This window comes from Photobacterium sp. TY1-4, assembly GCF_025398175.1.
GTDB lineage: Bacteria > Pseudomonadota > Gammaproteobacteria > Enterobacterales > Vibrionaceae > Photobacterium.
Map to the genome: position 1 here is coordinate 2,472,184 of NZ_CP099734.1, position 56,620 is coordinate 2,528,803.

Annotated in this window: 59 protein-coding genes and 1 pseudogene (2 of these 60 running past the window's edge); 17 read left to right on the forward strand and 43 right to left on the reverse strand. The window is 53.0% G+C overall.

Annotated elements, in window-relative coordinates:
- The 4 genes from NH461_RS11535 to NH461_RS11550 all read right to left on the reverse strand — a co-directional run.
- Positions 1-14 carry the 5' portion of a head completion/stabilization protein gene (locus NH461_RS11535; RefSeq protein WP_261600492.1) on the reverse strand. 451 nt of this gene lie to the left of the window's left edge, so the window shows 14 of its 465 coding nt (coding positions 1-14); it begins with the start codon at positions 12-14; its stop codon lies beyond the left edge, outside the window.
- Positions 15-119: 105 nt separating this feature from the next.
- Positions 120-836 (reverse strand): phage terminase small subunit, encoded by a 717-nt coding sequence (gene gpM / locus NH461_RS11540; RefSeq protein ID WP_261600493.1) that lies wholly within the window; start codon positions 834-836, stop codon positions 120-122.
- An 11-nt stretch (positions 837-847) separates the two neighbouring features.
- Positions 848-1,858: a phage major capsid protein, P2 family gene (locus tag NH461_RS11545; protein ID WP_261600494.1), complete on the reverse strand. Its 1,011-nt coding sequence runs from the start codon at positions 1,856-1,858 to the stop codon at positions 848-850.
- Positions 1,858-2,751, reverse strand: a complete 894-nt coding sequence (locus tag NH461_RS11550) for a GPO family capsid scaffolding protein (protein WP_261600495.1) — start codon at positions 2,749-2,751, stop codon at positions 1,858-1,860. Before NH461_RS11550 ends, NH461_RS11545 begins: the two co-directional genes overlap by 1 nt.
- 177 nt (positions 2,752-2,928) lie before the next feature.
- Here NH461_RS11550 and NH461_RS11555 point away from each other — a divergent pair, with 177 nt between their 5' ends.
- Positions 2,929-4,716 (forward strand): terminase large subunit domain-containing protein, encoded by a 1,788-nt coding sequence (locus NH461_RS11555; RefSeq protein WP_261600496.1) that lies wholly within the window; start codon positions 2,929-2,931, stop codon positions 4,714-4,716.
- Positions 4,713-5,771, forward strand: a complete 1,059-nt coding sequence (locus tag NH461_RS11560; protein WP_410000078.1) for a phage portal protein — start codon at positions 4,713-4,715, stop codon at positions 5,769-5,771. The genes NH461_RS11555 and NH461_RS11560 overlap by 4 nt, the downstream gene beginning before the upstream one ends.
- Positions 5,772-5,813: 42 nt before the next feature.
- Here the strand turns inward: NH461_RS11560 and NH461_RS11565 are convergent, their stop codons facing one another.
- A complete protein-coding gene (locus NH461_RS11565; RefSeq protein WP_261600498.1) occupies positions 5,814-6,161 on the reverse strand; it encodes a BrnA antitoxin family protein in 348 nt (115 codons plus the stop codon).
- Between the two features lie 79 nt (positions 6,162-6,240).
- A complete protein-coding gene (locus NH461_RS11570) occupies positions 6,241-6,528 on the reverse strand; it encodes a hypothetical protein (RefSeq protein WP_261600499.1) in 288 nt (95 codons plus the stop codon).
- Between the two features lie 210 nt (positions 6,529-6,738).
- Between NH461_RS11570 and NH461_RS11575 the strand changes: the two are divergent.
- From NH461_RS11575 to NH461_RS11585, 3 genes and pseudogenes are all read left to right on the forward strand, one after another.
- Positions 6,739-6,867, forward strand: a pseudogene (locus NH461_RS11575) (ogr/Delta-like zinc finger family protein); the annotation flags it as partial.
- A 69-nt stretch (positions 6,868-6,936) separates the two neighbouring features.
- Positions 6,937-7,194: an ogr/Delta-like zinc finger family protein gene (locus tag NH461_RS11580; RefSeq protein ID WP_261602894.1), complete on the forward strand. Its 258-nt coding sequence runs from the start codon at positions 6,937-6,939 to the stop codon at positions 7,192-7,194.
- A gap of 409 nt (positions 7,195-7,603) precedes the next feature.
- Positions 7,604-7,957, forward strand: a complete 354-nt coding sequence (locus NH461_RS11585; RefSeq protein ID WP_261600500.1) for a helix-turn-helix transcriptional regulator — start codon at positions 7,604-7,606, stop codon at positions 7,955-7,957.
- 13 nt (positions 7,958-7,970) lie between these two features.
- Here NH461_RS11585 and NH461_RS11590 read toward each other — a convergent pair whose 3' ends face one another.
- From NH461_RS11590 to NH461_RS11640, 11 genes are all read right to left on the reverse strand, one after another.
- Positions 7,971-8,219 (reverse strand): DUF3850 domain-containing protein, encoded by a 249-nt coding sequence (locus tag NH461_RS11590; RefSeq protein WP_261600501.1) that lies wholly within the window; start codon positions 8,217-8,219, stop codon positions 7,971-7,973.
- 14 nt (positions 8,220-8,233) lie between these two features.
- Positions 8,234-8,494, reverse strand: coding sequence for a hypothetical protein (locus tag NH461_RS11595; protein WP_261600502.1), 261 nt, complete (start codon positions 8,492-8,494; stop codon positions 8,234-8,236).
- A 12-nt stretch (positions 8,495-8,506) separates the two neighbouring features.
- Entirely contained in the window at positions 8,507-8,797 is a 291-nt protein-coding gene (locus NH461_RS11600) for a hypothetical protein (RefSeq protein ID WP_261600503.1), read from the reverse strand.
- Positions 8,798-8,807: 10 nt separating this feature from the next.
- Positions 8,808-10,226 (reverse strand): DNA cytosine methyltransferase, encoded by a 1,419-nt coding sequence (locus tag NH461_RS11605; protein WP_261600504.1) that lies wholly within the window; start codon positions 10,224-10,226, stop codon positions 8,808-8,810.
- A gap of 9 nt (positions 10,227-10,235) precedes the next feature.
- Positions 10,236-12,770 (reverse strand): replication endonuclease, encoded by a 2,535-nt coding sequence (locus NH461_RS11610; RefSeq protein WP_261600505.1) that lies wholly within the window; start codon positions 12,768-12,770, stop codon positions 10,236-10,238.
- Positions 12,767-13,600 (reverse strand): hypothetical protein, encoded by an 834-nt coding sequence (locus tag NH461_RS11615; protein ID WP_261600506.1) that lies wholly within the window; start codon positions 13,598-13,600, stop codon positions 12,767-12,769. The genes NH461_RS11610 and NH461_RS11615 overlap by 4 nt, the downstream gene beginning before the upstream one ends.
- Positions 13,597-13,824 (reverse strand): hypothetical protein, encoded by a 228-nt coding sequence (locus tag NH461_RS11620; protein WP_261600507.1) that lies wholly within the window; start codon positions 13,822-13,824, stop codon positions 13,597-13,599. Before NH461_RS11620 ends, NH461_RS11615 begins: the two co-directional genes overlap by 4 nt.
- A complete protein-coding gene (locus NH461_RS11625) occupies positions 13,821-14,165 on the reverse strand; it encodes a hypothetical protein (protein WP_261600508.1) in 345 nt (114 codons plus the stop codon). Before NH461_RS11625 ends, NH461_RS11620 begins: the two co-directional genes overlap by 4 nt.
- Positions 14,166-14,232: 67 nt before the next feature.
- Complete coding sequence (locus NH461_RS11630) at positions 14,233-14,649, reverse strand: hypothetical protein (protein ID WP_261600509.1); 417 nt, start codon at positions 14,647-14,649, stop codon at positions 14,233-14,235.
- Between the two features lie 12 nt (positions 14,650-14,661).
- The gene (locus NH461_RS11635) at positions 14,662-15,204 is read right to left on the reverse strand and encodes a phage regulatory CII family protein (RefSeq protein ID WP_261600510.1); all 543 of its coding nucleotides are present in this window, start codon (positions 15,202-15,204) and stop codon (positions 14,662-14,664) included.
- Positions 15,205-15,376: 172 nt separating this feature from the next.
- Positions 15,377-15,577 (reverse strand): Rha family transcriptional regulator, encoded by a 201-nt coding sequence (locus NH461_RS11640; RefSeq protein ID WP_261600511.1) that lies wholly within the window; start codon positions 15,575-15,577, stop codon positions 15,377-15,379.
- Positions 15,578-15,790: 213 nt separating this feature from the next.
- Between NH461_RS11640 and NH461_RS11645 the strand changes: the two genes are divergently transcribed.
- The 3 genes from NH461_RS11645 to NH461_RS11655 all read left to right on the forward strand — a co-directional run bounded on the left by NH461_RS11645 (position 15,791) and on the right by NH461_RS11655 (position 19,062).
- Entirely contained in the window at positions 15,791-16,390 is a 600-nt protein-coding gene (locus NH461_RS11645; RefSeq protein WP_261600512.1) for a helix-turn-helix domain-containing protein, read from the forward strand.
- A gap of 101 nt (positions 16,391-16,491) precedes the next feature.
- On the forward strand, positions 16,492-17,022 hold the full coding sequence (locus NH461_RS11650) for a BRCT domain-containing protein (RefSeq protein ID WP_261600513.1): 531 nt from the start codon (positions 16,492-16,494) through the stop codon (positions 17,020-17,022).
- Positions 17,023-19,062 carry an ATP-binding protein gene (locus NH461_RS11655; protein ID WP_261600514.1) on the forward strand — a complete coding sequence of 680 codons (2,040 nt, stop codon included), beginning with the start codon at positions 17,023-17,025 and terminating at the stop codon, positions 19,060-19,062.
- Positions 19,063-19,075: 13 nt separating this feature from the next.
- Here the strand turns inward: NH461_RS11655 and NH461_RS11660 are convergent, their stop codons facing one another.
- Entirely contained in the window at positions 19,076-20,128 is a 1,053-nt protein-coding gene (locus NH461_RS11660; RefSeq protein ID WP_261600515.1) for a DNA cytosine methyltransferase, read from the reverse strand.
- Between the two features lie 193 nt (positions 20,129-20,321).
- On the opposite strand from NH461_RS11660, the gene NH461_RS11665 reads away from it, so the two are divergent.
- Entirely contained in the window at positions 20,322-21,344 is a 1,023-nt protein-coding gene (locus tag NH461_RS11665) for a tyrosine-type recombinase/integrase (protein ID WP_261600516.1), read from the forward strand.
- A gap of 113 nt (positions 21,345-21,457) precedes the next feature.
- Here NH461_RS11665 and NH461_RS11670 read toward each other — a convergent pair whose 3' ends face one another.
- Positions 21,458-21,895 carry a YcgN family cysteine cluster protein gene (locus NH461_RS11670; protein ID WP_261600517.1) on the reverse strand — a complete coding sequence of 146 codons (438 nt, stop codon included), beginning with the start codon at positions 21,893-21,895 and terminating at the stop codon, positions 21,458-21,460.
- Positions 21,896-22,128: 233 nt separating this feature from the next.
- On the opposite strand from NH461_RS11670, the gene NH461_RS11675 reads away from it, so the two are divergent.
- Complete coding sequence (locus NH461_RS11675; protein WP_261600518.1) at positions 22,129-22,377, forward strand: YkgJ family cysteine cluster protein; 249 nt, start codon at positions 22,129-22,131, stop codon at positions 22,375-22,377.
- A 48-nt stretch (positions 22,378-22,425) separates the two neighbouring features.
- On the opposite strand, the gene NH461_RS11680 is transcribed toward NH461_RS11675, so the two are convergent.
- Both NH461_RS11680 and NH461_RS11685 read right to left on the reverse strand, forming a co-directional pair.
- Positions 22,426-22,674 (reverse strand): TIGR02647 family protein, encoded by a 249-nt coding sequence (locus NH461_RS11680; protein ID WP_261600519.1) that lies wholly within the window; start codon positions 22,672-22,674, stop codon positions 22,426-22,428.
- A gap of 190 nt (positions 22,675-22,864) precedes the next feature.
- On the reverse strand, positions 22,865-23,725 hold the full coding sequence (locus tag NH461_RS11685; protein WP_261600520.1) for a Tim44 domain-containing protein: 861 nt from the start codon (positions 23,723-23,725) through the stop codon (positions 22,865-22,867).
- A 258-nt stretch (positions 23,726-23,983) separates the two neighbouring features.
- Here NH461_RS11685 and NH461_RS11690 point away from each other — a divergent pair, with 258 nt between their 5' ends.
- From NH461_RS11690 to NH461_RS11700, 3 genes are all read left to right on the forward strand, one after another.
- Complete coding sequence (locus NH461_RS11690) at positions 23,984-24,391, forward strand: TM2 domain-containing protein (protein WP_261600521.1); 408 nt, start codon at positions 23,984-23,986, stop codon at positions 24,389-24,391.
- Between the two features lie 263 nt (positions 24,392-24,654).
- Entirely contained in the window at positions 24,655-25,257 is a 603-nt protein-coding gene (locus NH461_RS11695; protein ID WP_261600522.1) for a TetR/AcrR family transcriptional regulator, read from the forward strand.
- A 12-nt stretch (positions 25,258-25,269) separates the two neighbouring features.
- Complete coding sequence (locus tag NH461_RS11700; protein ID WP_261600523.1) at positions 25,270-27,144, forward strand: MFS transporter; 1,875 nt, start codon at positions 25,270-25,272, stop codon at positions 27,142-27,144.
- Positions 27,145-27,271: 127 nt separating this feature from the next.
- On the opposite strand, the gene menE is transcribed toward NH461_RS11700, so the two are convergent.
- From menE to NH461_RS11725, 5 genes are read right to left on the reverse strand one after another with little or no spacing between them, the layout of a single operon-like run.
- A complete protein-coding gene (menE, locus tag NH461_RS11705; protein ID WP_261600524.1) occupies positions 27,272-28,750 on the reverse strand; it encodes an o-succinylbenzoate--CoA ligase in 1,479 nt (492 codons plus the stop codon).
- Positions 28,735-29,715, reverse strand: coding sequence for an o-succinylbenzoate synthase (gene menC / locus NH461_RS11710; RefSeq protein WP_261600525.1), 981 nt, complete (start codon positions 29,713-29,715; stop codon positions 28,735-28,737). Before menC ends, menE begins: the two co-directional genes overlap by 16 nt.
- A 9-nt stretch (positions 29,716-29,724) precedes the next feature.
- Positions 29,725-30,522, reverse strand: a complete 798-nt coding sequence (menH, locus tag NH461_RS11715; protein ID WP_261600526.1) for a 2-succinyl-6-hydroxy-2,4-cyclohexadiene-1-carboxylate synthase — start codon at positions 30,520-30,522, stop codon at positions 29,725-29,727.
- Positions 30,506-32,254 carry a 2-succinyl-5-enolpyruvyl-6-hydroxy-3-cyclohexene-1-carboxylic-acid synthase gene (menD, locus tag NH461_RS11720; protein ID WP_261600527.1) on the reverse strand — a complete coding sequence of 583 codons (1,749 nt, stop codon included), beginning with the start codon at positions 32,252-32,254 and terminating at the stop codon, positions 30,506-30,508. Before menD ends, menH begins: the two co-directional genes overlap by 17 nt.
- Positions 32,251-33,606: an isochorismate synthase MenF gene (locus tag NH461_RS11725; RefSeq protein WP_261600528.1), complete on the reverse strand. Its 1,356-nt coding sequence runs from the start codon at positions 33,604-33,606 to the stop codon at positions 32,251-32,253. The genes menD and NH461_RS11725 overlap by 4 nt, the downstream gene beginning before the upstream one ends.
- Before the next feature lie 343 nt (positions 33,607-33,949).
- Here NH461_RS11725 and NH461_RS11730 point away from each other — a divergent pair, with 343 nt between their 5' ends.
- From NH461_RS11730 to NH461_RS11740, 3 genes are all read left to right on the forward strand, one after another.
- Positions 33,950-35,164 (forward strand): pyridoxal phosphate-dependent aminotransferase, encoded by a 1,215-nt coding sequence (locus NH461_RS11730; RefSeq protein WP_261600529.1) that lies wholly within the window; start codon positions 33,950-33,952, stop codon positions 35,162-35,164.
- A gap of 180 nt (positions 35,165-35,344) precedes the next feature.
- Complete coding sequence (gene yfbR, locus NH461_RS11735; protein WP_261600530.1) at positions 35,345-35,929, forward strand: 5'-deoxynucleotidase; 585 nt, start codon at positions 35,345-35,347, stop codon at positions 35,927-35,929.
- Positions 35,929-37,296: an anti-phage deoxyguanosine triphosphatase gene (locus tag NH461_RS11740; protein WP_261600531.1), complete on the forward strand. Its 1,368-nt coding sequence runs from the start codon at positions 35,929-35,931 to the stop codon at positions 37,294-37,296. The genes yfbR and NH461_RS11740 overlap by 1 nt, the downstream gene beginning before the upstream one ends.
- Positions 37,297-37,458: 162 nt before the next feature.
- On the opposite strand, the gene NH461_RS11745 is transcribed toward NH461_RS11740, so the two are convergent.
- Positions 37,459-38,070, reverse strand: a complete 612-nt coding sequence (locus NH461_RS11745; RefSeq protein ID WP_261600532.1) for a tRNA-uridine aminocarboxypropyltransferase — start codon at positions 38,068-38,070, stop codon at positions 37,459-37,461.
- 10 nt (positions 38,071-38,080) lie between these two features.
- On the opposite strand from NH461_RS11745, the gene rrtA reads away from it, so the two are divergent.
- Positions 38,081-38,647, forward strand: a complete 567-nt coding sequence (rrtA, locus tag NH461_RS11750) for a rhombosortase (protein ID WP_261600533.1) — start codon at positions 38,081-38,083, stop codon at positions 38,645-38,647.
- A gap of 250 nt (positions 38,648-38,897) precedes the next feature.
- Here the strand turns inward: rrtA and NH461_RS11755 are convergent, their stop codons facing one another.
- From NH461_RS11755 to NH461_RS11830, 16 genes are all read right to left on the reverse strand, one after another.
- Positions 38,898-39,188: a ComEA family DNA-binding protein gene (locus NH461_RS11755; protein ID WP_261600534.1), complete on the reverse strand. Its 291-nt coding sequence runs from the start codon at positions 39,186-39,188 to the stop codon at positions 38,898-38,900.
- Positions 39,189-39,333: 145 nt separating this feature from the next.
- Positions 39,334-41,223 (reverse strand): peptidylprolyl isomerase, encoded by a 1,890-nt coding sequence (gene ppiD / locus NH461_RS11760; RefSeq protein ID WP_261600535.1) that lies wholly within the window; start codon positions 41,221-41,223, stop codon positions 39,334-39,336.
- A gap of 217 nt (positions 41,224-41,440) precedes the next feature.
- Entirely contained in the window at positions 41,441-41,713 is a 273-nt protein-coding gene (gene hupB / locus NH461_RS11765) for a nucleoid-associated protein HU-beta (protein WP_261600536.1), read from the reverse strand.
- A 220-nt stretch (positions 41,714-41,933) separates the two neighbouring features.
- Entirely contained in the window at positions 41,934-44,306 is a 2,373-nt protein-coding gene (lon, locus tag NH461_RS11770; RefSeq protein ID WP_261600537.1) for an endopeptidase La, read from the reverse strand.
- A 138-nt stretch (positions 44,307-44,444) separates the two neighbouring features.
- A complete protein-coding gene (gene clpX, locus NH461_RS11775; RefSeq protein WP_261600538.1) occupies positions 44,445-45,725 on the reverse strand; it encodes an ATP-dependent protease ATP-binding subunit ClpX in 1,281 nt (426 codons plus the stop codon).
- Between the two features lie 116 nt (positions 45,726-45,841).
- On the reverse strand, positions 45,842-46,465 hold the full coding sequence (gene clpP, locus NH461_RS11780) for an ATP-dependent Clp endopeptidase proteolytic subunit ClpP (protein WP_261600539.1): 624 nt from the start codon (positions 46,463-46,465) through the stop codon (positions 45,842-45,844).
- 107 nt (positions 46,466-46,572) lie between these two features.
- Positions 46,573-47,880 (reverse strand): trigger factor, encoded by a 1,308-nt coding sequence (tig, locus tag NH461_RS11785; protein WP_261600540.1) that lies wholly within the window; start codon positions 47,878-47,880, stop codon positions 46,573-46,575.
- A gap of 614 nt (positions 47,881-48,494) precedes the next feature.
- Positions 48,495-49,589, reverse strand: a complete 1,095-nt coding sequence (locus NH461_RS11790) for a hypothetical protein (protein WP_261600541.1) — start codon at positions 49,587-49,589, stop codon at positions 48,495-48,497.
- Between the two features lie 8 nt (positions 49,590-49,597).
- Positions 49,598-50,359, reverse strand: coding sequence for an SDR family NAD(P)-dependent oxidoreductase (locus tag NH461_RS11795; RefSeq protein ID WP_261600542.1), 762 nt, complete (start codon positions 50,357-50,359; stop codon positions 49,598-49,600).
- A 12-nt stretch (positions 50,360-50,371) separates the two neighbouring features.
- Positions 50,372-51,175 carry an ABC transporter permease gene (locus tag NH461_RS11800; RefSeq protein ID WP_261600543.1) on the reverse strand — a complete coding sequence of 268 codons (804 nt, stop codon included), beginning with the start codon at positions 51,173-51,175 and terminating at the stop codon, positions 50,372-50,374.
- A gap of 2 nt (positions 51,176-51,177) precedes the next feature.
- On the reverse strand, positions 51,178-51,978 hold the full coding sequence (locus tag NH461_RS11805; protein ID WP_261600544.1) for an ABC transporter permease: 801 nt from the start codon (positions 51,976-51,978) through the stop codon (positions 51,178-51,180).
- Positions 51,975-52,961 carry an ATP-binding cassette domain-containing protein gene (locus NH461_RS11810; protein ID WP_261600545.1) on the reverse strand — a complete coding sequence of 329 codons (987 nt, stop codon included), beginning with the start codon at positions 52,959-52,961 and terminating at the stop codon, positions 51,975-51,977. Before NH461_RS11810 ends, NH461_RS11805 begins: the two co-directional genes overlap by 4 nt.
- A 5-nt stretch (positions 52,962-52,966) precedes the next feature.
- Entirely contained in the window at positions 52,967-54,055 is a 1,089-nt protein-coding gene (locus NH461_RS11815; protein WP_261600546.1) for a radical SAM protein, read from the reverse strand.
- Positions 54,056-54,077: 22 nt separating this feature from the next.
- Complete coding sequence (locus NH461_RS11820) at positions 54,078-55,250, reverse strand: radical SAM protein (protein WP_261600547.1); 1,173 nt, start codon at positions 55,248-55,250, stop codon at positions 54,078-54,080.
- The gene (locus NH461_RS11825) at positions 55,219-56,355 is read right to left on the reverse strand and encodes a hypothetical protein (RefSeq protein WP_261600548.1); all 1,137 of its coding nucleotides are present in this window, start codon (positions 56,353-56,355) and stop codon (positions 55,219-55,221) included. Before NH461_RS11825 ends, NH461_RS11820 begins: the two co-directional genes overlap by 32 nt.
- A protein-coding gene (locus NH461_RS11830) for a hypothetical protein (protein WP_261600549.1) crosses the window boundary here: on the reverse strand, positions 56,352-56,620 show its 3' end. Its footprint extends 997 nt past the window's final position; 269 of the gene's 1,266 nt are visible here — the last part of the coding sequence; the start codon falls outside the window, past its right edge — the gene reads right to left on this strand; the stop codon is at positions 56,352-56,354. The genes NH461_RS11825 and NH461_RS11830 overlap by 4 nt, the downstream gene beginning before the upstream one ends.

Genomic DNA, 56,620 nt, shown 5'->3' on the forward strand with positions numbered 1-56,620 from the left:
TTGGGTGAAAACATCACTGCCCTCTCAATAAATGCGCCTCTGCCCACTGGGTCGACGGTATCGGATGAGCCAATTGGCTTTCCTTACCTCGCCAGCCGAGGCGCGACGGGTAGGGAGACTTACAAATTCTTCCCGGTTTCCAGCGCACTCAGGCGCATGTCGATTTTGTTGATCATGGTGTTTACGCCGACTTTGCTGTGATAGGCATGTGCCTGCTGAAGCAGCGCTTTAGCCTGTTCCAGTTTTTCCTTACTGGCGATGGCCGACGGCAGCGGTTTCCCTTCGTCGTCACGCAGCAGGAAGTAGCCGGCGAACTTGTACCACTTGGCGTTCACTTCTTCGTGCAGCCGCCAGTCGTTACGGATTTTCTCGAACACCTGGCTGAAGTACGGCTCAATGCTCTGGCCCCGTTCGGCTTGTACCTGGGCCCAGTCCATCACCTGATCGGCACAGAAGGTCGGCCAGTCACGCCGGAGAAAGTCCGGGGTCGGCAGGCCCAAATCAATCGCCTTGAAACACCAGTCAATCGCCGTGCTCAGGTCGCCGATATCGAACAGCCATACAATCAGGGTGCTGAAAATCGTGTTTTCGTACCTTTCACCGGCAGCCAGATAGGCTTCGGCCTGCGCCTTGTATTTCGGGATCAGCACATTGCGTTTGTGGTCGGTTCGATCAGCTCGGGCATTGAACTGCGAGCGCATTTGCTGCCGGTCTTCTTCAAACTCAATCAGCTTGATGTGCAGGCTGTCGGTGTTGACCGCTTCAGCCTGCGGGGTTTCCCCCGCTTGCTGCTTGGCAAGGATCGCATCACGTTGTCGTTTTAACGGACTCACCATGTGCTATCCCCTTATGCCGCCGGGGCCGGGTCAGCAATCGTGACGTCTTCAATCGCGGCGAACTTGTTCATGTTGCCGACGGCATACCCTTCCATGCGGATATGGTTGCTCTCGAAGCGCATCCGATCGCTGTTGTTTTCCTGCTTACGCCACTGGGTGCCCGTCTGCGTCAGGATCTGCAGGTTCTTCAGGTTAGTGACCCAAATTGACTTTTTCGGGAAGAATGGCGGTTTATAGGCTTGTTTCCCGGCAATGGTTTTTGCCAGTGCCTGTGCCGCTTTGTGCTCGGTTGGCGTTTGCGCAGCTTCCAGCAGTCGGTGCTGCTCGGCGGCCACCAATTCTGAACCCACAATCACAACCAGATCAGGGTCTTCCTGGTGCTCCGGCGCAATCGTGGTGTTGATCAGGTCTTGCACCAGAGAATCAAGGTTTTTGAACGAATCGGCAGTAGCACCGGTCGGGTCAAGCGTGGCGGCAGGCAGTACCTGTTCGGCTTGCTTTTCTTTCACGATAGTCAGCCAGCCTTTGTTCACGTCCTGCCCCAGCGGGTTAGCGACAGGGTTTGTCACGGCGGCTGCCGATGTACCGTTGAAGCCAACCCGGATCATGTCCAGCGCGAAGCGACGGGCAATGGCATTTTGCATCAGTTTGAGCCATTCGCCTTTCTGACCGGAGTTTGCCCACTGGGTCATGGTTTCCCACTGGATGTGCGCACCAGAATCGGTTTTGGTCAGCTCGTAGGTGTTACCACTCTGGCCTACTTCAACACTGAAACGGCCATCTGCTGATCGGCCCGTTGACAGGCCATCGTTACCAACATCAACCACCTGGCCTTTAATTTGTTGTACCGGCAACAGTGAAATCATCCCCAGGAAGGCATGAGACTGCATGATTGCCTGGCGCAGCTTGGTTTCCATTGGTGCAGTGATGTTAAACATCTTTTCACCGGTTGGTGCGCCAGCAGCGGTTAATGTCGCGGCAGTGAATTCCTGGAGGTATCCCGTTGAAATAGCGTTAAGCATTAAAACACCTCCATTGTGTCGCTGCCTGTGCCTGAGTTATCCGGGGTTTGGCCTGTGGCTTCCTGCTTCAGCTCGTTGAACTGGGTTTCCAGGCTTCCCAGTTTTTCGGCCAGTGGTTTCAGCTGATCGGCTAATACCTGGCTGAAGTCTTTGGCGCCAGGATCACCCTGTTCGCCAGCTTCATGTTTACCTTCCGGCTTACCCTCTGTCGTTTCTTCGGTGCCCTGTTCAGAGAAGGTTTGAACCTTCTTCTCAAGGGCTGCCAGCTGGTCGCTGAACGGTTTTAATTGCTCAGACAGCGCAGCAGTGAGTTGTTCTGGAGTCACATCGGTGTCCTCTGATTCTGGTTCGGTTTGTGTTTCTGGTGCGGGGTTACCAGATTGGAAATGACTAAAAAGCGTTGTGATGGCTTGCATCAGGGCGTTGGGCTGACATTCAGCGAAGTCCAGCTCTTCAAGCTGATCGCACTCAATGGCCTTGACCTTGCCGTTCTGCTCTGAAAACTCAAGCCGCGATGTACCTGTAGATGCAGGAGAGTCAGTCACCGCCAGTCCTCTCAGGTAACAGCGGCCTTCGCCTTTGTAATCCGGGTTAATTTCAATGGAGGTGAAAAGCTTCTGCCCAAGCTTGTTGGCTGCCAGCAGGTATTGATTAGGCTTAATCTTTGCAAACAAGCGCATTTTCCCGTCCAGCTCTTCAGCCTTAACTGCTTCAACCGTTCCCCAGTTGTCACCAAAACCACCGAATCGAAAATGCTCCGGCCAGATCATGGCGGTGTACTCCTGGGTTGAATACTGCTCGGCCATTTCCTTAAACCACTGACGCAGTAGTTTGCGGCCATCAACCGTGGCACCTTCAGTCGCTACAATTTTCCAATCACTGGTTTTGCTCATAAGCCTTACATTTCCGACCCAAAAGTTGTCAGTTACATATCAGTCACCGCAAAGATTACGCCTTTGAGAGCAGCGAATCATGCACCTGAATTCCTGAAAATTCGGATATGCGCCGTATCCGAATTCATCAGAATTTAAGTGCGTCATTTGAGTTATCCAGGCGCGTATGATTGCGGCATGGCATACTCTCCCGAAGTAAGACAAGCCGCGAAAACGCTGTATTTGAAGGCGTGGACGCCGAAGGAAATCGCTGCTGAACTTGGCCTGACGAATGAGCGCATCGTTTATTACTGGGCCGATAAGTACAGCTGGCGGGATATGTTGCGCGAGTTCACCGTTGATGAAGCGATCGCAACCCGAATTCAAACCCTGCTTGATACCCCCGACCCGTCAGCGGGACAGCTGGACATGCTCGACCGGCTGATCAAGCACCACACCAACCTGAAGAAGCTGCGCGCCCAGGAGAAGACCAAACAGGAAGCCGCAGCGAATTCCGGCGGCAACGACTCACATTCCCAGAAGCATGATCAAGCTGCTGGGAACAGCCGCAGCAATAACAAGAAGCGGAAAGGGAAAGGCAAGAAAAACGACATCAGCGAGATCACCGCCGACCACTTCAAAGAATGGCACGCCTCGCTGTTCAAGTATCAACTGGTGATGCGTGAGAACCTCAAGCAGCGGATTCGGAACATTCTGAAATCACGCCAGATTGGGGCCACTTATTATTTCAGTGGCGAAGCCCTGGAAGATGCCATTCTCACCGGCGACAACCAAATATTTCTGTCGGCGTCCCGCGCCCAGGCGGAGGTCTTCCGCAGCTACATCATCGCCATCGCGAAAGAGTTTCTGGATATCGAACTCACCGGGAACCCGATCATCCTTTCCAACGGTGCCGAGTTGCGCTTTCTGTCGACCAACAGCAAAACCGCGCAGAGTTACCACGGCCACGTTTACGTGGATGAGTACTTCTGGATCCCCAAGTTCGACGAGCTGAACAAGCTGGCTTCGGCCATGGCAACCCACAAGAAGTGGCGGAAAACCTACTTCAGCACCCCGTCGGCCAAAACGCACCAGGCGTATCCGTTCTGGACCGGCGACAGCTGGAAGAAAGGCAAAGAAAGCCGGGAAAAACTCGAGTTTCCGTCGTTCGAGGAATACCGCGACGGCGGCCGACTCTGCCCGGATCGCCAGTGGCGTTATGTGGTCACCATTGAAGACGCCGCCAACGGTGGCTGTGACCTGTTCGATATTGATGAACTGCGCGACGAATACAGCGACGACGACTTCAATAACCTGTTCATGTGTGTGTTTGTGGATGGCTCGCAGTCTGTCTTCAAGTTCAGCCACATGGAACGCTGCATGGTGGAGACGGCCCACTGGCAGGACTTCAAGCCGGGCACGCCGCGGCCATTCGAAAACCGCGAGGTCTGGCTCGGTTACGACCCATCCCGCACCCGCGACAACGCCTGTCTGGTTGTGGTTGCTCCGCCCATCGTGGCTCCGGAAAAATTCCGGATACTGGAGAAACACTACTGGCGCGGGCTCAACTTTCAGTACCAGGCCGAACAGATCAACAAGGTGTTCGAACGCTACAACGTGACTTACATCGGCATTGACGTCACCGGGGTTGGTGCCGGTGTTTGGGATTTGATTAGCGCAGCGCACCCACGGGAAGCGGTCGCCATCCACTACAACCCGGAGAGTAAAACCCGGATGGTGCTGAAAATGGTCGACGTGGTTGAAGCCAACCGGCTGCAATACGACGCCGAACACAAGGACATTTCCATGGCATTCATGGCTATTAAGCGCGTGACCACCAAAAGCGGCAACGCCATCACCTACAAAGCCGAACGCAGTGAACTGACCGGACACGCCGACTCATTCTGGGCCACGGCTCATGCGGTTATCAACGAACCGCTCAACCACACCAAACAACGCAAATCGACATGGGCGACAGCAGCATGACAGAAACACAATCCCCGGACCTGAAAGCCGACACTGAAACGAACACGGAAGCTGAGAAGCCGGCGGCATCCTGCTTTAGCTTCGACAACCATGCCGAACCGGTTGATTCCGGTCGCTGGCTCACCGATTACAATGAGCTGTTCTACAACGACATGGACGACTACTGGGAGCCGCCCATTTCCCCCAACGGCCTGGCGCAAATTGCCCGGGCCAATGCGTATCACGGCAGTGCGCTGATCGCCCGTGCCAACTATGTGACCGGGCGCTTTGTCTCTGGCGGCGGGATGCGCAAGCGCCTGGTGCAAGGCTATTGCCGGGATTACTTCACCTTTGGTCATGCCGCACTACTGAAAATTCGGGATCACTTCCGCCGGGTGGTTCGCCTGGAGCCCATTTCGGCGATGTACGTGCGCCGCCGTAAGAACGGCAAGTGGGTGTTCCTGCAGCGGGATAACCAGTTCAAAATTTATAACGAGAACGACATCATCTGGCTGGCCCAGTACGACCCGCAGCAGCAAATTTATGGGATCCCGGATTACCTCGGCAGCATTCAGAGCAGCATGTTGAATGAAGATGCCACCCTGTTCCGGCGTCGGTACTACAAGAACGGCGCGCACATGGGGTTCATCTTCTACGCCACCGACCCGAACCTGAGCCCGGAAGATGAAGACATGATGAAGAAAACCATCGCCAGCAGCAAAGGCGTGGGTAACTTCCGCTCAATGTTCGTGAACATCCCGAACGGGGATGAGAAAGGGATTCAACTGATTCCGGTGGGCGACATTGCCACCAAGGACGAGTTCGAGCGGATCAAAAACATCACCGCCCAGGACATTCTGGTCGGCCACCGGTTTCCCCCCGGAAAAGGCGGCATGGTGCCGCAAGGGGCTGCCAACTTTGGCGACCCGGAGAAAGTGGGCCGAGAGTATGCGCGGGACGAGATTATCCCGGTGTGCGAGCTGATTATGGATGAAGTGAACAACGACCCGGAAGTGCCTCGGGGGCTGCATTTGAAGTTTAATGTGGAGTTGGATAAGGCCGAAAAATCCGCATAAAAAAACACCCCATTGTGGGGTGTTTTTATCGTGCAGATTAGGTTAGCCGCAAGCTTGCATCAGTTCTGGCTCACTTCCTGCGGCTTCGGCTTCCTTTCGCGCTTCTTCCGCAGCCATTTCCTTCAGAATCATTTTCATTTCTGAATCAGCAAATCGTTTCAGGATTTGCTTAATCAACGGCTGGTAGCCGATTCCTCTAATCTGAGCGATATTTTTCAAGTCATCTAGCAGACCTTTCTGCAAACGAATTGAAATCATTTGTAACTCTAAGCTGTCATCAACCAGTGATGGCTCGATTGTCACTTTTTCCACAAATTTTTCGTCACGGCCTAACTGACCGCTTTCCCATGCTTCGATGGTGCTATCGATCTTTTTAGGTTTAGTGCTCATGCGTTAGTTCTCCATAGCCACCTCTTTTGGGTGACATTATCCACAGTCAGTGGTTTTGAGTGATGTCTTCTTATTTTTATTATGCGTACTTGTTATAAATCCGAATTTCATCGGCATTGGCTGGGTAAGCTGTACGGATGACAAATTTCCCTTCATCTTTGAAGAAGATAAATGCAATTTTCAACTTCTTACCGTAATCAGTCTCAGCCACAAACCAAAGAGTAGGCGGATCACTCTGGTGCTCTTCTCTTTGGTCTTTCAAAAAATCTTTTTCGCGGTTAGCGAAACACTCTCTGATCTCACTTTCAGTTACATCATGCTTTGTTGCTAACTTTCGTTCCACACTTGGAGAAATGACTAGCTTCATCCTGCCTTCCTAGCCTAATATTTGTTGTTATTGGTGATTATTTGTTCTTATTTGAGCTTATTGATACTACATGTTCAGTATATACAGGTTGTATATACAGATTCAAGATCGACCACTTAAAAGATGATCTGAGTCTTAAACCTTTGACACTGTACAAAAACACAGCCCTCAATTACTATTGATCTGGTCAGTCAACAGGTTAGGTCAGTTATGCGAGTGCTTTGTAAATGCGGGGCTCGCGCTATTATCAGTCGCAGCGACGTTACGGATGATTGCGCGAATTTGTTCTGCTCATGTTCGGACCCGGAATGCGGTCACACCTTTGTCAGCCCGCTGGGCTATAAACATTCCCTCGTACATTCGAAGCTATTAAATTCAAGTCCAAAAGCGGCGGCTACGGTTCCTCTTGTGAACGGTAGCCGTGTTTCATGTGGGTGTGGTGAACGGGCGGTGATTACCAAAACGAACCGGCTGTCGAACGACTGCGCCGATTTATACTACCAGTGCAAGAACCCGGCGTGTGGCCATAAGTTCGTGATGTCGCTGTATTACAGCCATAGCCTGAGCCCTTCATCAAAAACCACCGACGACCTGGCCGTTGCGCTGGTTAAGGCGCTATCGCCAAACCAACGCCAGCATCTGGCCCAGCAAATCTCCCTGTTTTAATTCCTGATTGTTCCGGCTCCGAGGCAGCGCACTGCTGCCTTTCATGATCGGAGACCAACCCCATCAAGAACATTGAAATCTCGTTGTTTTCGGCGTGGTTACCGCACGTATCCTGCGACGCCGCACACTGGATAAATGCGCGCACTTTTTGGTGAAACTCTGACATCTTGCCTCCTGACCAGCTGGCGATACTGTATATAAACACAGTAGTTTTAATCATATCAACATATTGTTTTTATTACACGTCGCTATGGTGCGTTTTATCACACAAGTTTCTTATTGTTTGGGGCAAACCTACAGGATGCTGCGAGACAGGTATGTGATCAGGCTCTTATCGACCTTTGTACTACTCTTAAATGGCATATTTGGTGCAGTAATAAATCATATTTGACGTATAGATTTGATGCCAATGCCTAGAAAACCTAACAAACCAGACCCTATCGTGTTGTTTTTGGTCACGATTCGGGTGCAGAAAAAGCTGACACAAAGTGCCGTTGCGAACCAGTGCCATGGCATTTCGCTCAGCACTTTGCGACGAATTGAGCAAGGCAAGACGGATATGACCCTTTCTCAATACCGGGCTTTGTGCCAATTGTACGGGCTGACGTCGCTGGATGTGTCGCTGGGCGAAATGCGGCACCGGCACACGTCGGCGGGCGATATTGCGGCCACCGCCCGGCTGTTGCCAAAGCGGGTTCGGGAAAGCTTTGTCGATTTGATGGTGACGGTGGCCGAGGAGTTACAAAGCAGGGATGCCGGTTAACCCGGCATCGGCTTCAATGGTTGTCAGTCTCTCCCTTAACTTTGATACCAAACACCACCCAACCGGGCTTCTGCTCATAGTTCGTGACGTAAGTGATTTCGACTTCAAGCTCGCTCCAGGTGTAATTTTCTCCTGTCCACTCCCGAAGCGTTGCCGTATCACCGGCATTAAAGTCTCGGTCATTGTTACGAATCTCAAACGTTTTAGTCCCGTCACACACAGGTTCAAAGTACTGCGGAAGAATTTTCAGTTCATGATGCATCGAATTTTTTCCTTCTAATCTACGTCGTCACATTCAACAAACAGTTCGCCGTCTTCCAGCGCTTCCTCGCATACGGCATCAACGAAACGGCCAAAGTGCGAATCACCAGCGCCGTCGTTCAGCTTGGCGGCAAAATGTGACAGCATGGCCTGACGATCAGTAACGGTTCCGGTTACGTTGGTTGTAACTCCCATTTCAAAGGCGTTCTCAATATATTCAGCCGGGATTTCAACAATTAGCCGGTCATCTTTTACGGTAGTTTTTAACTGTTCCATCGATTATTTCCTTCAGTTAGATTCCATTTCCAGTGTCATCGGGCGATTGTTGCCGTGGTTCTCGATCAGGGTTTCCAGTTGAATCCGGGCCTGCATTCGGCCAATTTCCAGCCCTTTGAAATAGCCTGCGTCTGCAGGTCGCTGCTTTGCCAGCCTCCGGGCTTCCTTTTCATCGTCCTTCAGCTCAATGCAAAGTGCGCGCAGTTCGGTGATGAGTGCTGGCATGGCTGAAACCTCCCCGCGATCCCGATTTTCCCGGCACTGCTCTTTGATGGCCTTCAGGGCCAAACCGTCGAAACACATGGTGTTCTCCTTATGCCGCAATTTCATTGAGTTGGTTGCTGCCGATATTCGCTTCTACCAAAGCCTGGGCCACTGGCGGACACACAGCATTGCCACAACGGGCGACCTGGCTGGCCTTGGATAGTTTTTTACCGGTGCTGCTGTGCGAAATTTGATAGCCCTCGGGGAACCCCTGGGCCGCAAAAAGTTCATGTGGCTCTAGCATCCGCATACCGATATCGACAATCTGATAGTCTTCGCCGAGGATAGTCACCAGGCCAAAACGGTGCTTTGTGGTAATGGTCTGCACAGGCTCATTCATCGCATGGCCATAGTTGGTGCCGTAGTACTTGATGAGGAACGCACGCAGTTCGCCAATGTGGTTTCCGCCAGCTGAAATGGTGTGAACCGGCTCATCAGTACCATGCCCGATATTCGAACCGCGCAACTTAATCATGCTGCTGGTAACCACAGCAAAATGCCCACCCTTTACCTGGGCGCAAATAGTTCTCAGCGGCTCGTCAGCTGGCATGTTCCTCTGGCTGCTTGCGTTCGCATGTTCAGTAATGAATGGGATGTTGGCCGCTTCGGGCACCACAAACGGGTTTTCTGCTTCAACAACGAATTTCTGGATCCCTTTGGCAATACGCTTCATGGTGTTTTCAGCCAATGGTCGCTTACGGCCAAAGATGGATTTCACAGGGATAGACCAGTCGATGATATCGGCTGCGGTTCGGTACGGCTGCAGGCCGCTGCCTTCCGGGCCATGTGTTGGTTCCGGCCACTGGATTGGCGCGCCGTCATTCCGCGCAATCATGAAGAAGCGCTTGCGGGTTGTTGGGGCACCATAGTCACAGGCTGAAAGCGTTCTGAATTCCACCTCGTAACCCAAACCACTTTCTATCATGTGGTATGGAAAGTGGTCGCCAAGAGCGTCATAAATTTCCGGCCAGGCAGGGTGTTCAGGGTTTAAGCCGGTTGTCAGCACCTTGATGAACGCATCAAAGGTTTCACCACTTCTCTCCGGGCACGGCTTGAATTTACCTGGCGAAACCTCAACACACGGCCCCCAGGACATGAACTCTTCGACGTTCTCCAGCATCAGTATTCTGACAGGAACGAGCGCGGCCCACCGAATAGTGACCCAAGCCAGTCCGCGGATGTTTTTGTCGACGGGGCGACCACCTTTGGCCTTTGAGAAGTGTTTGCAGTCAGGAGAAAACCAGGCCAAACCAACCGGGCGGCCAGCGCAAGCCTCCACAGGATCGACATCCCAGACCGACTCGCAATAATGCTTTGTTTCAGGGTGATTCATTTTGTGCATATCAATTGCGGGAGGATCATGGTTAATCGCGACATCAACATGCCGATTAAGGCCCATTTCCATTCCTGTGGAAGCACCGCCACCGCCTGCAAAGTTATCGACAACAATTTCACCAGGTAAAAGCATGCTCTCTCCTTAGATAAGTGGGTAGCCGTCGTCTTCCCAATCCGGTTCCGGGATCGGGGACAGCTGGGGTTGTTGGTGAGTGGTGCTGGTTTCAGCCGGCGCTGCTGTTTCCATGTCTTCTGGCCAGCCTTCAAAGTTGAGCCAGTTCAGATCATCGGGCTCATGTTCAAACTCGATCAGCCGCATTGGTCGGCGGTTGCCGTTTTCGTCGAGTTCGCCACCGCGTAACTTGATGCTGCGGCCATCGCCAACCGCGACATTGCCGCCGCGCAGCAGTACATCAAAGGTACGGTCTTCTATTCCGGCCGGAACGGCGTCGCCAAGGGCTCGAATATCGACAATTCTCGATACTGCGTCCTCTAACGTCCCTTTCTCAGAGACGGGATCGGACTGCGTACAGTTATTGACAGAACTCCGAGAGGCAGCGGAGCTGCCAGAAAGAGCAAGAGCCCCCGCTTCGGCTTCTTCGGTCAACTCGGATTTCTTCATAATCGTCCAGGTGCGAAGACGGGTTTTGACGACTTCACCTGCAGCCTGGAATCCCTGAATTTTGCTGACGGCTTCACCGTAGGGTGAACCGTAAGGCGTGACTTCATAGACGTTGCGGATCAGCAGTGATTCACGGGCAACAAACGGGCCGCCCTGCCCCATGACGTAGCCCTGCCAGTTTCCGGCATCCGCTGATTGCATGGTCTCTGAAATGCTGCCGTCATGGTTTTGCACTTTCGGCTGATAGCCATTGCCGATGCGGGTTAACAGGGCTTTGCCGCTCATTCTGTTGGCGGGTAAGCGAGGGCCGTGTAGATCGGCGGTCATGTCTTCATAAATACGATTCAGCTCTTTACGGGTGAGCTGCATGCAGTAATCCATGAACTTGGCTTTATCCAAGTTGGCGTAGCGGCGCAGCTCCCGGTATGTGGTGACCGGTGCGCCACCGAAGAACTGAAACTGGCGGATGTTCCAGCGGCTTTTCCAGGCGGTCACATGCTTGGCTGTTTCCTTGATGTCTTCGCCGGTTTCATCGTCCTTTTCGCCATCCATGGCATAGCCGTCGATGTTCTTGGAGATGTATTTGGCGATATAGCCTGTGGCGCTGCCCAGCTCCGGATCGATGTATTTCACGTCGCAGCGCGGACGGTAGTCCAGCGGCCCGACGTATTCATGATTTTTGGTCTTTCGTGGCAGCAGTTCTGCACGGTCTTCGGCAATGGCGTAGTCGATAAAGATTTCGCGGGCGGCCGCGACATCCTCTTCTTTCAGCCACAACAGAATGTGCCAATGTGGCGTGCCGTCGTGGTGTGGCTCGGCGGTACGGATCCCGAACCAGCGAATACCGTCCCGGTCTAATTTGGCGCGAATTCGTGCCCAGGTGTTATTCAGGTTTGCCTGTGCCCGGCGCGGGCTGGCACCGTTCCAGTGCGGGATGAATCCGCCCTTTTTGTATGAGTTGTGGTATTTGGCCGGAGTGGTCAGGGTCAGGAATAACCCGGACAGGCCCATGGCATCGGCGATGTCTTCAAAGCCACGGGTGCGGGTCATCAGCTCATGACGACGGATTGCCGGGTTCGCCACGCTTTTCAGCACCATGTCTTTCATTTCCGCTTCTTCGCCGGTTTCCTCGTCGAAGAGCACCATGTTTTCGATGGCTTCCCAGTTACGCTTCTGCTGGGCTTGGTACTCGTTCAGGCAGTCGAACGAGCAATAGGCGCTGGCACGTTTTGACACCTGCCCCATAGCAATGGCGAGATGTTCCCGCATGATGTTGCGGGATTTGACCAGGCGGCGCAGCCACCACTTTTCGCATTGCAGCTGCAATAAACCACATTCAGCATCTTCCGGCTGAATGCGCTTTTTCTTTACCGGCGGGCGAATACCAAACTGCCAGCCTAAAACGGCCACTTGCTGGTAAGCATCAATAATTCTGACAGGATATGGCTGGCTTTCGTCGAGATTATCGCTCAGCTCTTTCACCTTGGTTTTCATGATGCGGGAGATCAGAAAAGCCATTTCCTTCAGCTCATCCCGTTCCAGCTCTGCGAGTATCTGGTTATTGGCTCGCTTCGGCTTTACGGCTTCCAGATTCAGCGAATACTGGCCGAATGGTTGCTCATCATCAAAGTCAGATTGATCAGCGTTGTCGCTCATCGATTTGACCTTGTTCCAGGTTGGCAGGCGGTTATATTGCTCCATCACCAGACGGATTCGGCGCTGAAGCTCACCGCCCATGCGTTCACGTAGGAAGGTATTGGCATCGCTGCGCCCTTTGCTGTTGAAAATGGACACGTAGCGCTTGCCGAAATAGCGGGCAAGGTAATCCGGCAGGCCCGCAAAAAACTGACGACGCCATGCATGGTCTGCCGGGTTCACTTCATAGAGCTTGCGCTCGGTTACCGTCATGCCCTCCGGTTCGCGATCGAATGATTGCGACTCTGGCGAGACTTCGACAATCTTTGGCAGTTGCGGAAAAACGTGCATTTCCCCCCAAGCCTGACAAGCTCGGGAGGCTGCACGTTTTTGCGCCGTGGTGAAGGTTGAAAGGCTCATACGAAACACATTCCTGTGTCGCAGAATTGATCAAAAATATCTACTTGCTTAGGCTTTGATGTGAAGATTACCTCACCAATTGGCACACCTGATTTATGTAGATAGAGCCAATCAAAACCGGCTTGTAACTGCTTTTCGAACTTGCAGGCTTGCTCAAAATCTTCAGGCACGTTTTCACGCATCCAAACCCATTCATCATCGTGTCGGTTAGGACACATCCAACATGCCGAACGCGGAGGTTCAGGCAAGCCAAAATCTTTCACGATTTGAATAGCCTGCTCACGAAGAATTTCTGCTTCAAAGAGAGGGTATCTTTTCTGCCATTTCCCAGCTGGGTATTTCACTCGACTTCTCTCGTCAAATGACATACCAATCCAGAAGTCCACACCCCGTTTAGTTAGCTCTCTCTCACCAAACCTATTGTTCAGGTACTTCCGAATTGGTTCGACTTTCCAGTGTGATGAACAATATCCAGGTTGCTTTCCAAGATCTCCTTTCGGTGTTCTCCCATTATATTCAGTAAAAAAACCAGGCAGCACTGCGTCATCATCAGAGGCCAGAGTGATGTCATTCTTTACCCAGTCAGATTTTTTAATTACGACATACTCAAGCCCAATTTCATCACACAGCGGCTTTACATACTTTTCGTGATACTCAAAAACATTGCTGGCTTCGCGTTCAGTATCCGCCATTACTATCAAATCTGGCTTTGGCAAAGCTCCGAGATAAATAAGTACGACCATACAAACTGACTGAGTACCACCTCCACTCGAAACCACCTGCAATCGACGGTTATTAGGTACAAAGTTACGTCTTAACTGGATGCTCATAGCTCCGCAAACTCCTGTGTGTCGCAAATGAGGAAACCGCCTGTGTTCTGGCCTTTCACCAGCACACCGTTTTTGGTATGGGTGCAGTCCAGCAGTTCGCAGGCATTTGAAATGGCTTGGTCGCGGGATTCGAATTCTCCCAATTGGAGGTTCATCACCTCCTGGGTGTTCGCGTTGCGGGAAATACCGCCATCCGCGCAGAGGTATACAGCGAGGTAGTTCATGCCTGCACCCCCGCCTTGTCTTTGGCTTCGGCGATCAGCGCCAGCAGTTTGTCTTCGAGTTCCAGGAGTTGTTGTAGCGGAGTAGCGTTGTCTTCAAACCGATTCCGATTGAGCGAGAAATCAACACGAAAAAATGGCGCGATCTCAATATCTACATATTCTTCGGTTATTGGGTAAACATACACACAGAACCCATTTACATGCGGTGAGTATTGGGTGTGAATATGAATAATTTCATGATTGTCGATAGACAGTTCCGTGATGCCCAGGATCACGTCCCGGCACTTGCGTTCACGGGCTTCATCCAGCATTTCAACAGCTGTTTTTTTTGCAGTATCCATGGTCTTCTCCCTACCATTTGGACGAAAAAAAGCCCCCTGTTACAGGGGCAAGGTGATGGAACGGTGGTTAATGGAAAATGTGTGGTTTCAGGTGTTGCAGGTTGCCGACTGAGTTTTCAAACCGGCGGGTGATGGCGGTCAGCTCCAGCAAACCCTTGCGGAGTTGCTGGAGTTCCTGATCGTTGAAATCGTTGAAGTGGCGGCTGAAATCATGAGGTGACAGGCCAGCGGCGATACAAACCATGCCCCGCTGTTTCTGGCTGAGGGACTCATACGCCAATTTCACCTGACTGCGTGCGTGTTTGGCTTTGAACAGGGCTTTGGCATCGGCAAGATGATCGGCTCCGGTTTTCACCTGAACATTGGCATTCACCGCGTCGACATCGGCGCGGCTTTTCGGGGTGCTGATCACCGGCACCAGATGCGGGGTTTTACGCGCATGCTGCTGGCGTGCTTGCTGAAGTTTCTCTGCTGTGTTTGCCATGGTGCTCTCTCCTTATGCCAATCCGGGTAGCGGCATGCCGCTGGTGACAAAATCGACGCCTGCGGATACAAGCGGCTGCATGCCAGCGCTGCGGTTTTCCAGATCACTGATGAGTAAAACGAGGTTGCGAACGCTGCTGTGTGCGCGTTCCAGGTATTCGTTGCGCTTGGAGCGGGGCAAACGGATGTCGCCGCCGTTTTCCAGCGCCAGCCGGGAGATTTCCCCGGCGTGAACTGAGTTTTCCAGCGCTCGCTGAATCAGGCTGCGCTGCTCGCCTTCGGCCGGCACTTTGGCGCCAACCATGCCGAGGCTGAACAAAAGGCTATTGGCGATGCAGTAGTTGCCGCTGACTTTGCTGATTTTCACCAGCTCTACCGCGGTGAGCTTGTGCCGCTCGTTACCCGGGTTCAGCTTGTTGCGCAGGATTACCGGGTTCATGCCAATCTGCTTTGCGATTTGCGTCATGTTTTCTGAATTCGCAAATGCACAGCAAGACTCGTCAAATGCCTTTTGTTCGACCTCACGAAATCCGAACGTTGAGTCGTTTGCGTCCATGGATAAACTCATTTAAGAAACAAAGGGACAAAAATCACAGCAAACGCAACCACATGTAGCCACATTGGGCACTTTTCCGGGTGGTTAGGTTTGCTGCTCCCTACCCCGTGCAGTCGCGATTTCGTCGTAACTGGCACGGGGTTTGATTTTGATGAGGTAGGGTTCGCGGGGCTCATACCTTCTGCTCCGCACAGTGCTCAGCGACCTTCACCATGTTGATGAGTACCGAACCGCGTTCACCCTTTTTCGGAAGGATTGGGATATCACCGGCAGCAATGGCGCGATCGAGGGAAGATGAAGACCAGCCAGTACGTCTAAGGAACTCTTTTCTCGTGCAAAAAGGTGCGTCGACCGCTATTTGAAGACTTGCCATAAGTGATATCCTATCTAGTTGAGACGCTTATTGATGTTCTTTGAGAAGAAATGACGACATCAATTGCTTTGTATGGCGAGATTATTGATCTCATTTGGCGAACTTTCAAGATAAAAAACCAGACTTTAATCACAAATGTCTGCGTTGATTGTTTTGTTTGAGCATCGTAAATGAGTCCAAATTTAACTCAACTGACTAACTGAGATGACGCAAATGAGCACAATCAAAGCTAAAGTACCCGCATTTGAGTATTTGAAGGGAAAGGAATTCACGGAAAAACTCAAAGAAGTAACAAACTGCGCTACTTACGACCTGCTTGCCGATTATTTTGGTGTACCAAGATCTACGTTCTTTACTTGGCACACTCACAACCGCACAGGCTTTGAGCTGATCATTCGTGAACACCTTAAGTCAGGCGCTTCAGTAAGATACTTAGCTTTAGGGGAAGGGAAGCCTTTCGAAGACAAAGCAGCCCCTGCTGAAGGGCTGCAAACCTACCGTCTGGTTGACGGTGCGTTGATTGAAGCTGGCAGGGTCTCGTTGGATCTGAGCACACTGGACCGATTCGGCCTAAAGCCATCAATCACCAAAGTGATTGAAGATGATTCAGGGATTTACTACTTAAACACTGAATCAGTTGATCCAGTAGCTGGCGATTACCTCATTGATATCGACGGACGCCTATCGATCAACTATCTACAGCGCTTACCGGGCAAGAAGTTAGCAATTGCGTTTGGGAACTCAACCATTGAAGTGTCAGAGGAAGACATCAAAGTGGTTGGCCGTGTGGCTATGGAGATGAGGAAGAAATGATGTCTCATAGCTCACATATATACCCCATGCCACATTGCAACACGTTTAACACAGCTAGTTTTCAGTTAAAATCTAGCTTTTGTTAAAGGCTAGGAGGCTGCATGGAGCTGCAAAAAGAAGTCATTTGTACTTATCTTTGCCAACGTCAAAAGTTATCGATTCAACGACTTTTTAACCCAAAGTTAATCGTTAACAAACATGATGAGCCAACTCATATTCAAGGGTGGTGCGCTGTCAACGCTGCCCCTAGAACTCTTCGAGTAGATCGCATTTTAGATATCCATGATTCTTTGGAGGCAGCAAGAGATTTTTTTGCGGAAACCAGAGATGGGTTAAAGGCCAATGGAATTGAATTTAAAGCGCCTCAACCTACACGCCTATCCAGCCCTGACACAATGGACGTTTGCTTTACTGGATTTTCTAAAAGCGATAAATCAGAATTAACAACTATAGCGACAGAAAAGAGCATGTTGGTGCGTCAAAGTGTAACTAAACACCTCAATATTCTATGCTATGGCAGCAACGCCGGCCCTAAAAAGCTAGAGAAAGCTCTTGAACAAGGTGTAATGATACTCAATCGTCAACAATTTGAAGAATTAGCTGAAACTGGTGAAATCCCGGAGGAAATATAAATGACTAGTATTGAGAAAACCGATATCTCTGAGGTTTCATCATCTGATGGATACGAAATAAAGTTAGACATGAATGTTCTCAACCATTTGGGAATGAGTTTATATTCTAATACACCCGCAGTGTTAACAGAAATAATATCTAATGCTTGGGATGCTGACGCTGATGAGGTTTCCATTCAGCTAAAATCAAAAGGTGAAAATAATGTTTGTGAGGTTATCATTGAGGATGATGGCCATGGTATGTCTGAGTCAGATATCAAAAATAAATTTTTAAAAGTTGGATATGCCAGGCGAAAAGATAATCGCGAGCTAAGTGATCACAAGAACCGACAAGTTATGGGTAGGAAAGGCATTGGGAAACTTGCTATGTTTTCCCTTGCTAACAAGATTCAGGTTACTTCTAAATCAGAATATTCTTCAGCGATCTCTTTTGAAATTGATGTAGAACAACTTATTCATAACATTGATAAAGGCGAAGCATACGAAGCAAAGAAAGTCGATTTACCTTTTGACAAAGATAAAGGAACTGTTATCAAACTACTTGACCTCAAGAAGTCAATTGATAAAACAGAAAGTTACTTAAGAAAACGGCTGGCTAGGCGCTTTAGTGTCATTGGGGAAAGTCACAATTTTAAAGTCAAAGTTAATGATACTTACATTAGCACTCATGATAGAAACTACCTCAGTGAACTGCAATTTCTGTGGGAAATTGGATCTACTGATAAAAAAAGAAAAAATGCATGTAAAAAATTGAAAGAATCTGAAGTTCTAGATGGTGAAATAGAGTTTCAGGGTGCTACATATGATGTCAGAGGATATATTGGTAGCGTTAAAACTCCGAGCGTTTTAAAAGATGATATAGAAATATCCAATAATACAATTACAGTCATGGCAAATGGCAGAGTTTTTGATGAGGATATTTTACCTGAATTTGGAAGTGCCAAGCACTTTACAAATTATCTGGTTGGTGAATTAGTTATAGACTTCCTGGACGACAATAACCACCCTGATATGGCAACATCATCTCGCCAAAAACTGCAACAAAACGATCCAAGATATCCCGTTATCAAAGAGTTTTTCAAGAAGACGTTGAATGATATTAGCTCTCAATGGGATGTTTGGAGAGCTCTTCATGGAACTAAAGAAGAAGAAGATAAAAACCCAGCTCTTAAATCGTGGTTAACTGGTTTAACTTCTCGAGAGCAAAAGGCTGCTAGAGATGTAATTGGGAAAGTAAGCACAATGAGTTTTTCCGGTTCCAAGTCCGAGCAGCAAGAATCAAAGAAAACCATCCTCAAAAACACTATATTGGGGTTTGAGAAGCTTCGAGTTAAAGGGAATATCAATCAACTTGAAAAGATTTCATCTCTAAATTCAGAGGCATTCCATAGTATTTTTACTTCAATAGATGATATTGAATCTAGCATGTTTTATGAGATTACATCTCAACGTTTAAGTGTAATAGAAAAATTCGGTAAGCTCACTGACAACAACCAGCGTGAGTTAGAAAGAACAGTACAAAATTACTTATTTGATCACTTGTGGCTTCTAGATCCATCATGGGAAAGGGTCACAGGAGAGAGTGTTATAGAGCAAACACTAACAAATGAACTAAAGAGCCTGGATCCAAGCGCAGAGTCTGGTGCAAGAGTTGATATAGCCTACAAAACAATTTCTGGGAAGCATGTTATTATTGAAATGAAGCGGCCAACTCCTGCCTCTCAACTACCAAAATTTGAGCGTCTTTTTGAGCAGGGAGAGAAATATATTCAAGCAACTCAGGAGTGGTATTACCAACATCCAGACAGTTGTCCTGGTGGTCATGGCAACGTACCAGAGATAGAAATAATTTTTCTATTGGGGGCCAATTATGACTTGCCTCAGTTCAGGTTTGATATGTATAGAAATAGATTGAAAGCTATGAATGGGAAAGTTATGACATACGGTGACTTAATTATTCAATCAACACAAGCATATGATGAATACTTACAGAAAAGAAAAGATGTTAAAAAAATTCAAGATCTTATAGATGAGTTATAATAAAAAAGCGCCATTAGGCGCTTTTTTTATCAATTTCTCTGAGGTGTTTTAGAATGCTTTCACCGACTATTTCACCTAATCTAACAGGGACAGCATTACCAATCATTTTAGCAACTGGTCGCATCTCAAACTTCACACCCTGTGGCCAGAAGTCATAATCATCAGGGAAGGACTGGAGCAAAGCGGCCTCACGAAGTGTGATTGCCCTATTTTGTTCAGGGTGACCAAATCGACCATTCCCAAAACCAATGCATTGAGTTGTAATCGTTGAGCCTACTTTATCCCAGCTCATGCGCCCATAAACAGCTGAGTATGAACTACCAGACGACTTCTTGTGACAGTTTGCTACAAGTTCTTCAGGCCAGTCCTGCCATGTACCGCCAGGCCTAGATGCTTTAATCCTTGCCATATTCAAAGGTGACATTCTTGCAGCCCTGTGTAACCTATCATCAGGGTGCACTTCGCCAGCATTTACTGAAGGTAAATGTCCTATGGCTTCTTTTAATGTCACATGACTTTGCTTTGAGTGTGTTGGCTCAATTAGTTTAATCTCTCCAAGCCTTGATGCAAGTAACACGAGTCTAGATCTTGATTGTGGCATCCCGTAATCAGGACAATAAACAACTTTAAATGAAATGCTATAGCCTAACTCTATCAGTTCATCAACGAATTCATTAAATACACGCTGATTAACCAAGCGAGGAACATTCTCCATAGTTACAATTTCAGGCCGAACTGTCGCTACATGGTTACCAAATACTTTTAGTAAGTTCCAACGCTCATCCTTTTCATTCTCTTCCTTACTTTTTTTATTGTATGAGGAAAATGGTTGGCATGGAGCACAGCCGGCTAATACCCGTACTTCAGCACCTTGATAGTAATGTTCAAATTCCTCAACGGTGATATCTGTTACACTCTTTTGTAGAAAAACAGCACGATTATTTTTTTCATACGCATAGCGACATGATGCTTCTATATCATAGCCAGCAACAACATTAATACCTGCCTTTTGCAGGCCATGAGTAAGCCCCCCTGCCCCACAAAATAAGTCAACCGCTTTAATCACTTAGAGTTTCCCACAATCTATAATGAAAGTGATTCTATCAGAGGTTTCCAAAAACATCGATGTCGAATCGTATAAAATTCAACCAGTCACGCGCACTTTTTACTAAGCCCCTGTAATCATTCTGTTTCTATACAGCTTGCCTATCATCCAAAGAGCAACTATCTTGCTAAATTCATCGGTAGAACATAGTGTTATGTCAGTTCGAAATTTAAAAGACGGCAGCAAGAAACCCTGGCTCTGCGACTGTTATCCCAACGGTCGCAATGGCAACCGGGTACGCAAGCGCTTCGCTACCAAGGGCGAGGCGCTTGCCTATGAAAAGTATCTGCTGAAAGAGACGGAAGACAAGCCCTGGCTGGGCGATAAGCCCGAACGCCGGAGCCTACTGGATATGATTCACCTGTGGCACCGTCGCCACGGCCAAGCACTGGCCCACGCAAAGTACACCCTGCGTAAACTGGAAGTGATGGCCCATGGTATGGGCGACCCTATCTACACCCAGTTCACCGCCAAAATGTTTACGGAATACCGGGAAAAACGCCTGGCCGGGGAAATCCCGGATTTGAATCACCGCAAGGTGGCGGTGTCACTGCGTACCTGTAACAACGAGCAAGATTTGCTGAATGCGGTGATTGTTGAACTCATCCGGATGGAAGAGTGGAAAGGCCCGAACCCGTTAACCACGGTCCGCCAGTTCAAATTGCATGAACAGGAAATGGACTTTCTGACAACGGATGAGATTAGGGAGTTACTGGTTCAGGCCAAGAGCAAGAACGCTCATCGGGATATGCTAAAGGTGATCAAAATTAGCCTGGCCACCGGCGCCCGCTTTCAGGAAGTTGCCAGTTTAACCGGCGCTCACCTCAGCAAGTTCAAGATCACGTTCACCAAAACCAAGGGCAAGAAAAACCGAACGGTGCCGATCAGCCCGGAGCTGTATCAGGAAATCTACAAGGAAGGTTCTGAGCCGCTATTCAGCATCGGCTATTCAACGGCGTATCGGTTCATCGTCAAGCATGTGCCCCGGCTGGAAGGCCAGTCGTTCCACGTGCTGCGCCACACTTTCGCCAGCCACTTCATGATGAACGGCGGCAACATCATCGTCTTGCAGCGAATCCTGGGTCACAGCGACATCAAGCAAACAATGCGCTATGCTCACTTTGCCCCCGATCACCTCGAAGATGCAGTCACAAAAAATCCCCTATCCCGGCTCTAATCTGTCGACACAAAAATGACTACAAAGTGTCTACAGATTTTCCTGATATAGAGGATTATTGATGAGTATTGATAAAGTCGCTACGGTTAAACCCTTGAAAACCCTTGTGCGGCCTAGCCTCGCAATGGGTGATTCAGAATGTGGTCTTCCCAGTCGATCACATCAATCTCGTACACCACTTTATTGCGCACGGACTCATCGGCTTTATGCATCGCTTCTTTCGAGCCGGTTAACAGCGGATGCCACTCAGGCAGGGACTTGCCTTCTGCCAGCAGACGATAGGCGCAGGTTTCCGGCAGCCAGACAAACTCATCAATTCGTTCACGCGTCAGCTTCAGGCACTCTTCACCAGACGCAAAACGGTTCGGGTAATCTTTGCAAGAGCAGGTTTGATCATCAAGCAGACTACAGGCGACGTTGGTGTAGTAGATTTCATCCGTCTCATCATCGATCAACTTATGCAGGCAGCACTTGCCGCAGCCATCGCACAAAGACTCCCATTCCTGATCCGTCATTTCTTTCAGATCTTTCTCTTGCCAAAAATGTACCATAACACCCGCCTTGTCTTGATTGCTCCCCCTGGCCAGATTCACCAAGGAGGCGGTTTTATAGCCGCCACACCAGCAAAGTGCAAGCCTTTCCTTGGGATCCCGCCAGATAAATCAATGCAATAAGAGTCATTCTTATTTACTGGCCTCCTCGGGAATAATTTTTGATCCCAACGTGGAAAAGTGATAGCGTTCGCCCCCGTTTCATTGAGGTTGCTATAGAGTATAGGTGGGTTATGGAGTGTCGATTAGGTTGTGGGGCTTGTTGTATCGCGCCGAGCATTTCGACGCCAATTCCGGGAATGCCAACAGGCAAACCTGCCGGTGTCCGTTGTATTCAGCTGAATGAAAAAAACCTGTGCAAGCTGTTTGGTCAACCAGAACGCCCCGCAGTTTGCCATCAGTTCAAGCCGTGTCCGGATCTATGCGGCAGTACCAACCAGCAGGCGCTGACCAATATTACCGAGTTGGAAAACATGACCTGAGGGCCATGTTTTCCGTTTGTGTTCAATGACCCGGTTCAGTGACTGGCTTTAAGCAACTTCAACTTTCCCGGTCAGGATCCGCAGTGCCGATTTCGCATGCTCGACCGCCTGATGGCCGGAATACGTCAGATAGCCACCGTCTTCATTTGTCACCAACCCTTTGTTAAACAACCGTTTGGCTGCTGCAATCACCGTCGGCGAAGCGTCATGATGGACCTTCAACCCTTCCCGGTCGCTATGCATCGGAAACTTCACAAGCAGGTTCATTTCATCAACCAATTCTGGGGTATACGACATAGTCACCTCATTCATTATTGCGTATGACTTAATACTAGCGGCTCCGGCCAGGAAAAGTAGGAAGGCAGATCATTTCAGGTGCACATAACGCCGCAAAAAAGCGATCTGTTTCAAAGAACTGAAAATAAAAGAAAACCGCTCCTGGGAGCGGTTTTCTGTTCGTAGGTGACTCTATCCCTTAGGACAAGCGTTAAGCTTGGATCCCGACAATCAGCCAAGGCGCGTTCGGAGCACGCAGATCGCGCTCCAGGTGCCAGACATCCGTGATCTCTTCCTCTACGTCCTCGTGACGATCTTTGTAGCGACCAGAGAACTTGACGCTCAGTTGCGCCACATTGGCGTCGTAGTCGGCACGAACCAGTTCCGCATCAACATACATCACTTCAGTATGTTGCTCCCCAGTCAGCTTGGCACGCTCAGCAGCCAGATCTTCCATCAGCGCCGGGCTGACGTACTCGCGGATCGTTTCCAGCTCATTGTGGTTCCATGCGCCTTGAACCGTACGGTAGTGTTCACGGGCACCGTTCAGGAAAGCATGCATGTCAAAGCCCGGAGGCAGGTTGAACGGCACATCGCTGTCAGTTGACGTGTAAGCCGGCTGAGACGAGAAACCGCCCTGCTGCGCTTCCGGCGCGGCTTGACGGTACTGATGCTGCGAATTACCGGCGTATGCTTCTTGATGGCCCATCGGCGTACGCTTCGCGCCGCGCATGGTTTTGAACAGTTTAAAGATCACAAATGCGATCAGACCGAAAATCAGGATATCCATGAACTGGATCCCTTCAAACGCACCGCCAAAGAACGCCGCCAGCAGGCCACCGGCCAGCAAGCCGCCCAGCAGACCGCCCATCAGGCCCTTCTTGCTGGATTTACCAGCCGTGGGTTGTTGCTGTTTCAGCGTGTCCGTTTGTTGTTGTTTTTGTTGTGCCGGGGCCGTTTTATGAGTCTTACCAAACGACTTACCACCGCCAAATTTCTTTGCATACGCATCCGTCGGGGCCATGAATGAGACCGTCAGGATCAATGCAAAAATCGTGAAAAAGCGTTTCATTGAAATGCATACCTTTGCCAATTAGATAATTTGCATCCTAACGCTAACCTCCCGAATGTCAACTTAACCAACCGGGCAAATTGTTACGAACATTTAACTGCGTCGTTTCTGAAATAATAATGACCAAATCCACCGTTGAGTTCAACGACAAGCCGCTGATTTCAATACATTCCATTTCGGTAGACTGCCAAGGAAACATTTACTGTCATCCCCGCTTGCGACTATCCTTTAGATCACTTCAGTCACAGGTAGAAGATAATGCAAGATACTCACAGCAAACTGATTGGCTATTTATTGTGGATTTTTGGTTTTACCGGCGCCCACCGCTTCTATTACGGTAAACCGGTGACCGGGACGATTTGGTTTCTGACGCTGGGCCTGCTTGGCATTGGCTGGCTCATTGACCTGTTTTTAATTCCGTCGATGGATCGCGAAGCCGATCTGCGCTTTCAAAGCGGGGATATCGACTACACGGTCGCCTGGTTGCTGCTGACATTTCTCGGCGTGTTCGGTATCCACCGGATGTATATGGGCAAGTGGCTGACCGGGATCCTTTACTTCCTGACGCTGGGCTTTTGCCTGATTGGCGTGCTGGTTGATTTCTGGACACTCAACGACCAGATTTCCATCCGCAACAGCGAAAACGCCGGTCGCAACCCTGCGTAAGGCCACAGCCTTTACCAGGCGCTCCGACCGGGTCACGGTACGGGATATGACAGAAGTCACATCCCCTTCAGCTCTCCCGGCCCGGTCCGGGTTTCAGCTTGACCCCCGAAAGAGGGAGCCACTAGAATATTGAACATCGTTCTATACTATTTTTGCTGCCCGTCAGCAGCGTATCCCCTTTTGCTTACTCTGGGACCGCTCGTGGTCTGTACTCATATTACAATTATCAGAGTAAGGCACTTTAGCTTAAGAGAAATGATTCGATGGCAAGACGAAACGACCATACTCGCGAAGAGTTGGTAAGTATGACACTGGAGCAAGTCAAAAACTTTCTCGACCAACAACCACACCACGAACTGAGTCTGCGCAAGATCGCCGCCATGATCGGCTATGTTCCCAGCACCCTGGTCAATGTGTTCGGCAACTATAACCTGTTGTTGCTCCATGCCGTGGCTCAAACCCTGGATGAACTGTTTGCGGAGGCCGCCGCCGAAATGCAGCATGTCTCCGCGCCAGAAGACGCCCTGCGCCGGCTCGCCTATTGCTATCTCGATTTCGCCCAGCGCCATCCGTACCGCTGGCAATTGATTTTCCAGCATACGATGAATGGTGAAGAGCTGCCGGAATGGCAAGCGGAGCGGATTAATAGCATGACCGGCATGCTCGAAGCCCTGATCCGCCAGATCACTCCGAACAAATCCGATGCGGCGATCCTTGAGGTCAGCCGGGTCTTGTGGGCCGGCGTTCACGGCATCACCCTCCTGAGTGTGGACGATAAACTCTTTACCGCCATACCGGTCGATGGCAAAGCCTTGATCGATAACCTGATCGATACTTATCTTCATGCCTGGCAGGCAGAGGCCTAAACGGAGACAGACATGAACAGCAAGCCCCAAACACGCCTGTTGACCCAGCGACGCTTTCTTCCCTATTTTCTGACCCAGGCTTTCGGGGCGTTCAACGATAATGTCTACAAGAATGTACTGCTGATCCTGATCGCGTTTGCGGCGCCTGGCGCCCTGCCGGTTGATTCTGATTTGGTGATCAACCTGGCGGCCGGGTTATTTATCCTGCCGTTTTTCCTGTTCTCAGCGTCCGCCGGGGTACTGGCCGACAAATACGACAAGGCGCTGATCATGCGCAAAGTCAAATTCGCCGAAATTGTGATTATGTCGTTGGCGGCCGTCGCCTTTATCACCGAAAGCTACACCGCACTGCTGATCCTGCTGTTTCTGATGGGGACGCAATCGGCTTTCTTCGGCCCAGCGAAATACGCGCTGCTGCCGCAGCACCTGAAAAAAGAAGAGCTGGTTTCCGGCAACGCCCTGGTCGAAACCGGGACATTTCTGGCCATCCTGATCGGCACGCTGCTGGCAGGGATCATTGCCAATCAACCGCATGCCCATACCATTGCCGCGGTCAGTGTGGTCGCGTTTGCCATCATCGGCTATACCAGCTCACGCTGGATCCCGGATGCGCCGCCCAGTAAACCGGACAGCCACTTTCACTGGCACCCGGTGCGCCAAACCCGCCATACGCTGTCGATCGCCCGGCGCAATAAGACCATTTTTCAGTGTGTGCTCGGGATCAGCTGGTTCTGGTTCTTAGGGGCCAGTTATCTCACCCAGTTTCCGAATTTTGCCAAGCTTCACCTTGGCGGGAACGCCGCCTCGGTTTCATTCCTGCTCACCCTGTTTTCGGTCGGGATTGCGATCGGCTCCCTGCTGTGTGATCGCCTCTCAGGTCATCGCATCGAACCGGGGATCGTCCCGCTCGGCAGCCTGGGGATCACCTTGTTCGGTGCCGATTTGATGTTTGCCACCCCGGCAATAATCCCTGTTACCGACTCCATTACAGCATTTATCACCCAACCGGAGCTGTGGCGGGTCTTCTTCTCACTCACCATGCTCGGCGTCTCCGGCGGAATTTTTATCGTCCCCCTCTACGCCATGATGCAAAGCCGGGCCAAAGAAGATGAACGGGCCCAGATTATTGCCGCCAATAACATCTGGAATGCCATTTTTATGGTCACCAGCGCCATTACGGCGATTGTCTTCCTGTCGGTGCTCGGCTTGTCGATCCCGCAGTTTTTCCTGTTCCTGTCGGTGGTGAACCTAGTGGTGATGCTGTACATCTACACCCAGGCGCCGGATTTTTTCTGGCGCTTTATGGTCTGGCTGGTCAGCCACACCCTGTACCGGGTACGCCATAAGGATCTGCGCCATATCCCGGCCAAGGGTGGTGCGCTGATCGTCTGTAACCATGTCAGCTACATGGACGCGCTGTTACTGGCCGGTGCCTGTCCCCGTCCGATCCGTTTTCTGATGGATAAAGATATCTACAACATGCCGTTCATCAAGAGCTTCTGCTCGGCGTGTAAAGTGATCCCAATTGATGCGACGGACCGTCGTTCCGTAATGAAAGCTTTTACCCATGTTAATCGTTATCTGGAACAAGGTGATGTGGTCTGTGTGTTCCCGGAAGGACAACTGACCTATGACGGCGAAATCGGTCCCTTTATGCGTGGCATCGATCTGATCATCAAACGCGCGCAGGTGCCGGTGATCCCGGTCGCATTGCAAGGGTTGTGGGGGAGCTATTTCAGCCGGGAAGGCGGACGGGCACTGTTGAAACTACCGAAGCGATTCTGGTCCCGGGTCCATATAGTCGCCGGGCCGCCGGTTGAAGCCGCGCACGCCAACAGCGCGATGCTGAGGGAACAAATTCTGGCGCTACGGGGCGAGCACCGCTAGCGGCCTCTGGAGGAACCAGAACAATCACCGAACCGGAACCAGAACCACGACCGAGCCAGCGCCCTCATCACGCTGGCTCCATCACAACACAAGCATCACAGCTTGGTACACCTCCGGACAAACCACCTTAGTCAAGGGGTTGATGAGCCAACCAATCCGCCAGTTTTCGCCGGGATATTTTGATCCCGCCGCCCGATAAATGCTCCGGCAACTTCAGATAATGGACCGGACGGCGAAACGCCGTCACCTGCGCCGCCATATATGCTTTTAACGCTTGTGTGAAAGGTTCGCTCAGCGGGGTCGTTGCGGTTTTCGTCTGAATCAGGGCCACTGGACGCTGCCCGTATTCCGGATCGGCGATCGGCAGCACGATAGCCTGCGTCACCTCGGGGTGGGCCAACAGGACCTGCTCGATCGATTCCGGCTGCACATTCTCGCCACCGGAGATAAACATGTTGTCTGCACGCCCGTGGATCACCAGCTCCCCGGCCTCCCAGTGAGCCAAATCTTTGGTGGCAAACCACGCCTGTGCCGACAACGGCTCAATGTGCCGCTGGCGATAATAGCCCAGCGCCAGGGTCTCGCCACGCACATAAATTTCGCCATCCCGAATAGTTAGCTCCCGGTGTGGCAGCAACATACCAACCCCAGCGCGTCCGTCGGCCCGTTTGGCCGTTACTGTCGAGGCCATCTCCGTCATCCCGTAGCCACACCAGCAGCGGATCCCGGCTTGTTCCGCCTGCTCGGTCAGGCTGACCGGGATCATCGCCCCGCCGAGCAAGACTTCCTTCAGCGCAAACTCCGGCAGCGCAAATCCCGGGGTCGCTGTCTCGGAGGCAGAATCTGAACGTCCGTCAACACATTCATCCGGATGTGCAGCCAGCAGCCGCTGAAGCTGGGTCGGCACCAGAGACGCGTGCGTCACCTGCAACAGCGCCCGGTTCAGGGTACCCGCATCTGCGACCCTGAGCCGGGCGCCGCGATACAACCAACGCCAGAGGATCGCCATACCGGAGATGTGAAACAGCGGCAGCGACAACAGCCAGCAATCATCGGTTTGATAATCCATTTGGGTCAGCAAGCCCTGCGCGCTGGCCAGATGCGTCCGGGCAGCATGCACCACGGCTTTGGGAGCGCCGGTTGAGCCCGAGGTCAGAGTCAGGGTCAGCGGCCGCTCCGGCTGCCAGTCAATGTCAATCGGCAACGCCGCGTCGCTTGTACGAAGTTCAATGGCTGAATAACGCGCTGAAATCTCAGAGATCGGCGCAGGCGTCCAGAGAAAATCGCAATCGAGACGGCGCAGTTGCGCCGCCAGCTCCGGCGGGCTGCTTTTCGGGTTCAACCCCACCGAGCGGGCCCCGACGCGCATGACCGCCAACAGCAGCCACACCAGTTGGATCGAATTCGGGGCAACAATCGCCACCAGATGATCCGGTTTGACGCCCTGCGCTACCAAGCCAGCGGCATAGCGTTCAACCTCTCGGGCCACATCGTCCCAGTTCCACCAGCGCTCCCCCTCAGTCAGGGCAAGCGCATCCGGCTGCGCCGCCGCCCAATGTTGCCAGGGCCAGGTGGCAAACTTAGCGGCTGCTAGTGCTGCTGCCATACCACCTCAAGCGAAGACAAGGGTGTGATCGGCAACGGACACTCCGGCCACGGGGTTTCTAACTGAGCCAGGAACAACTGCATGGTATCCAATCCCGGTACCACCTCAGGGGTTTGCCAGGCTGCAAGCCGGGCCAGTTGGTTCAACCCGAGGCTCGATTCCAGACTTGAGCTGATCACCGGGATCAGCCCCACTTCCCGCGATGCCGCGACCAGCTCCAGACAACGCTGCACCGAGCCGACCAGCGTTGGTTTAATCACAATCGCCACCACGCCCGGCTCGGCTTTCACCGTGAATCCCGGCTCGCGCACGGTTTCATCCCAGGCAATCGCAATGCCGGTCTCCTCGGCAAACGCCAGGCTTTCTGCTGGTGTACGGCAGGGCTCTTCCAAAAAGGCGATCCCGGCCCGGTGTTGCGGCGCGACGTACTTGGCAAACTGGCGCGCTTTGAGCGGGGTCCACTGCCGGTTGGCATCCAGGCGCAGACGAATCCCGGGGATCGCTTCAATAAACATATTGGCGATCATCCCGTCGCGCACCGCCTCGTACATACCGACTTTCATTTTGGCCACCGGCTGACCCGAATGTTGGCTCAAGCGCTCCACCAGCTCATCCGGATCGCCCGAGCACAGCGGAGCAACCTGATAATTCCCTTCCGTCGGTAAATCACCCGTCAGCTCCAGCAGCGCCATACTGAGACCAAACGCCACGGAAGGAAACGCGCCGGATAGATCCCATGAACCGTCGGCCTGCCATTGGGCCAACAGGGCCTGGGCCTGCTCACCGGCTTCCGTCAACGACTCGGCACTGAACTCCGGCAAGGGAGCGATTTCGCCATAGCCAACACGGTCCCCGTCCCTGAGTTCAACCACCCAGCCTTCGCGGGTTGCCAGACGCTGGGAGCGCAGAATCACCCCCGAGTCCATCGGTAACTGATATTGATAAAGTGTCGCGTGACGTGTCATATTTTTCTTCTACTGAATTGAGTTTAAAAACTGCTGCAAGACCGTGAAAAATGCATCCGGCCGCTCGACGTGTACATTGTGTCCGGCCCCCGAAATCACGCTGACGTCCAGCGCGCTCGCCTCGGCCAGTGCCCGGAACTTGATATCCTTGTCCCCGCAGAGATAGTGGATCGGCAAATCCAGCGCCGCCAAACCGGGCAGTAACATCGGCTGGTTCGCCAGCGACGTTGCCCGCAGCATCTGCGCAATCCCCGGACCAAACAGATCCTTGCGCTTGCGGATCAATTGCTGTTGTTGCACCGCATCGAGCGAAGCAAAAACCGGCTGCCGATACCAGTCTTTCAGCACCGACTCAGGTGGCTCGGCCATAAAGCGCTGCGCCCAATGTTCGTCATTGGCCTGACGCACCTCTCGTTGTGACTCAGGTAAGCCAAAATGACCGCCTTCAAGCACCAACCCGGCCAATGTTGGTCCGTTCGACGGACGTGGCTGACAGGCGTGATACATCGCCAGCCGCGCGCCCATCGAATAACCAATCAGGACATAATGTCGGATTTCTCGCTGGCGCAAGGTCTCGATGATTTGCCGGTTGGCGTCCTCAAAACCCGCGGCGGTGATCTCCCGACTATGACCGTGACCAGGCAGGTCGATGGTCAGACACGGATACGCCGAGCACTGTTGGATCACCGCCGCCCAATCCCGGCCGGTGCCGAGCAGGCCATGGAGAAATACCAAGACCGGCGGGGATGACGGGCTGTGCTCCGCGCGATCCCCCACATGGCCAAACACTTCAGAGTAAAGGGGCATTTTTGACCTTCGCAAACAGGGCTTTCAGCTGCTCCCCGCTTTGCCCCGGTGGCGTTTTTACTTCGATCAGCGTGGCTCCGGGACGACTGAGTCCCTGACGACAAGCCAACGCCGCTGCTTCCAGCGTGGCCGGACATTGATATGCCAAACCAAACATCGCGGCGGCATGGTCAAACGCCAGTCCATGAGACATCCGGTACAACGGCTCCCGCTGCTGGTCCGGAACCGGCAACAAATCAAAAATGCCGCCGCCATCATTATTGGTCACGATGACCACCACCGGCTGCTCACTGCGGCCCAGCAGCGCCAGGGAGTTCAGGTCGTACAGCAACGAGGTATCCCCCAATGCACACAGCAATGGGGTCTGTCTTGCGCGCTGGACCCCGGCCGCGGTGGCAATCAGACCATCAATGCCCGAGGCCCCGCGATTGGCAAACACCGCGGTATCGGGCAACTGACCGCACATATCCAGCAGCCGGACAATCAGGCTATTGCCCAGAAACAGTTCGGTGTCCGGCGTCAGCCAGCCCGGCAGGTGCATCGCCAGCGTGACTTCATCCAGCGTATCTGCACGTTCGGCCAGTTGACGAAAATAGGCTTTTGAGGCCTGTGCTAGCGACGCGGCCCAGCCGTGATAAGGGGATTCATAAATCTGCTGCGCAGCGGCTTCGGCCCAGGCTTTCACGTCCGCGACAATCCGTCGGCTGCGACGGTGCGCGGGGTCCAGCCGTTCGGTCAGCGGATCCACCAGCCAGTATTGTTGCCACTGGCGGGCAGCAATGACCCCCAGTAGCCGTTTTGACACCAGCCGGGCACCAAACTGGACAATCACCTCAGCCTGATTGAGATACCGGCGACAGGCGTCATTTTGCAGCCACGCATCATAGCCCGCCCAGTCACTGGAGCCGCCGGACTGAGGATCGGCCAACAACGGCCAGCCCAGTCGCTCAGCCAGCGCTTTGACCGCACCCAGCTCCCCCGGTGCCAGCCGACCGGCAACAATCACGCCCTTCTGGGCCACCAACGTTGACCAGAATGCCGGTTCAACCCACACCGCACCACTGTCGGCACGCTGGAACCGGGTATAGGGCTGGGTATCTTCCTGCCAACTCCCCAGTGCGGCCAGGTACGCAGTAAAGTTACCGCCTTCGCCATACAAGGGCTCCGGATAGTGACAATTGAAATGAACCGCGCCGCCCCGCTGAAATTGCTGGAACATTGCGGCATCAACGGTCGTCAGCAACCAGCTCGGACAGATATCCAGGCTGGGTGACGGAATATCATGGCAGGCCGTAACATGGTCGGAAAAGATCCCCACCTGCCGGATCGCCTGATTCGCACCGCACTGGATCAGCTCCGGGGGCCGGTCTGAGGTTAGCAGCACCAGCTTCTCGCCGGTCAGACCGGCTTCAGCGACTGCCGGTAACAGGTTCGCGACGGCCGTTCCGGAGGTGACGATGACCGCCACCGGAGCCTGAGTTGCTTTCGCCAACCCCAGCGCCATAAACCCGAGCCCGCGCTCATCAAAATGGGTGTGAAGCATCAGCCGGGGATGATGGTCGGCCGCCAGAGTCAACGGCGTCGAGCGCGAGCCCGGTGCAATACAGACATGCGCCACCCCAAGGCGGGACAATTCTTCGAGCATCAGCTGCGCCCAAAGCCGGTTCAACCCGGCTCGGTGATCAGTCGTGGCATCAGGTTGTAATGCCGGTGTCGTTTGATCAATGTTCATGCCGTATGACGCTCCCGGTGTGGTTCACGGGTTGAAGACTCACCCGGGGTTCCGGGTGCTGTGCTCTCCGCCCCAAGCAGGTGGCTGAGGGTCTCGGTTTTCCGCTCCAGCTCCTGCCACTCACTGGCCGCGGTTGAGCCGGGCACAATACCGGCGCCGGCAAACAGGTGTAATTCATCGCCCTCCAGCAAGGCACTTCGGATTGCGACACAAAATTCACTCTGCGCACATCCGATATAACCGACCGCCCCGCTGTACCAACCGCGGGCAAACGGCTCATGGGCCGCAATAAAGGCCAGGGCTTCATCCCTTGGCAGACCGGCAATGGCTGCCGTCGGCTGCAGGGTGTCGAGCAGCGCCGCACTGGTCACCTCAGCATTCAGTACGCCGGAGATTGCCCGTTTGAGGTGCTGAACCTGCCGCAACCGAACCAGCGTCGGCGTCTCGGCCACATCCAGCGTCGCGCCACAGGCAGCCAGTCGCTGGACGATATCATCCACCACCAGCTGGTTTTCATAGCGGTTTTTGCCGTCTTCCAGCAACCACTGCGCCAGCCGGTAATCTTCCGCTTCGTTCTGGCCCCGAGCGATCGTTCCGGCCAGGGCTTCAGTGCGGCAATGCGCTTCCTGGCGCAGAAACAGCCGCTCCGGCGTCGAGCCGACGAAACCGTGCCGGGCATCCTGGGCCATCATAAAATGAAAGCTGTGGTGATTTTTTTGGCGACTGGCCTGAAGCAACTGGGCCGGAGAGATGCTGCCATCCAGCGACAAGGTTGTCCGACGGGCCAGCACCACCTTATCCAGCGCACTGGTTTCAATGGCATGCAGGGCATCATCCAGCATCATTGACCACTGGTCGAAATCCGGGCTGTCGGTCCGCTGACGGATCCCGCTCCGAATTGCCGGAACCCGTGCAACAGACGGCACCAATCGCCGCAACTGTTGCACAGTCCCGGCCTTGTCCGCCGGATCCAGGTTGGCTGCCAGCTGCCAGCCCTGATGGGTCTGGATCAGCTCCATCACCGGCAGGAAAAAGAAAGCAGACTGGCAGTAACGGTTACGCGGCGTGAGTCCGTCGAATGAACGTCCGCCCCACACCCGCTGTTGGCCGTCAATTGACTGCTCCGCCAGCGCCGGATCGGAAAAAGTCTCAAGCTGACCCAACGCCACCACAGTTTCCTGCGTGTCACGCGCTTGCCAGAAGAATTTCGGAAAAATAGGTTGCGAGTCCATCCAGCCGATCATATCGGCATGGGCCGGCCAGCAGAGCGGCACGCTGACCCGGCGTGTCGATGGACCGGCACCTTGAATCAATTCTACGAGAGATGTAATGGCAGTTTGTATTCCGGTCAAAAAAACCTCACTCAACGCTCTGTCAGTCACGGCATATCTAAAGCGATTATAGAGAGGCAACTCACTTTGGATATTGTTCCAGCTCAATATTGGCCAATACTTTAACCACATAATATATGTGCCATTAGCGGACGCCAAATGCAATTTGACTAATATGTTTCCGATTGCAGGAGCCATCTCCTTCACCGCACTCGGCTGCCAGCAGAGAATCATGCCAGTAAAAAAAGAACTTAATTATATATTCCCCTTTTTTTCATTATTTTTTCCTGCCGACCCTTTATTTATCACAATTCCTTAGTGTAATTTGTTGTCATTAGATAACAATTCGCGCAGGAAAACCGCAATGCACAACATCGGGATGTCATCCAAGTTAAATAACGTTTGCTACGACATACGGGGGCCGGTCCTGAAACAGGCCAAGCGTATGGAAGAAGAAGGGCATAAAATCCTGAAACTCAACATCGGAAACCCGGCCCCGTTCGGTTTCGATGCCCCGGATGAGATCCTGGTCGACGTGATCCGCAATTTGCCGACCTCACAAGGCTACAGCGACTCCAAAGGCATATACTCGGCCCGCAAGGCCGTGGTGCAGCACTACCAGAAACGCGGATTGCTGGATATGGATGTTGAAGACGTCTACATCGGCAACGGGGTGTCCGAGCTGATCATGATCGCGATGCAGGCGCTGCTGAACAATGGTGATGAAATTCTGGTCCCGGCGCCGGACTATCCGCTGTGGACTGCGGCCGTATCGCTCTCCGGCGGAAACGCGGTGCACTATACCTGTGACGAAGAGGCCGACTGGTATCCGGATCTGGACGATATCCGCAGCAAAATCACGCCCAATACCCGCGGGATAGTGCTGATCAACCCGAACAACCCGACCGGCGCCGTGTACAGCCGGGATTTTTTGCTGGAAGTGGTTGAAATTGCCAGACAAAATAAACTGATTATTTTCGCCGATGAGATTTACGACAAGATCCTGTACGAAGGCGCGCAGCACCACTCCATCGCGCCGTTGGCCGAAGATGTCTTCTGTGTCACCTTCAACGGCCTGTCCAAGTCTTACCGGGTGTGTGGCTTCCGCGCCGGCTGGATGATCCTGTCCGGACCACGCCATCTGGCCAAGGGCTATATCGAAGCCCTGGAGATGCTCTCATCCATGCGCCTGTGTGCCAATGTACCGATGCAGCACGCCATTCAGACGGCACTGGGCGGCTACCAGAGTATTAATGAGTTGATCCTGCCCGGCGGACGATTGCTGGAGCAGCGGGACAAAGCCTATGACATGCTGACGGCGATCCCCGGGGTTTCCTGCGTGAAGCCGAAAGGGGCGCTGTACCTGTTCCCGAAACTGGATCAGAAGAAATTCAATATTGTTGATGATGAACGCATGGTGCTGGATTTCCTGCAACAGGAGAAAGTCCTGGTGGTGCATGGCACTGGTTTTAACTGGAAACAACCGGATCACTTCCGGATTGTTACCCTGCCCCGGATTGATGATCTTGAAATGGCCATCAGCCGACTGGAGCGGTTCCTCCATAACTACCGCCAGTAACCCGTTCTCGCCCCGGCACACCACCGGGGCTTTTCTTTATTTTTCTGTTACCTTAATAATCCTGAACTGAATCCGGCGTTATCTTCCCTGAACGGATACGCAAGACGGGACATTGCGCCTGCCGCTTGAAGTCGTTTGGGTATATCCTAAAAACACGCCTGACCGCTGAGTTGTACACATATGAAACAAAGTCATTTTTTTGCCCACCTGGCCCGAATGAAGCTGATCCAGCGCTGGCCGCTGATGCGGTGCGTATCGAGTGAAAATATTTCTGAGCACAGTCTGCAGGTTGCCTTTGTCGCCCACGCACTGGCACTGATCAAAAACCGCAAGTTCGGCGGCAACGTCAACCCAGAGCGCATTGCCCTGCTCGGCATGTTTCATGACACCAGTGAAGTGCTGACCGGCGACATGCCCACCCCAATCAAGTATTTCAACCCGGCGATTGCCGAGGAATACAAAAAGATTGAGCTGGCCGCAGAGCAAAAGCTTCTGTCCATGCTACCGGAAGAGTTTCAGGATGATTATGCACCGCTGCTCGACAGCGAACGAATTGATCAGGCAGACTACGCCATTGTAAAACAAGCAGATACATTATGTGCTTACCTCAAGTGCCTTGAGGAGCTCAATGCCGGCAACCATGAATTTACCCAGGCCCGAAAACGTCTCGAGGACACCCTGGCTGCCCGAGAAAGTCCTGAAATGACCTATTTCCTGGCAACCTTTGCCGACAGTTTTAACCTGACGTTGGACGATATCAGTTAATGAAGGAATATCAGCACCATCCCGAGTGGGAAAGCCGTATCAGCAACGAGCAGAAAATGCGGCGCAATGATCACCGCTCACCTTTCCAGCGTGATCGCGCGCGGATTTTACACTCCGCCGCGTTTCGCCGCCTGCAAGCGAAAACCCAGGTCCATGGTGCCGGCCACCACGATTTCTACCGCACCCGGCTGACGCACTCGCTGGAGGCCTCCCAAATCGGAACCGGCATCGTGGCCCAGCTGAAAATCAAGCAACCCGATTTCAAAAGCCTGCTGCCGTCCACCAGCCTGATGGAGAGCCTGTGCCTGGCCCATGACATCGGCCATCCACCGTTCGGCCACGGTGGTGAAGTGGCGCTGAACTATATGATGCGTGAGCACGGCGGGTTTGAAGGCAATGCCCAGACATTCCGCATCGTCACCCTGCTTGAGCCGTACACCGAACACTTCGGGATGAACCTCTCCCGCCGCACCCTGCTTGGTCTGCTGAAATATCCGGCGCTGATCAGCACCACCCGGGCGCAGGAGCAACCTCCGGAAGTCAGCCAGTTCCGCCATCTGCGCGCCAAAGACTGGCATCCGGCCAAAGGCATCTACAACGATGATCACGCCACACTTGACTGGGTGCTGGCCCTGCTGTCGGATCATGACCGCCAACTGTTCAGCCAGATGCGCCAGCCGCGCAACCACCCGACTGACCAGTTAAAGACCCGGTTTAAATCGCTCGATTGCTCCATCATGGAGCTGGCCGACGATATCGCTTATGGTGTCCATGATCTGGAAGATGCGATCGTCATGGGGATTGTGACCCGCGAGCAATGGCATGAAGCGGCGGCCAGCCAGTTGGCCGAAAGCGGTGAACCCTGGCTGGAAACCCATATCGGCCACCTCAGTGAACAACTGTTCGGGAGCCACTATGAGCGTAAAGATGCCATCGGCGCTTTGGTCAATGCCCTGCTCACCGCGATCCATATTGCCCCGTCGATTCAAAATGGCGTCGACAGCTTTGCAGAGCCGTTGTTGCAGTGGAATGCTTTCCTTTCTGAGCCCATGGAGCGGGTCCTCACCATCCTCAAGCACTTCGTCAGCGAATATGTGGTGAAAAAGCCGGAGATCCAGTTACTGGAATACAAAGGCCAGCAACTGGTGATGGCGCTGTTCGATACCTTCGCAGCCGACCCCGAGCGCCTGCTGCCGACCGATACCCGCACCCGCTGGATGGCTGCCGCTGATCGGGGGGACAACGCCCACCGCGTCATTGCCGATTATATTTCCAGCATGACCGATGGCTACGCCCAGCGGCTGTACAGCACCTTATTCCACCCCAGCGCCGCGGTCGGGTTCAACCATGAGGGACAAGGGTTTTAACTTACCCTCTCAATCAGCGAGCAGGCGTCCGGCAAACCCCGGCGCTGTGCTCGCTAGAAGCCTGCTCATGTGACTTACACCCGTTCGTTTCTCTCGCGCCAGAATCGTTTCTCTCGCACCAAAATCACTTTACTCGCACCAGTTCGCCTCACTCGCATCGCCTTATTCGCAGTAGTTGCGCTCAAACACCCCAGGCGGCATATGGCGGATCTGATCGTCAATCATCTGCTCAAACGCCTCGAGCAGCGGGTGGAACTTGCCTTCACCTTCCAGCGCTGTCAGAGCCAGATAACCAGCCTCAACCGTGGAGACGCCCTGCGCTTTGGGCGATTTTCGGATCCGGTAGTTCCCCTGCTCCACGTTATCCAGCGTAACCGTTGGTAGCGCCTGCAAATTTTTCGACAACTGCCAGATCTTATAAGCTTTCTTCCAGGTGCCATCGAGCAGGATCAATGTCCGGTGCCGGGAGCCGGATTGGGACTCACCCGCCAGCCGGGAGATCGGTATGGCTGTCTCTCCCGGATAAACCAGATAGGCATCCCGCTCCCGTTGCGCCAGCAACGCATTCAGTTCCGAATGTTCTGAGAAGTCCTCCCCCACCCAAAGCCGGGCATTGGGGAGCGACAGAGTCAGGATCCGTGCCGTTCCGATTGCCCGCTTCACCTCAGAAGGGTGTTGTAATATCCACAGTTCAGTTTTAGCATCAAGAACTTGGATCCAACGGCAGATGCAGGCCTTTTTCGCCTTACCACACTGCTCACAATATCGGCTCATCGAGGTAACCTTGTCTCTTCGTATTTATCTATCGCTCGCCGCCCTGTTGCTGGCCCTCACCCAATGGCCGCAGTTCCAGCTCTGGCTGGCCTGGGATCGCCAGGCGATTGTTCACGGCGAAATCTGGCGGATCCTAACAGGAAACCTCACCCATACCAATTGGCCGCACATGATCATGAACACCCTGGCGCTGGCTATCATCAGTTTTATTTTCCGGGCGCATATTCGCCTCAAGCCCTACACCGGGCTGTTACTGGGATTATCCGTCCTGGTCGGGCTCGCCATTCTGGCCAGTGAAATTCGCTGGTATGCCGGTTTGTCCGGGGTCCTCCACGGTGTATTTGCCTGGGGTGCGGTCAAAGATATCCAGACCCGGCAACAAGGCGGGTGGCTGCTCTTACTTGGCCTGGGAGGAAAGATCGGCTGGGAGCAGATCGCTGGTGGCTCTGCCAGCTCTGAAGCACTGATTGGCGCCCGGGTTGCCACAGAAGCCCATTTAGCCGGCGCACTGGCTGGAGTGGTGATCGCCGTGAGCTGTATCGCCTGGCAGGGTTCCCGGAAACGACACGACGTATAGCCGGCAACATCTGAAGCCAACGCGACAGCAGCGGGCTCACTCGCCAAACTATCTGCGATCAAATCAATCTCGGATCCAACGATTGTCTATCTAGACCATCTTCTGGCTAGACACTCTCTGACTGAACCCTGCTCTGGTTAAACCATTTGTGTTCAAAAAAAGAAGCCCGGCGGTGCAGGTACACCCCGGGCTATGATCACCATCTTACTTGCCCATCCTCAACGGGTCCGGATCCGGGCCTTAGCCCAACTTACAATTGAATCCGACCGCGGTTTTTCTCAACCGTCGCCGTTCCAATGCCGTTGACCTTGGTTAAGTCCTCCACCTCGGTAAAGTTCCCGTGTGCTTCGCGATAGGCAATGATCTTCGCCGCCTTATCCGGACCGACCCCAATCAGCAGGGTATCGAGCTCTTCCGCATTGGCAGTATTGATATTGACTGTAATCGCGATCCCTTCATGGGGATCCTGTTCGGCCAGGGCAGCAAATGGGGACAGACAAAGTGTCAAAGCAAGCATCAGGCTGTGTATCAGTTTTTTCATTTCAAACCTCGTCTATTTGATTTCAAAAGAACTGATCCGCAGATTAATCCCTCTGGCCACAGAGACGCGCTGAAAATGACAGGCAGACGCCGAAAAAACGACGGGCCGCACAATGGCGGCCCGTCAAGTAATCACTCGATTACAATTAGTTTTCAACTGCATCCAAAGTTGGATAGCTGACATCAGCGGTATCACGCAACACTTCCAGGGTCGCCATGATATCGCGCTGCGCGTTCATCTGCTCAACCTGGCCAGCCAGTTGGCTATCAGTTGCTATCGGCGCGACATTCGCTTCAACGACCGCATCCAGTGCGATGATCATCACGTTGCCCTGCGCATCACGTGTCATACCGTAAACGGGCTGATCGGCTTCCGGCTTTGCCAGGCCAAAGGCAACACGAGACAGCATCGGATTTGCGCCGGTACGCTCAATCGTTTGTGCGTCACTAAAGCTCAGATCTTCCTGTGCCAGAATGCCGGTATTACCCTCACGCAGTGCAGCAATCACGGTATCCGCTTTATCCTGCGCAGCCTGCTCACCTTTTTGGGTCGCCAGCTGCTGACGCGCCGTCTCTGCCACCTCTTCAAACGGCAACAGGGTCTCTTCACGCGCGTCATCCACCCGGACAACCACTACATGCTCAGGACCGACTTCAATCACTTCTGAGTTCAGACCATCCTCACGCACTTCAGGACTATCCAGCGCCTGCAGGACTAAAGGATTCGCCAGAATCCCCGGTGCTTCATCATGGGCAAAGAAGTCTGTGTGACGCACTTCAGCATCGACAGCCTTCGCAGCATCATCCAGAGAATCCGGCATTTCGAAAGCCGTTTCCGCCAGTTGGGTTTGCAGATCGTAGAACGCTTCAGCAGCCCCCTGCTCGCGCAGATCAGCCAGGATCTCTTCGCGAACTTCAGCAAACGGCTTCACTTCTGAGGTCTTCACATCATCCAGTTTGATGATATGGAAACCAAAGGACGATTGAACCAGCTCGGAAATCTCACCCGGGCTCAGGGCAAACGCAGCATTTTCAAACGCCGGATCCATCACCCCGCGCTCGAACCAGTCCAGCTGGCCGCCATCTTGACCGCTGAAGGTATCATCAGACGCAGTTTTCGCCAGCTCAGCAAAATCATCCCCCTGCTTCAGCTGTGCCAGCAGGGCTTCCGCTTTCGCCTTCGCTTCTTCGCTGTCACCCTGGATCAGGATATGGCTTGCTTTACGCTGTTCCGCCGTCGCATATTTATTGCGGTGCTCATCGTAGTAAGTTTTCGCCTCAGCTTCAGACACGTTCAGCGTTTCTTTCAACCTCTGGCCGGACAATTCGATGTAAGCCACCTTCACTTGCGCCGGGCGGGTAAATTGCATCGGGTTCTGCTCGTAATACGCTTTGACTTCCTCGTCCGTGATTTCGACACGTTTTTCGAAATCAGCCAAGTCCAGGGTCAGGGAGCGTACCACACGCTGTTGCTGCTCCAGTTTGGTCAGGGCAGTCAGCTCATAGTCCAGGGCAAAGTCACTGCTCTGCAGCGCACCCAATAGTTGCTGGCGCAGCATATCAGTACGGATTGTCTCTGCGAAGCGATCCGGGGTGTACCCGGCACGGCGCAGCAGGCTGTTATACAGTTCGTTGTCAAACTGGCCTTCACGCTGGAACTCCGGCATCGTCACGATTGCCTTGCGAACCTGCTCGTCGCTGATCCGCATGCCCAGCGTATTCGCACGCTCTTCAATCAGCACATCGTTGACCAGACGGTCAAGCACACTGCGACGGAACTGCTGGACATAAGCCGGATCACCCATCAGGGTATTGAAGTAATCGCCCAACTGCGACTGCATCCGGTTACGTTCATTCTGATAAGCCTGCTCGAACTCACGCTGGCTGATATTCCGGTCATCAATTTTCGCGGCAACCGGCTCACCACTACCGGCAAGATAGCCACCGACACCGGCAAAAATAAAAGAAAAAATAATCAGGCCAAGAATGATCTTAACCCAAATGCTGCTAGCGCCTTCGCGCATACGCTCCATCATAGTCTGCCGTATCTCCTGCTTAATTCGATCGGGCACGGGGTTGTGAAGAATGCTTTAGGTCCCGGAAACCAGGTCCAGACACAACAAATATCACACAGTTTCAAAGTAAAAAAAGCGCATCAACCTGATGCGCCTTCGTTTGCATGCCAGGGTGACACAAGGTGTGACAACCGACATCGATCATTGTTCAATCCTAACAGCGCTAAAATAGCGACAGTTAGTTTACAGAATCTTTCAGCGCTTTACCTGCTTTAAAGCCAGGAACCTTAGCTGCTGAAATCTGGATCTCTTCCCCGGTTTGCGGGTTACGACCGGTGCGCGCTGCACGCTCGCGAACGGAGAAAGTACCAAAGCCGACCAATGCAACCTGCTCACCCGCTTTCAGCGAGTCAGACACTGCGTCAATGAAGGCATCCAGCGCACGGCCAGCAGACGCTTTGGAAATATCTGCATTTTCAGCGATTTTATCAACTAACTGAGTTTTGTTCACGATTTCATCCCCTCTATGAACCTTGTCCGTTATCCACGGTGACCATCACTTGTCAGGTACGGACAAAAAAAGATATCAGGCCTAAGTATATCAGTACCGAACACCTGAGATACGGGTAAGTATTGATATTATTGGGCTCACAGCCAAATCAGACCTAACTTATAGCGATACAAAAAAACGCTGACAAGGCTTTTCGCGCTTGAAAGCGTTTTTTCATGAGTTAACTTTGCTGCATGTCACTGTTTTGCGCGTTGACCAGCTCAATGCCTGTCGGGTTGTTCTGCAGTGCAACCGTGAGGACCTCATCAATCCAGCGAACCGGACGCACTTCCAGATCAGCAATCACGTTATCCGGGATCTCTTCCAGATCACGTTCGTTCTCTTTCGGGATCAGGACCGTTTTGATGCCGCCGCGATGCGCCGCCAGCAATTTCTCTTTCAGGCCGCCAATCGGTAACACTTCACCACGCAGGGTGATCTCACCCGTCATCGCCACATCCCCGCGGACCGGATTACCGGTCAGGCTGGACACCAGCGCGGTACACATGGCAATCCCGGCACTTGGACCGTCTTTCGGCGTTGCCCCTTCCGGAACGTGTACGTGGATATCCCGTTTCTCGTAGAAGTCTTTGTCGACGCCCAAACGCTCAGCACGGCTGCGGACCACCGTCATCGCAGCCTGAATCGATTCCTGCATCACATCACCCAACGAGCCGGTATAGGTCAACTTGCCCTTGCCCGGCATGGATTCTGTTTCAATCGTCAGCAGATCGCCGCCCACTTCGGTCCATGCCAGTCCAGTAACCTGACCCACACGGTTGCTCTCTTCCGCCTTGCCGTAATCGAAGCGTTGCACACCCAGATAATCCTTCAGATTCACCTGGCTGATAGACACTTTTTTGGTTTCCGGATTGAGCAAGATCTCTTTCACCGCTTTGCGGCACAGCTTGGAGATTTCTCGCTCCAGGCTCCGCACACCTGCCTCGCGGGTGTAGTAGCGGATAATCCCGATCAACGCCGAGTCGTCGACCTCAATCTCACCCAGCTTGAGGCCATTCCGCTTGATTTGTTTCTCAAGCAGGTGACGCTTGGCAATGTTGAGCTTCTCATCTTCGGTGTAGCCCGACAAACGAATCACTTCCATCCGATCCAGCAACGGACCCGGAATATTCATCGAGTTTGAAGTCGCCACGAACATGACATCTGACAGATCGTAATCCACTTCCAGATAATGATCGTTAAAGGCGTTGTTCTGCTCCGGATCCAGCACTTCCAGCAGCGCCGAGGCCGGATCGCCGCGCATATCGGACGACATTTTGTCGATTTCATCCAGCAGGAACAGCGGGTTCTTCACCCCGACTTTGGCCATCTTCTGGATCAGCTTGCCCGGCATTGAGCCGATATAGGTCCGGCGGTGTCCCCGGATCTCAGCTTCGTCACGCACGCCACCCAAGGCCATGCGGACATACTGCCGACCAGTTGCCGCAGCAATCGACTGTCCCAGCGAGGTTTTACCGACCCCCGGTGGACCCACCAGGCACAGGATCGGACCTTTCAGCTTATTGATCCGGCTCTGAACAGCTAAGTACTCCAGAATCCGCTCTTTGACGCGCTCCAGACCATAATGGTCGGCGTTGAGCACTTCCTCGGCCTTGGCCAGGTTTTTCTTCACTTTCGAACGCTTGTACCAAGGTACACTCAGCATCCAGTCGATATAACCGCGCACCACGGTGGCTTCAGCGGACATCGGCGACATCATCTTCAGCTTCTGCAGCTCTTGCTCGGTTTTTTCCCGTGCCTCAGCCGGCATCTTGGATTCGTCGATCTTTTTCTTCAGCGATTCGAATTCGTCCGGCGCGTCATCCAGCTCACCCAGCTCTTTCTGAATGGCTTTCATCTGCTCATTGAGATAATACTCGCGCTGGCTTTTTTCCATCTGCTTTTTCACGCGGCCGCGAATGCGTTTCTCGACCTGCAGCAGATCAATCTCGGATTCCATCATCGCCATCAGGAACTCAAGCCGTTCCGTGATCTCGATAATTTCTAAGACTTTTTGCTTGTCCGCCAATTTCAACGGCATGTGGGCCGCGATGGTGTCTGCCAGGCGGGCTGCTTCGTCAATACCATTGAGGGACGTCAGCACTTCCGGCGGGATCTTTTTGTTCAGTTTGATAAAGCCTTCAAACTGATTGATCGCGGTACGAACCAGAACTTCCTGCTCACGCTCGTCCATCTCCTGGGTCACCAGAAATTCAGCGTCGGCGACGAAGAATTCATCATCGCGCAGGTTATTGACCTTGGCGCGCTGCTGACCTTCTACCAACACTTTCACGGTGCCGTCAGGCAGCTTCAGCAACTGAAGAATCGTGGCAACTGTACCGACACTGTACAGATCTTCAATCGCAGGCTCATCGGTTGCCGCTTCTTTCTGGGCAACCAGCAGGATCTGCTTATTGTCATCCATTGCCGATTCCAGGCAACGAATAGATTTATCCCGGCCTACAAACAATGGAATGACCATATGAGGGTAGACCACCACATCACGCAGTGGCAGAACGGGGATCTCAAGGCGTTCCGAACGCTCCAGGTTCATATTCTTCTCTCTTCCGTTCAATCTCTTTAACTGAGTATATGGGGGTAAAGCGGCAAGATTCAACGGGGTAAGTAGCAGAAAATAAAAAAGGAGGCCAAAGCCTCCTTTTTTTCAGCATTATGAACAGTTATTCACCAATCACTCAGCGCCAGCTGCTTGATTTTCGGTGTTTTCGTAGATCAGCAACGGCTCAGACTCACCCTTGATCACGGACTCGTCAATCACCACTTTGCTCACCCCTTCCGCAGAAGGCAGTTCATACATGGTATCGAGCAGGACTGCTTCCACAATGGAGCGCAGGCCCCGGGCACCGGTTTTACGCTCCATCGCCTTACGGGCAATCGCAACCAGTGCATCATCGCGGAATTCCAGCTCAACGTTCTCAAGCTCCAGCAGCGCTGCGTATTGCTTGGTCAGCGCATTCTTCGGCTCACGCAGAATCTGAACCAACGCTTGCTCATCCAGCTCGTTGAGGATGGCGGTCACCGGCAGACGACCAATGAACTCTGGGATCAGGCCGTATTTAACCAGATCTTCCGGTTCCACCTTCTCGAACAGATCGCTCAGGGTACGGGATTCGTCTTTCGAGCGAACTTCCGCCCCGAAGCCGATACCGCTGCCGGTCGCAACACGCTGCTCAACCACTTTATCCAGGCCGGCAAACGCACCGCCACAGATAAACAGAATCTTTGAGGTGTCCACTTGCAGGAATTCCTGCTGCGGATGCTTACGGCCACCTTGTGGCGGAACCGAAGCCACCGTCCCTTCAATCAGTTTCAGCAAGGCCTGCTGAACCCCTTCGCCCGAAACGTCACGGGTAATGGATGGGTTATCTGATTTACGGGAAATCTTATCGATTTCATCGATATAGACAATACCACGTTCAGCTTTGGCGACATCATAGTCACACTTCTGAAGCAGTTTCTGAATGATATTTTCAACGTCTTCACCCACGTAACCGGCTTCGGTCAGGGTGGTGGCATCGGCCATAGTAAATGGCACATCCAGCATGCGGGCCAGGGTCTCTGCCAGCAGTGTTTTACCACTCCCGGTCGGGCCAATCAGCAGAATGTTACTCTTGCCCAGCTCTACCCCGTCACTGGTGGTATCGCCGTTACGCAGACGTTTATAGTGGTTGTACACCGCAACAGCCAGGACTTTTTTAGCATGGTCCTGCCCAATCACGTAATCATCCAGGTTCGCACGAATTTCCTGTGGTGTCGGAAGTTCGCTGCCATCACGCTTAGGCATCACTTCTTTGATTTCTTCGCGAATAATGTCGTTACATAAATCGACACATTCATCGCAAATATAAACCGAAGGGCCTGCAATCAGCTTGCGAACTTCATGTTGACTCTTACCGCAGAAAGAGCAGTACAGCAGTTTTCCACTACCACTCTCTTTTCGCTTATCTGTCATTCGCTAACCTCTTTTCGGGTTTCACCCCATCATTGCCTTGTTTTGAGTGTATAACAACTCTTGCCATTTTGCTCCGTCACCCGAAAATCCAAGGTGACAGAACAAAAACAATGACATTAGTCACGCTTACTCAAAACAGCATCGACCAGACCATATTCGACAGCTTGCTCAGCCGACATAAAGTTATCACGGTCTGTATCGCGTTCAATAATCTCCAGCGGCTGACCCGTATGCTCTGCAAGCAAATTATTCAGCCTCTGTTTGATCGTCAGAATTTCTTGCGCATGGATCTGAATATCAGATGCCTGGCCCTGGAAACCGCCCAGCGGTTGGTGAATCATCACCCGGGAGTTCGGCAGACAGAAACGCTTGCCCGGTGCACCACCTGCCAGCAGGAAGGCACCCATGGAGCAGGCCTGACCCATACAGAACGTACTCACGTTCGGCTTGATGTGCTGCATGGTGTCATAAATTGACATCCCGGCAGTCACCGAGCCACCCGGAGAGTTAATGTACAGAAAAATATCTTTGTCTGGGTTTTCAGACTCAAGGAATAAAAGCTGCGCAACCACTAGGTTGGCCATCTGATCTTCAACCTGACCGGTCAGAAAAATCACACGCTCTTTTAGCAGTCGGGAATAGATGTCGTAAGAACGCTCACCACGAGAAGTCTGCTCGACCACCATAGGTACCAGCGCGTTCATAATTGGCGACATGGCGTTGTTGTCTTGGTAGCTCATAACGTTTTTTCCCTAAAATAAATGGCCCGAATGAAATTACTCTCACACGGACCATTGTTAGCAGAAGATTTGAAACAAAGTCAAATCTCTACAGTAATTTCAGCAAATTAAACCGCAGGCTGTTGCTGGTTCATCAGCTCGTTGAAGCTCACTTCTTTTTCAGAAACCTGAGCTTTGGCCAGCAGTGCGTCAATGGCTTGCTCTTCCAGAGCAACGTTGCGCATGTTGTTCATCATCTGCTCGTTTTGCTCGTAGTAAGCAACAACTTCAGCTGGATCTTCGTACGCAGAAGCCATCTCAGTGATCAGCGCTTTCACACGCTCGTCATCAGCTTTCAGCTCTTCAGACTTGATCACTTCGCCCAGCAGCAGACCAACAACAACGCGGCGCTTCGCTTGCTCTTCGAACAGCTCACGTGGCAGCTCAGGTGCGTTTTGCGCATCACCGCCGAAACGTTGTGTTGCTTGCTGACGCAGCACGTTGATTTCCTGGTCGATCAGAGCAGCAGGAACCGTGATGTCGTTCTGCTCAACCAGACCGTTCAGAACTTGATCTTTGATGCGAGTTTTCACTGCTTGCTTCAGCTCACGCTCCATGTTCTTACGCACTTCAGCTTTCAGACCGTCAACGCTGCCGTCTTCAACACCGAACTTAGCAACAAACTCTTCAGTCAGCTCTGGCAGTTCCTGAGCTTCAACTTTGTGCAGTTTGATGGCGAAAGAAGCCGCTTTACCTTTCAGGTTCTCAGCGTGGTATTCTTCTGGGAAAGTCACTTCAACCGTGAACTCGTCGCCCGCTTTCTTACCTACGATACCGTCTTCGAAACCTGGGATCATGCGGCCCTGGCCCATCGCCAGTGCAAAACCTTCCGCTTTACCGCCTTCGAACTCTTCACCGTCGATAGAGCCAGTGAAGTCGATGGTTACGCGGCTGTCTGCGGCTGCAGCTTCTTCAACTTCTTTCCAAGTTGCCTGTTGCTTGCGCAGGGTATCCAGCATCGCATCAACGTCTTCGTCTTTCACTTCAACTGCTGGTTTTTCAACGGCGATTTTATCCAGGCCAGCCAGTTCGACTTCTGGGAATACTTCGAAAGATGCTTTGAAAACCAGGTCCTTGCCTTCAGCGATTTCTACTGGCGTGAAGGTTGGTGCGCCGGCTGGGTTGATTTTCTCTTTCACGATTGCTTCGATGTAGTGACGCTGCATCACTTCACCCAGGATGTCTTGACGTACAGATGCGCCAAACATACGAGCAACCATTTTCAGCGGAGCTTTACCCGGACGGAAACCATCGAAACGACGATTCTTAGCAATTTTCTTCAGTTCAGCAGTCACAGCATCTTCAATGTTTGCAGCTGGTACTGTGATAGTGAGTTGGCGTTCTAGACCTTCAGTGGTTTCAACGGTAACTTGCATTTTATTTAACCTCAAAACTTACTCAGTATTCTCTGAGTGATGTTGCCGATCAGTTGAACTGACGGTGGCATCCTTTCGTGTTATGGCAGGCGACCTCGCCAACACCATAACGCCTTAATTCTGATAGTTCCTGTAACTCCAGGTCAATTGGCCACTGAGCCAGAAACTAAAAACGCGGTATTATAGCGATCCTGCGCCCTGTCGTCGAGACAGCGTCTCTTCAGAAAAGTACGTCATCATCAAACCTTTCACACAAGATAGGGGCAAAAAATCCATTTACAAGGGAAAAACCCAAAAAAAACGCGCATCGTTACGAATTTTTGACCATGAGCTGAATTCTTCGGCTTTTTTCACAGCCGATTGATGGTTTTTACTGCATCCACAGCGTCAGGCGTGTGCCACTGACCTGACCCGGCAAGGGGTATCGGGTTTGATCGTGTCGCCCTCGGAATCCGTATCTGTATCATCATTCACTCATCGGCCAATAAAATGAAATTCATGATTGCCGGCGGTTCTGGTGGCGGATCGCATTCTGCGCATCATCAGCACGCTGACCCCGGCGCAATCCGGCCGTGTCTTTCACTGGGACGGCAGTGAACTGCCGTGGTAGCCACTCACAGTGTCGCTTGCAGCGCCAGCCAATAACGCGGACTCTCCAACTCCAGCCTGGCCGCATCCATACACCGCTGGGCAACCTGCGCCGGCGTCACCCGTTGGGTACTCCGGCTAAGGTGATCCAGCATCGTGAACTCGCCCCATTTGTCAGCCAGCCGCCTTAAGTGATGCTGAAGATCGGCCAGGGCTGCGCGCTGCGCCGGGGTGGTCAGTGTCTGCCTGGCCAGCTCACACCAGCGAACCTGCAGTTTTCGCTGGGTGAGAAAGATCCAGTGGCCAAAGATATAAAACGGCTGATTCAATGCTTTCACCTGTGCCATGCCCTCAAGATAATGGTTGACGGCGGCCATACCGGCATCGTTCTGGCCCGTGGTCAGGTAAGCCACATTCTCGACGACATCCTGGCGGATCTCGGCCATGGACAGGTGCGGTGACGGCACCCCGACCCGCTTCACCTGGTAACAGTTAAACACCCCTTTCAGGTTCAGCATCCCGTCAAAGCAGGCACTGACGTCCTGCATCGCCACCGGGTCGTCCTGGACATCCTGATCGCTGAGCAGGAACCGATTCTGAGCCGGGCCATACTGGGTCAAAAAGACGATGTGCTCATAGCCACGGATCAATTGATATTGATATCTCGACGGAATGTACCCCATATCAAAATCACACAACACCGGACACTGACGGCTGAACCGGTCACCGATGTACTCAAGCAGCGCGGCAAACTCGGTAAAAGGGATCACCTCAATGTCAAGCCCGCACCGCTCACGCAGCAAATCAGCCATTTTCCCGTCGACATGACGAGCATGAACATCCAGATACGGCCCCGTCTGGTCGCGGAAAAACTCAAACCGGGCAAACCGGGTTTCGGGGTGGATCAACGCCGGGTGCGAATGGTGATCCGGCCGAAAAGAGAAGTTGTGCTCGGCGAATAGTTTGGCAATGGATGGCACCGGCGCCTCAATCGAGGCCAACGTGTACAGGCCGAAGATGAAACAATTCGGTGGCGATTCCAGGCTGTTCGGATCAAAAGCAAAACGGGATTGCGCCAGCCGCGCCAAATCCGTCGGAGCAACATTGATTTCGGTGTGCATATCTATCCTCAGAAAATTCGGTAACCGCCATCCACAGTGATGACATCGCCGGTGTGGTAACGACTCTCCTCAGACATCAGATACACCGCCAACGGGGCAATCTCTTCCGGCGTGGCCCAGCGGCCCAGCGGGATCCGCAGTCGACGGATTGACTCATACTGACGGCGATCCGCCAGCACATCCCGGTTCATCTCCGTTTCCACCCAGCCGGGTAAGACACTGTTCACCGTAATCGCTGAGGCAGCCAGCTCTAACGCCAGGGAGCGACACAGCGAGGTAATAGCCGCCTTCCCCGCGCCATAGTCCGCAAAGCCTGCCGTCCCTTTAACCGCGGACAAACTCGAAATCGCCATCAAGCGCCCCCCTTTCCCCTGACGGCACAAATGCTTCGCCGCATGCTGCAACGTTGCAAACGTGCCGTGCAGGTTGGCCCCGACATGCGCCTGCCACGCATCCCAATCCATGTCGCAGACTGCCTGCCCGCTGCCGCGGCTGCCGGCATTGGCGACACAACCATACAGTGTCCCTTGCCAGGCCAGTGCCGATTCAAACAGCGCCGCGACCGACTCGGGGGAAGTGATATCACATGGCACCAGCCGAACCCGCTCCGGCGCCGCGGCAAACACTGCCAGCACATCCGGATATTTCGCTGGCTTGCGGGCCGTGATCACCACATTCGCCCCCTGCCCATGGAGCGCCCTGGCAATCGCCAGCCCAATTCCCCGGCAGCTGCCGGTCACCACAATGGTTTTTCCTGTTAAATCGAACATCACGTCCCTTCTCTAGCTCGTAGCACTTTCATAGTGACGAATTGCCCGGCGCCAACACAGCCGTGTCAGCGCCAGCAGCAGCACGGGGGCGGCGATCCCCCAGGCCAGCTCCCCACCGGACAACCGATCCAACACAAACAGCGGCGACCAGTTGGTCACCAGGAAAATCGGGATCACCGCCGTGCCGGCCAGCTGCACCGGCCTGAGGTGGATCCGATGCGGCAGATTATTGAAATCCCACATCGCCCAGTAAAACGCCTGCAAGGCGGAGATATTTTTAAACTTGAACGCCAGCATCAGCGGCAGGACGAAAATGGCGTACATAGTCACCACGCCCAGCAGCAAATAGCCGATGAACCCGAACAGATTGACAGCCGACAACGCAATGGCTGACGCTTGCCAGCCGTACACAATGAGCCCCAGCCCGGCAATCACATTCGGCAGGGTGATCCAGGTATCGACATGCCGGAGAGTGGCCATAAACTGGGAGGACACCGGCTTGGTCAGCAACACATCGAAATCACCGTTCCTGATTTGCTGATCAAAACCAATGATGTTGAATTGCAACATACTGACGAAAAAAACCGTCATCAGCATATAGGTGCCGATAAACAGATAAATACTGCTGGGCGGCAATCCCGCAATATGCACCCCGGTATCATGGACGATATAGGCATAGAGCAACTTCACCCCCAAATATCCCAACTCGACCATCACATTCAGGGCAATGTTGACGCGATACTCCAACTGGCGCATCGCATTGACCTTAAGTAAAAAAAGATAGATGTTCAGGTGCTTGATCAGTTCACGTCCCATCCTCATCCCCCGAGTGCAATAAAGTGTTTGCAACCCCGGTTCCAAACCAGGCGTGACAAGCTAAACAGCCAGATAATCCAGGCGCTCTGGATCGCCAGTCCGATCATCAACTCGCTGCCGGTGACCCGCCCCAACACCACTTCAATCGGAAAAAAAACCACATACTGGAACGGCAGATAGCGAAGCACGGCCATGCCCGTCTCACCAAACACCGTGAGCGGAAACACACCGCCGGACAGCACCAGGCCGACGATCCGAATCGACTCGAATACGCCCCACACTTCCTGCATCCAGAAAGCCACCAGCCCAATAAGGTAGAAGAGGAAAAACTGAATGAAGAACGCACCGCACAAGACACACAGCATCCGGACATAGTCAGACAAACTCACCGCCATCTGGAGCCAGTGATTGAGCAGCACCGCGCATCCCCCGATCAGCAACAGGGTCGCCGCAAAATAGCCCAGGTTCTGCCCCACAAATGCCGCTAACCGGTAGGCCGAATACGACAAGGGCTGGGTCAGAAAGCGATTGAGCCCCCCTTCCTTGATATCCGTCGCCACCTCATACTCAAACCCGGTTCGCAGCGCCTGACTGACCAGCGCCGCAAACAAGGCATAGGCCATCATTTCCTCATAACGATAGCCGTACACTTGCTCGGCCTGGGTGTAAGTGAAAATGGCATGCCAGAACATCACTTGCAGCAGCAACGGAAACCCCGCCGCGAACACGCTGATCAGATAGTTCAGCCGGTAAGCCAGCGACATTTGCAATCCCATCTGGCTGACAAACAGATACTTCCTCATGCCGGAACCTTTTGCGCCAGATACAGGCTTTCCAGACAATGCTCCAGCGGCGGCTCTTTGATCTTGATATCCGCCACATCCGCCTGCGCCAAAACCCGGGCCAGGATGGTTTGAGACTGCGCTTTGCTGATCTCAACCACAATCTCATTCCGATCCGATTCAATGATCCGGCCATACTGGGCAAACGCCTGTTTTTCGATGGGCGTATGGCTGTAAACATGCAGGTGACGCTTGGCACCGACCACATCCCCGAGTGCCTCGAGACTACCGTCATAAACCAGTTGCCCGCCGCTGATCACAATCCCGCGCTGACACAAGGTGGCAATGTCGACCATGTTATGGCTGGTCAGCAACATGGTGGTTCGCTTCTCTTCGGCCAGGGTTTTCAAAAACGCCAGGATTGCGCGCTGTGATAAGAAATCCAGCCCCAGCGTCGGCTCATCGAGAAAAATCACCTCCGGCTGATGCAGCAGCGCAGCGATCAGCTCGAGCTTCATCCGTTCTCCCAGCGAGAGGCGTCGCACCTGGATTTCCAGCAAATGCCGGACGTTGAGAATGTCACTCAGTTCCCCCAACGTTTGCTGAAACGCGCGATCCTCAATTTCATAGATACGTTTATTGAGCTCAAAGCTGTCGATCGCCGGGAGATCCGGCCACAATTGCTGCTTCTGGCCCATGATGATCGAGAACTTGCGCTTGAACGCTTTTTCACGCGCCCAAGGCACGTACCCCATCACCCTGGCGTGCCCGGTGCTGGGATGCAGAATGCCGGACAGCATTTTCATGGTGGTGGTTTTTCCGGCCCCGTTCGGCCCGATAAACGCGACAATTTCGCCTTGTTCGATCTCAAAGGACAAATCACGCACCACCTGCTTGCTGAGCTGCTCCCGCCCCCACAGGTTTTTGAGCGACGCCATCAGTCCGGATTGCTTACGATAGTAGAAGAATTCCTTGCCCAGCTGGTGCGCGGAGATATAAGCCATACCGGTCACCTTTTATTCGGGTCTGCATAATAGCGAGCGCAGGAGCCGCAGATGGGAAACAACCCGCCCTGGCGCAGCAACTGATGGCGGAAATTTCTCATATGGCCGCCGTTCCAGATCTCGGACACACTCTGCTCATAGATATTGCCGAGCGGGACATCATAGAAGGTATGGCACGGCGTAATGTCGCCATTCGACGCCACTTCCATGTAGATCCAGGGGAAAAAACACTTGTCACGTTGATCCGCCATGTCCGCGTACTGTTTGGTAAAATATGCCCGGTAATTCTCGCTGGCAATGGTTTTGGGGTAGCACACAAAGTAAATGCCGCGCTTTTTACACGCCTGCTCCACCCAGCGGATCTGGGCCTGAATGGCTTCGAAGTCCATCATTTCAAATTTGCGCGGATCATCCTGCATCCCGGCGGCACAAGGTGTTTCCTCAACCCCGAATAAACGGCGGAACAGCTGACGATGCTGGTCATGCTCATGCGCCGTCGCATACGTCTGAAATTCAATACTGATGTGATCCACCATGTCCAAATCCAGACAGTTTTCAAAGAATCCCTGAATATAAAGGTGGGTCAGCGGCGTCACGATAAAGGTATAGCCGATCTTCGGCTCTTTCAGCCCCTTGCGCTCGCGCAGCTCAAACAGGGTTGCGACCCCTTCCTGCACGTTGCGATACACATTTTCACCGCGCTGGGCGTCATTAATCTCCTCCGGACCGTCCAGCGACACCCACAACCGGTTCGGCGGGGTCTCAACCAACATCTCCGCCTTACGCTTTAAAAAGGTGCCATTGGTCGGCACATCCACCCGGGCACCGCCCTGACGGATCCGGCCGACGACATCCTCAAACCACGGATACATCATGGGCTCACCGCCAAACAGGGCAAAGTAGGGTTTGACCGGTAGGCATTCATCGATGACCCGCAGCACGGCATCTTTATCCAGCCGGGAGATTTTCCGCCCGTGATAGGCACCGTTTTCTCCCCACTCGTAACACATTTTGCAACGCAGGTTGCAGGCATCCGTGAGCTGGAGGGTGACCCAGACCGGCAGTTTATTTTGTAAGATATTTGTATTCGACATCACGCTTCCTTTCCTGATTGGCTCAGCCGGTGCTGTAAAGTAAGGTGCACTTGGCACAGACGGGCATCAGCCCACAATGCAGCTGTTTGCGAAAAGCCTGGTACGCCGCGCTGTGCCAGACTTCCCGCACCGGCAGCAACTGCAGATTCCCAACCTCCAGCTCGGGAAAAAACTTGCATGAGGTGACATCCCCGTTGGGTAGGACATCAAGCCGGTTGCGAATCGCACTACAAAACGTTTTGTTTTCAGCGGGTTTGGTGCTGCCAGCGACAAAGTCAGGGACTTCGTGGGGTTCAAGATTAGGATGAAAACGCACCCGGCAATCCCAGGTTTGAGCACTGATACGAGCGATATCATCAAGCAGCGCGGGGATGTTGCTGTCGCTTAAATGGTAGGTATAACCGTGCCAGCTGTATTCCTGGATCCCGGCCAGCCTCGCCTGCTTCCAGGGCAGTTGCTCCCCGACCCATTGATCCATCTGCTCGGCAACCTGAGACGGGATATACCAGGGAAACACCAGGTACACACTGTCGATGCCCAAATCGGAAAAGTGGCGGACAAACTCAAACAGCTTGCCGACCGTGCTGTCGCTGATCGTCAGGCACAGCGACACTTTACCGGCAAACGCCTGGCGTTGGCGCTGCTCCAACAAGGTGCGGATAATGTGCTCCACCCGCCGAAATACCCCTTTGCCGCGGATCGCATCATTTTCGGCCTCCAGACCATCCAGGCTAATGAGCAGCGCCAGCCGCTCATCAATCCGGGAGAGTTGTGCCAGGTGCTTTTCAATCAGCAGCCCATTGGTGCAAATGGTGACCCACCTCGGATGCTCGACGAAGCGATCCATCAGAGCTTCCATCTGCTTGTACATCAGCGGCTCACCACCCCAGAGATAAAACGGTGCCTGGGTCGATTCTGTGGCCCGCAGCAGTTTGTCGATGATCGCCAGATCAACTTCCTGCGAGCGGACATCTCGCTCCATTTGGTGGTGATACCCTTCATCATTCCACTCAAAGCAGTGCTGACAGCGCAGGTTACACTGGTTATTCATCTTCACCCCAACCTGGTGCGGCATCTCAGCCGCCCAGTCTGCCCGCTGTCGCAGCCCCCGCTGGGTGGACGAAATCTGCTTCACCCTCGCCTTCAGCCGGGCAAAACTGTGTTCATCCAACTTCTGTTGCGTCTTCGTTTGCATATTTCTCTCCGTAAACAGACCGATTGCCGCGCATCGCCAGCAACGCCTGATGGCAACGATAGAGTGGCGCCTGAGCAAAGCCCTGGGCTTTCCAGTCATCAAAGCTCAGCGCGAAACCGCGTGAGATCCAGGCCCGGCCATTGGCCGCCTCGTAGTCGCCGAATGGTGGCAACAACACGAGCGGCGTCGCAGTTGCCATACTGTCGATCAGGCTTGCTCCGCCGGGCTTGGTGATCAACGCCCGACAACGGGATAACAGCTGCTGAAAAGGTGGCTCGTCCGGACACCGTGCGTTTATGGCTCGACTCTGCTCACCAGTCCTTGTTTCCGTCTGACCGAGCAGCGTCTGCGCAGGATACTGCCCTCCGGCAACGCAGCCGTGCTGCCAGGGGAGCCAGTCCGGCTCAGTCAACAGCTGCCAGTTTTCGGCATCGGCATCGGCATCGGCATCGGCAAGCGAGGATTGACCCAGCAACAAGGTATAGCGCGAACGCAGCATGGCGATACATGCATCGAGATCCCCGATGTCCCAGCCACCACCATGCACCGCGACCCGTGACTCCCGTTGGGCCCAGTCCACCACAGGTGGCGGCGGCACCAGAAACTGCTCGTCGCCCTCGGCAAGCAAGTGATGGTGTTTAAGACCACCAATCTCGCCGGGCTGCCAGGAGAGAGACGTCGTTACATCCACATGTACCCCATGGTAAACCGGTTGGTTTTCTCCCGTTGTTCGCGCACCTTGCGCCGCCTGAAGCTCGGAAATGAATGACAGCCAGAACCCACTGAAGAGAAACACGTGCTCCGGCGGACAATGCTGCCATTGCGCCTTGAATGCTTGCCATTTGTCAGCATCAATCGCCTTGCGGATCGATCCCGGACTGTGGCTCAACCAACGTTGGGTCAGCAACGCCGTGCGCAAGCTCCGCCGGCATTGCGCCTTGGTCTTTTCCAATCGGACCAGGGCCTGCGGTGTGTAGAGTTGCTCTAAGGCATAAAAGCGAACAGACCGCTGTTGTCGTTGAAACCATTTGGACAGAGCGACAGCAGGGACAAAACTTCCCAGCCCACTGCTGGCAGTTAAAATCGCAATCGTGCCAGATGTCATAACAATCGGGCTCCCTGATCCGCGAGTGCCGCAGCAAGCTGTGCTTGCTGTACATCGCCATCAGCTCCCACTTGCAACAGATAAAGCCGCCCAATCCGTGGCGTTTCGCCCGGCAATTGCACGCAGCGACTGTTCAGCGGGACATACCCATATCGGTGTTCACCGGTGACCAGGCAGCCTCGCCGCGCCAGTCCGTCCAACAGCGGTTGGATATCGATCGGCTGGCTGTATTTGACACTGACTTGCTGAAACCGCACCTCGCCGC

Bases quoted from the DNA above. Each gene is read 5' to 3' on its own strand.
- NH461_RS11595 (WP_261600502.1), bottom strand. From the start codon at position 8,494: ATGGAACAGTTAAAAACTACCGTAAAAGATGACCGGCTAATTGTTGAA.
- NH461_RS11790 (WP_261600541.1), bottom strand. From the start codon at position 49,589: ATGCACACCGAAATCAATGTTGCTCCGACGGATTTGGCGCGGCTGGCG.
- NH461_RS11645 (WP_261600512.1), top strand. From the start codon at position 15,791: ATGAGCACAATCAAAGCTAAAGTACCCGCATTTGAGTATTTGAAGGGA.
- NH461_RS11740 (WP_261600531.1), top strand. From the start codon at position 35,929: ATGAAGGAATATCAGCACCATCCCGAGTGGGAAAGCCGTATCAGCAAC.
- NH461_RS11825 (WP_261600548.1), bottom strand. From the start codon at position 56,355: ATGACATCTGGCACGATTGCGATTTTAACTGCCAGCAGTGGGCTGGGA.
- NH461_RS11625 (WP_261600508.1), bottom strand. From the start codon at position 14,165: ATGGATACTGCAAAAAAAACAGCTGTTGAAATGCTGGATGAAGCCCGT.
- NH461_RS11810 (WP_261600545.1), bottom strand. From the start codon at position 52,961: ATGGCTTATATCTCCGCGCACCAGCTGGGCAAGGAATTCTTCTACTAT.
- NH461_RS11745 (WP_261600532.1), bottom strand. From the start codon at position 38,070: ATGAGCCGATATTGTGAGCAGTGTGGTAAGGCGAAAAAGGCCTGCATC.
- menE (WP_261600524.1), bottom strand. From the start codon at position 28,750: ATGGCAGCAGCACTAGCAGCCGCTAAGTTTGCCACCTGGCCCTGGCAA.
- clpP (WP_261600539.1), bottom strand. From the start codon at position 46,465: ATGAGCTACCAAGACAACAACGCCATGTCGCCAATTATGAACGCGCTG.
- NH461_RS11805 (WP_261600544.1), bottom strand. From the start codon at position 51,978: ATGAGGAAGTATCTGTTTGTCAGCCAGATGGGATTGCAAATGTCGCTG.
- NH461_RS11640 (WP_261600511.1), bottom strand. From the start codon at position 15,577: ATGGCAAGTCTTCAAATAGCGGTCGACGCACCTTTTTGCACGAGAAAA.
- NH461_RS11605 (WP_261600504.1), bottom strand. From the start codon at position 10,226: ATGCTTTTACCTGGTGAAATTGTTGTCGATAACTTTGCAGGCGGTGGC.
- clpX (WP_261600538.1), bottom strand. From the start codon at position 45,725: ATGACAGATAAGCGAAAAGAGAGTGGTAGTGGAAAACTGCTGTACTGC.
- NH461_RS11655 (WP_261600514.1), top strand. From the start codon at position 17,023: ATGACTAGTATTGAGAAAACCGATATCTCTGAGGTTTCATCATCTGAT.
- tig (WP_261600540.1), bottom strand. From the start codon at position 47,880: ATGCAAGTTACCGTTGAAACCACTGAAGGTCTAGAACGCCAACTCACT.
- NH461_RS11690 (WP_261600521.1), top strand. From the start codon at position 23,984: ATGCAAGATACTCACAGCAAACTGATTGGCTATTTATTGTGGATTTTT.
- NH461_RS11680 (WP_261600519.1), bottom strand. From the start codon at position 22,674: ATGTCGTATACCCCAGAATTGGTTGATGAAATGAACCTGCTTGTGAAG.
- NH461_RS11665 (WP_261600516.1), top strand. From the start codon at position 20,322: ATGTCAGTTCGAAATTTAAAAGACGGCAGCAAGAAACCCTGGCTCTGC.
- menC (WP_261600525.1), bottom strand. From the start codon at position 29,715: ATGACACGTCACGCGACACTTTATCAATATCAGTTACCGATGGACTCG.
- NH461_RS11585 (WP_261600500.1), top strand. From the start codon at position 7,604: ATGCCTAGAAAACCTAACAAACCAGACCCTATCGTGTTGTTTTTGGTC.
- gpM (WP_261600493.1), bottom strand. From the start codon at position 836: ATGGTGAGTCCGTTAAAACGACAACGTGATGCGATCCTTGCCAAGCAG.
- NH461_RS11550 (WP_261600495.1), bottom strand. From the start codon at position 2,751: ATGAGCAAAACCAGTGATTGGAAAATTGTAGCGACTGAAGGTGCCACG.
- NH461_RS11565 (WP_261600498.1), bottom strand. From the start codon at position 6,161: ATGAGCACTAAACCTAAAAAGATCGATAGCACCATCGAAGCATGGGAA.
- menD (WP_261600527.1), bottom strand. From the start codon at position 32,254: ATGAACATTGATCAAACGACACCGGCATTACAACCTGATGCCACGACT.
- menH (WP_261600526.1), bottom strand. From the start codon at position 30,522: ATGCCCCTTTACTCTGAAGTGTTTGGCCATGTGGGGGATCGCGCGGAG.
- NH461_RS11545 (WP_261600494.1), bottom strand. From the start codon at position 1,858: ATGCTTAACGCTATTTCAACGGGATACCTCCAGGAATTCACTGCCGCG.
- lon (WP_261600537.1), bottom strand. From the start codon at position 44,306: ATGAACCTGGAGCGTTCGGAACGCCTTGAGATCCCCGTTCTGCCACTG.
- NH461_RS11670 (WP_261600517.1), bottom strand. From the start codon at position 21,895: ATGGTACATTTTTGGCAAGAGAAAGATCTGAAAGAAATGACGGATCAG.
- NH461_RS11620 (WP_261600507.1), bottom strand. From the start codon at position 13,824: ATGAACTACCTCGCTGTATACCTCTGCGCGGATGGCGGTATTTCCCGC.
- NH461_RS11570 (WP_261600499.1), bottom strand. From the start codon at position 6,528: ATGAAGCTAGTCATTTCTCCAAGTGTGGAACGAAAGTTAGCAACAAAG.
- NH461_RS11800 (WP_261600543.1), bottom strand. From the start codon at position 51,175: ATGGGACGTGAACTGATCAAGCACCTGAACATCTATCTTTTTTTACTT.
- NH461_RS11610 (WP_261600505.1), bottom strand. From the start codon at position 12,770: ATGAGCCTTTCAACCTTCACCACGGCGCAAAAACGTGCAGCCTCCCGA.
- NH461_RS11650 (WP_261600513.1), top strand. From the start codon at position 16,492: ATGGAGCTGCAAAAAGAAGTCATTTGTACTTATCTTTGCCAACGTCAA.
- ppiD (WP_261600535.1), bottom strand. From the start codon at position 41,223: ATGATGGAGCGTATGCGCGAAGGCGCTAGCAGCATTTGGGTTAAGATC.
- NH461_RS11685 (WP_261600520.1), bottom strand. From the start codon at position 23,725: ATGAAACGCTTTTTCACGATTTTTGCATTGATCCTGACGGTCTCATTC.
- NH461_RS11555 (WP_261600496.1), top strand. From the start codon at position 2,929: ATGGCATACTCTCCCGAAGTAAGACAAGCCGCGAAAACGCTGTATTTG.
- NH461_RS11820 (WP_261600547.1), bottom strand. From the start codon at position 55,250: ATGCAAACGAAGACGCAACAGAAGTTGGATGAACACAGTTTTGCCCGG.
- NH461_RS11600 (WP_261600503.1), bottom strand. From the start codon at position 8,797: ATGTGTTTCGACGGTTTGGCCCTGAAGGCCATCAAAGAGCAGTGCCGG.
- NH461_RS11590 (WP_261600501.1), bottom strand. From the start codon at position 8,219: ATGCATCATGAACTGAAAATTCTTCCGCAGTACTTTGAACCTGTGTGT.
- yfbR (WP_261600530.1), top strand. From the start codon at position 35,345: ATGAAACAAAGTCATTTTTTTGCCCACCTGGCCCGAATGAAGCTGATC.
- NH461_RS11675 (WP_261600518.1), top strand. From the start codon at position 22,129: ATGGAGTGTCGATTAGGTTGTGGGGCTTGTTGTATCGCGCCGAGCATT.
- NH461_RS11730 (WP_261600529.1), top strand. From the start codon at position 33,950: ATGCACAACATCGGGATGTCATCCAAGTTAAATAACGTTTGCTACGAC.
- NH461_RS11815 (WP_261600546.1), bottom strand. From the start codon at position 54,055: ATGTCGAATACAAATATCTTACAAAATAAACTGCCGGTCTGGGTCACC.
- NH461_RS11560 (WP_410000078.1), top strand. From the start codon at position 4,713: ATGACAGAAACACAATCCCCGGACCTGAAAGCCGACACTGAAACGAAC.
- NH461_RS11695 (WP_261600522.1), top strand. From the start codon at position 24,655: ATGGCAAGACGAAACGACCATACTCGCGAAGAGTTGGTAAGTATGACA.
- NH461_RS11795 (WP_261600542.1), bottom strand. From the start codon at position 50,359: ATGTTCGATTTAACAGGAAAAACCATTGTGGTGACCGGCAGCTGCCGG.
- NH461_RS11615 (WP_261600506.1), bottom strand. From the start codon at position 13,600: ATGAGCATCCAGTTAAGACGTAACTTTGTACCTAATAACCGTCGATTG.
- NH461_RS11700 (WP_261600523.1), top strand. From the start codon at position 25,270: ATGAACAGCAAGCCCCAAACACGCCTGTTGACCCAGCGACGCTTTCTT.
- NH461_RS11635 (WP_261600510.1), bottom strand. From the start codon at position 15,204: ATGGACGCAAACGACTCAACGTTCGGATTTCGTGAGGTCGAACAAAAG.
- NH461_RS11755 (WP_261600534.1), bottom strand. From the start codon at position 39,188: ATGAAAAAACTGATACACAGCCTGATGCTTGCTTTGACACTTTGTCTG.
- NH461_RS11630 (WP_261600509.1), bottom strand. From the start codon at position 14,649: ATGGCAAACACAGCAGAGAAACTTCAGCAAGCACGCCAGCAGCATGCG.